49 protein-coding genes (1 of these 49 only partly in view) are annotated in these 57,129 nt (G+C 68.9%); 13 read left to right on the top strand and 36 right to left on the bottom strand.

Annotated elements, in window-relative coordinates:
• Positions 1-951: the 3' portion of an MFS transporter gene (locus tag U4012_RS26120; protein WP_124488965.1), read on the top strand. Its footprint begins 285 nt before the window's first position; 951 of the gene's 1,236 nt are visible here — the last part of the coding sequence; its start codon lies beyond the left edge, outside the window; the stop codon is at positions 949-951.
• A 71-nt stretch (positions 952-1,022) separates the two neighbouring features.
• On the opposite strand, the gene U4012_RS26115 is transcribed toward U4012_RS26120, so the two are convergent.
• The 3 genes from U4012_RS26115 to U4012_RS26105 all read right to left on the bottom strand — a co-directional run bounded on the left by U4012_RS26115 (position 1,023) and on the right by U4012_RS26105 (position 4,539).
• Positions 1,023-1,295 carry a hypothetical protein gene (locus U4012_RS26115; protein ID WP_044846079.1) on the bottom strand — a complete coding sequence of 91 codons (273 nt, stop codon included), beginning with the start codon at positions 1,293-1,295 and terminating at the stop codon, positions 1,023-1,025.
• A gap of 74 nt (positions 1,296-1,369) precedes the next feature.
• Entirely contained in the window at positions 1,370-2,179 is an 810-nt protein-coding gene (locus tag U4012_RS26110) for a 5'-methylthioadenosine/adenosylhomocysteine nucleosidase (RefSeq protein ID WP_321802164.1), read from the bottom strand.
• A complete protein-coding gene (locus U4012_RS26105; RefSeq protein WP_321802163.1) occupies positions 2,176-4,539 on the bottom strand; it encodes a UvrD-helicase domain-containing protein in 2,364 nt (787 codons plus the stop codon). The genes U4012_RS26110 and U4012_RS26105 overlap by 4 nt, the downstream gene beginning before the upstream one ends.
• A gap of 214 nt (positions 4,540-4,753) precedes the next feature.
• Here U4012_RS26105 and U4012_RS26100 point away from each other — a divergent pair, with 214 nt between their 5' ends.
• Together U4012_RS26100 and galU are read left to right on the top strand one after the other, a co-directional pair.
• Positions 4,754-7,621, top strand: coding sequence for a valine--tRNA ligase (locus U4012_RS26100; protein WP_321802162.1), 2,868 nt, complete (start codon positions 4,754-4,756; stop codon positions 7,619-7,621).
• A gap of 87 nt (positions 7,622-7,708) precedes the next feature.
• Entirely contained in the window at positions 7,709-8,593 is an 885-nt protein-coding gene (galU, locus tag U4012_RS26095; protein ID WP_044846083.1) for a UTP--glucose-1-phosphate uridylyltransferase GalU, read from the top strand.
• Between the two features lie 59 nt (positions 8,594-8,652).
• Here galU and U4012_RS26090 read toward each other — a convergent pair whose 3' ends face one another.
• The 7 genes from U4012_RS26090 to U4012_RS26060 form a co-directional block, all read right to left on the bottom strand.
• Complete coding sequence (locus U4012_RS26090) at positions 8,653-9,267, bottom strand: DUF4136 domain-containing protein (RefSeq protein ID WP_321802161.1); 615 nt, start codon at positions 9,265-9,267, stop codon at positions 8,653-8,655.
• A gap of 37 nt (positions 9,268-9,304) precedes the next feature.
• Positions 9,305-11,692, bottom strand: a complete 2,388-nt coding sequence (locus tag U4012_RS26085; RefSeq protein WP_321802160.1) for a CHASE2 domain-containing protein — start codon at positions 11,690-11,692, stop codon at positions 9,305-9,307.
• Positions 11,693-11,702: 10 nt separating this feature from the next.
• Positions 11,703-13,064, bottom strand: coding sequence for a FecR domain-containing protein (locus tag U4012_RS26080; RefSeq protein WP_321802159.1), 1,362 nt, complete (start codon positions 13,062-13,064; stop codon positions 11,703-11,705).
• Positions 13,061-13,765, bottom strand: coding sequence for a response regulator transcription factor (locus U4012_RS26075; protein WP_006490421.1), 705 nt, complete (start codon positions 13,763-13,765; stop codon positions 13,061-13,063). Before U4012_RS26075 ends, U4012_RS26080 begins: the two co-directional genes overlap by 4 nt.
• A 229-nt stretch (positions 13,766-13,994) precedes the next feature.
• Complete coding sequence (locus U4012_RS26070; protein WP_321802158.1) at positions 13,995-14,420, bottom strand: peptidase; 426 nt, start codon at positions 14,418-14,420, stop codon at positions 13,995-13,997.
• Positions 14,421-14,708: 288 nt separating this feature from the next.
• Entirely contained in the window at positions 14,709-14,936 is a 228-nt protein-coding gene (locus U4012_RS26065) for a sulfurtransferase TusA family protein (protein WP_006753156.1), read from the bottom strand.
• Positions 14,937-15,098: 162 nt separating this feature from the next.
• Positions 15,099-16,034 carry a LysR family transcriptional regulator gene (locus tag U4012_RS26060; protein ID WP_321802157.1) on the bottom strand — a complete coding sequence of 312 codons (936 nt, stop codon included), beginning with the start codon at positions 16,032-16,034 and terminating at the stop codon, positions 15,099-15,101.
• Between the two features lie 116 nt (positions 16,035-16,150).
• On the opposite strand from U4012_RS26060, the gene U4012_RS26055 reads away from it, so the two are divergent.
• Positions 16,151-17,671 carry a CoA-acylating methylmalonate-semialdehyde dehydrogenase gene (locus tag U4012_RS26055; RefSeq protein WP_321802156.1) on the top strand — a complete coding sequence of 507 codons (1,521 nt, stop codon included), beginning with the start codon at positions 16,151-16,153 and terminating at the stop codon, positions 17,669-17,671.
• Between the two features lie 73 nt (positions 17,672-17,744).
• On the opposite strand, the gene U4012_RS26050 is transcribed toward U4012_RS26055, so the two are convergent.
• The 8 genes from U4012_RS26050 to U4012_RS26015 form a co-directional block, all read right to left on the bottom strand.
• Positions 17,745-18,629, bottom strand: coding sequence for a MurR/RpiR family transcriptional regulator (locus U4012_RS26050; protein WP_321802155.1), 885 nt, complete (start codon positions 18,627-18,629; stop codon positions 17,745-17,747).
• A 329-nt stretch (positions 18,630-18,958) separates the two neighbouring features.
• The gene (locus tag U4012_RS26045) at positions 18,959-20,131 is read right to left on the bottom strand and encodes a Gfo/Idh/MocA family oxidoreductase (RefSeq protein ID WP_321802154.1); all 1,173 of its coding nucleotides are present in this window, start codon (positions 20,129-20,131) and stop codon (positions 18,959-18,961) included.
• Between the two features lie 66 nt (positions 20,132-20,197).
• On the bottom strand, positions 20,198-21,124 hold the full coding sequence (locus U4012_RS26040; protein ID WP_044846137.1) for a TIM barrel protein: 927 nt from the start codon (positions 21,122-21,124) through the stop codon (positions 20,198-20,200).
• Between the two features lie 85 nt (positions 21,125-21,209).
• A complete protein-coding gene (locus tag U4012_RS26035; RefSeq protein WP_321802153.1) occupies positions 21,210-22,223 on the bottom strand; it encodes a Gfo/Idh/MocA family oxidoreductase in 1,014 nt (337 codons plus the stop codon).
• Positions 22,224-22,297: 74 nt separating this feature from the next.
• Entirely contained in the window at positions 22,298-23,212 is a 915-nt protein-coding gene (locus U4012_RS26030; RefSeq protein WP_321802152.1) for a sugar phosphate isomerase/epimerase, read from the bottom strand.
• 37 nt (positions 23,213-23,249) lie between these two features.
• A complete protein-coding gene (locus U4012_RS26025) occupies positions 23,250-24,275 on the bottom strand; it encodes an ABC transporter permease (protein ID WP_014722872.1) in 1,026 nt (341 codons plus the stop codon).
• Positions 24,276-24,302: 27 nt separating this feature from the next.
• Positions 24,303-25,877: a sugar ABC transporter ATP-binding protein gene (locus tag U4012_RS26020; RefSeq protein ID WP_044846094.1), complete on the bottom strand. Its 1,575-nt coding sequence runs from the start codon at positions 25,875-25,877 to the stop codon at positions 24,303-24,305.
• A gap of 68 nt (positions 25,878-25,945) precedes the next feature.
• On the bottom strand, positions 25,946-26,872 hold the full coding sequence (locus U4012_RS26015) for a sugar ABC transporter substrate-binding protein (protein ID WP_044846095.1): 927 nt from the start codon (positions 26,870-26,872) through the stop codon (positions 25,946-25,948).
• 317 nt (positions 26,873-27,189) lie between these two features.
• Between U4012_RS26015 and U4012_RS26010 the strand changes: the two genes are divergently transcribed.
• The 5 genes from U4012_RS26010 to U4012_RS25990 all read left to right on the top strand — a co-directional run bounded on the left by U4012_RS26010 (position 27,190) and on the right by U4012_RS25990 (position 33,498).
• The gene (locus U4012_RS26010) at positions 27,190-29,148 is read left to right on the top strand and encodes a bifunctional 5-dehydro-2-deoxygluconokinase/5-dehydro-2-deoxyphosphogluconate aldolase (protein WP_124893746.1); all 1,959 of its coding nucleotides are present in this window, start codon (positions 27,190-27,192) and stop codon (positions 29,146-29,148) included.
• A 46-nt stretch (positions 29,149-29,194) separates the two neighbouring features.
• Complete coding sequence (gene iolD / locus U4012_RS26005; protein WP_321802151.1) at positions 29,195-31,078, top strand: 3D-(3,5/4)-trihydroxycyclohexane-1,2-dione acylhydrolase (decyclizing); 1,884 nt, start codon at positions 29,195-29,197, stop codon at positions 31,076-31,078.
• Between the two features lie 61 nt (positions 31,079-31,139).
• Positions 31,140-32,069, top strand: a complete 930-nt coding sequence (iolE, locus tag U4012_RS26000) for a myo-inosose-2 dehydratase (protein WP_124523020.1) — start codon at positions 31,140-31,142, stop codon at positions 32,067-32,069.
• A 31-nt stretch (positions 32,070-32,100) separates the two neighbouring features.
• Positions 32,101-32,919, top strand: a complete 819-nt coding sequence (gene iolB / locus U4012_RS25995; protein ID WP_044846099.1) for a 5-deoxy-glucuronate isomerase — start codon at positions 32,101-32,103, stop codon at positions 32,917-32,919.
• Between the two features lie 84 nt (positions 32,920-33,003).
• A complete protein-coding gene (locus tag U4012_RS25990) occupies positions 33,004-33,498 on the top strand; it encodes a heme-degrading domain-containing protein (protein ID WP_124488948.1) in 495 nt (164 codons plus the stop codon).
• Between the two features lie 23 nt (positions 33,499-33,521).
• On the opposite strand, the gene U4012_RS25985 is transcribed toward U4012_RS25990, so the two are convergent.
• The 8 genes from U4012_RS25985 to U4012_RS25950 all read right to left on the bottom strand — a co-directional run bounded on the left by U4012_RS25985 (position 33,522) and on the right by U4012_RS25950 (position 40,574).
• Positions 33,522-34,268, bottom strand: a complete 747-nt coding sequence (locus tag U4012_RS25985) for a glucose 1-dehydrogenase (protein WP_124488947.1) — start codon at positions 34,266-34,268, stop codon at positions 33,522-33,524.
• A 161-nt stretch (positions 34,269-34,429) separates the two neighbouring features.
• Complete coding sequence (locus tag U4012_RS25980; RefSeq protein ID WP_321802150.1) at positions 34,430-35,134, bottom strand: ABC transporter ATP-binding protein; 705 nt, start codon at positions 35,132-35,134, stop codon at positions 34,430-34,432.
• Positions 35,131-35,880, bottom strand: coding sequence for an ABC transporter ATP-binding protein (locus U4012_RS25975; RefSeq protein ID WP_044846103.1), 750 nt, complete (start codon positions 35,878-35,880; stop codon positions 35,131-35,133). The genes U4012_RS25980 and U4012_RS25975 overlap by 4 nt, the downstream gene beginning before the upstream one ends.
• Positions 35,877-37,103: a branched-chain amino acid ABC transporter permease gene (locus tag U4012_RS25970; protein ID WP_321802149.1), complete on the bottom strand. Its 1,227-nt coding sequence runs from the start codon at positions 37,101-37,103 to the stop codon at positions 35,877-35,879. The genes U4012_RS25975 and U4012_RS25970 overlap by 4 nt, the downstream gene beginning before the upstream one ends.
• Complete coding sequence (locus U4012_RS25965; protein ID WP_044846105.1) at positions 37,096-38,031, bottom strand: branched-chain amino acid ABC transporter permease; 936 nt, start codon at positions 38,029-38,031, stop codon at positions 37,096-37,098. The genes U4012_RS25970 and U4012_RS25965 overlap by 8 nt, the downstream gene beginning before the upstream one ends.
• 13 nt (positions 38,032-38,044) lie before the next feature.
• A complete protein-coding gene (locus tag U4012_RS25960) occupies positions 38,045-38,482 on the bottom strand; it encodes an acyl-CoA thioesterase (protein ID WP_044846106.1) in 438 nt (145 codons plus the stop codon).
• Between the two features lie 155 nt (positions 38,483-38,637).
• Positions 38,638-39,174 carry an NUDIX domain-containing protein gene (locus U4012_RS25955; RefSeq protein WP_321802148.1) on the bottom strand — a complete coding sequence of 179 codons (537 nt, stop codon included), beginning with the start codon at positions 39,172-39,174 and terminating at the stop codon, positions 38,638-38,640.
• 122 nt (positions 39,175-39,296) lie between these two features.
• Positions 39,297-40,574, bottom strand: coding sequence for a YbfB/YjiJ family MFS transporter (locus U4012_RS25950; protein ID WP_321802147.1), 1,278 nt, complete (start codon positions 40,572-40,574; stop codon positions 39,297-39,299).
• Positions 40,575-40,698: 124 nt separating this feature from the next.
• Between U4012_RS25950 and U4012_RS25945 the strand changes: the two genes are divergently transcribed.
• Positions 40,699-41,619, top strand: coding sequence for a LysR family transcriptional regulator (locus U4012_RS25945; RefSeq protein WP_321802146.1), 921 nt, complete (start codon positions 40,699-40,701; stop codon positions 41,617-41,619).
• Between the two features lie 260 nt (positions 41,620-41,879).
• Here U4012_RS25945 and alaS read toward each other — a convergent pair whose 3' ends face one another.
• Positions 41,880-44,504, bottom strand: coding sequence for an alanine--tRNA ligase (alaS, locus tag U4012_RS25940; RefSeq protein ID WP_321802145.1), 2,625 nt, complete (start codon positions 44,502-44,504; stop codon positions 41,880-41,882).
• Positions 44,505-44,744: 240 nt separating this feature from the next.
• Here alaS and U4012_RS25935 point away from each other — a divergent pair, with 240 nt between their 5' ends.
• Positions 44,745-45,965 (top strand): CaiB/BaiF CoA-transferase family protein, encoded by a 1,221-nt coding sequence (locus U4012_RS25935; RefSeq protein WP_321802144.1) that lies wholly within the window; start codon positions 44,745-44,747, stop codon positions 45,963-45,965.
• 120 nt (positions 45,966-46,085) lie between these two features.
• On the opposite strand, the gene U4012_RS25930 is transcribed toward U4012_RS25935, so the two are convergent.
• Together U4012_RS25930 and U4012_RS25925 are read right to left on the bottom strand one after the other, a co-directional pair.
• Entirely contained in the window at positions 46,086-46,634 is a 549-nt protein-coding gene (locus tag U4012_RS25930; RefSeq protein ID WP_124488938.1) for an RBBP9/YdeN family alpha/beta hydrolase, read from the bottom strand.
• 163 nt (positions 46,635-46,797) lie between these two features.
• Positions 46,798-47,007, bottom strand: coding sequence for an ornithine acetyltransferase (locus U4012_RS25925; RefSeq protein WP_006497729.1), 210 nt, complete (start codon positions 47,005-47,007; stop codon positions 46,798-46,800).
• A gap of 252 nt (positions 47,008-47,259) precedes the next feature.
• Here U4012_RS25925 and U4012_RS25920 point away from each other — a divergent pair, with 252 nt between their 5' ends.
• Positions 47,260-48,969 (top strand): glutamine--tRNA ligase/YqeY domain fusion protein, encoded by a 1,710-nt coding sequence (locus U4012_RS25920; RefSeq protein WP_044846114.1) that lies wholly within the window; start codon positions 47,260-47,262, stop codon positions 48,967-48,969.
• A gap of 118 nt (positions 48,970-49,087) precedes the next feature.
• On the opposite strand, the gene U4012_RS25915 is transcribed toward U4012_RS25920, so the two are convergent.
• The 3 genes from U4012_RS25915 to U4012_RS25905 form a co-directional block, all read right to left on the bottom strand.
• Entirely contained in the window at positions 49,088-49,558 is a 471-nt protein-coding gene (locus U4012_RS25915) for an NUDIX hydrolase (RefSeq protein WP_044846139.1), read from the bottom strand.
• Positions 49,559-49,569: 11 nt separating this feature from the next.
• Positions 49,570-49,956 (bottom strand): hypothetical protein, encoded by a 387-nt coding sequence (locus U4012_RS25910; RefSeq protein WP_044846115.1) that lies wholly within the window; start codon positions 49,954-49,956, stop codon positions 49,570-49,572.
• A gap of 127 nt (positions 49,957-50,083) precedes the next feature.
• Positions 50,084-51,433, bottom strand: a complete 1,350-nt coding sequence (locus U4012_RS25905) for a cytochrome-c peroxidase (RefSeq protein ID WP_321802143.1) — start codon at positions 51,431-51,433, stop codon at positions 50,084-50,086.
• A 221-nt stretch (positions 51,434-51,654) separates the two neighbouring features.
• Between U4012_RS25905 and U4012_RS25900 the strand changes: the two genes are divergently transcribed.
• On the top strand, positions 51,655-53,241 hold the full coding sequence (locus U4012_RS25900) for an acid phosphatase (protein ID WP_044846117.1): 1,587 nt from the start codon (positions 51,655-51,657) through the stop codon (positions 53,239-53,241).
• 139 nt (positions 53,242-53,380) lie between these two features.
• Here U4012_RS25900 and U4012_RS25895 read toward each other — a convergent pair whose 3' ends face one another.
• Genes U4012_RS25895 through U4012_RS25880 form a run of 4 tightly spaced genes read right to left on the bottom strand, consistent with a single transcriptional unit; the run spans position 53,381 to position 57,040 of the window.
• Positions 53,381-54,934, bottom strand: a complete 1,554-nt coding sequence (locus tag U4012_RS25895; protein ID WP_321802142.1) for an alginate export family protein — start codon at positions 54,932-54,934, stop codon at positions 53,381-53,383.
• Positions 54,931-55,629 (bottom strand): YoaK family protein, encoded by a 699-nt coding sequence (locus U4012_RS25890; protein ID WP_044846118.1) that lies wholly within the window; start codon positions 55,627-55,629, stop codon positions 54,931-54,933. Before U4012_RS25890 ends, U4012_RS25895 begins: the two co-directional genes overlap by 4 nt.
• Entirely contained in the window at positions 55,626-56,540 is a 915-nt protein-coding gene (locus tag U4012_RS25885) for a glyoxalase (RefSeq protein WP_321802141.1), read from the bottom strand. The genes U4012_RS25890 and U4012_RS25885 overlap by 4 nt, the downstream gene beginning before the upstream one ends.
• A gap of 53 nt (positions 56,541-56,593) precedes the next feature.
• Complete coding sequence (locus U4012_RS25880; RefSeq protein WP_321802140.1) at positions 56,594-57,040, bottom strand: DoxX family protein; 447 nt, start codon at positions 57,038-57,040, stop codon at positions 56,594-56,596.
• Positions 57,041-57,129 lie beyond the last annotated feature (89 nt).

The following is a 57,129-nucleotide window of genomic DNA, read 5'->3' as shown; positions in this document are numbered from 1 at the left end:
CCGGTCGGGATGGGCTTCACGCTCGCGGGGCTGCTGCTGATGTCGGCCGCGCCGAACTTCGCGACGCTGCTGGCGGCGGCGGCGCTGGTCGGCTGCGGCTCGTCGGTGTTCCATCCGGAATCGTCGCGCGTCGCGCGGATGGCGTCGGGCGGCCAGCACGGGCTCGCGCAGTCGCTGTTCCAGGTCGGCGGCAATGCCGGTTCGGCGCTCGGGCCGCTGCTCGCCGCCCTGGTGATCATCCCGCACGGCCAGCACAGCATCGCGTGGTTCTCGGCGGCCGCGCTCGTCGCGATGGTCGTGCTCACGCAGATCGGCCACTGGTACAAGAAGCATCCGTCGATGAAGAAGAAGGCGGCGCCGGCCGGCCATCCGACGCTGTCGCCGGGCCGCGTGCTCGCCGCGATCGGCGTGCTGGTGCTGCTGGTGTTCTCGAAGTACTTCTATCTCGCGAGCATCAACAGCTATTTCACGTTCTACCTGATCGACAAGTTCCACCTGTCGGTGCAGGCCGCGCAGATCCACCTGTTCGTGTTCCTCGCGGCGGTCGCGGCCGGCACGCTGATCGGCGGGCCGGTCGGCGACCGGATCGGCCGCAAGTACGTGATCTGGGTGTCGATCCTCGGCGTCGCGCCGTTCACGCTGCTGCTGCCGTACGCGAACCTGTTCTGGACGAGCGTGCTGAGCGTGATCATCGGCGTCGTGCTGGCGTCGGCGTTCGCCGCGATCCTCGTCTATGCGACGGAGCTGATGCCCGGCAAGGTCGGGATGGTCGCGGGCCTGTTCTTCGGCTTCGCGTTCGGCCTGGGCGGCGTGGGCGCCGCCGTGCTCGGCCAGCTCGCCGACGCGACGAGCATCACGTTCGTCTACAAGGTGTGCTCGTTCCTGCCGCTGATCGGCGTGCTGACGGTGTTCTTGCCGAACCTCGAAAGCAGCCGGCGCAAGAAGGCGTGACGAAACGGCCGCGGCTTGGGTGCCGCGGCCGTTGGCTCAACAACCTTGCGAAACGTTTCGTTGAGCGGTTATCAGTGCCGGGGTTCTCGTGTGCCGCGACCGAACATTCGCGCACCCAGCCAGACCAGCACGATCGCGATCACGAAGCTGACGCCGAGCATGGTGCTGATCAGGATGTCGCCCTGGCCGTGAACACCGAGCGTTTCGAACACGCGGAACAGCGGCTCGAACGCTCGCCACCCCGCCCCGCTTTGAAACCATTCATCCAGCGGGGAATTCGCCAGGCCGAGATAGACCGGGATCGTCAAGACGATCGCTGCAAGCAGGCGGACAAGCACTTTCATTGGACGATCACTCGACCGTAGTACTTCATCCCGGTGCCCGGAATCTGGCACCGGCCTGCGACTTCAAGACTTGCCTACACGATGGCTGCACCATTCTCCGTCGCATGCAACGTCAGGAACCGCTTCAGGATGCCGGACGAATAGCTGCTCGCGATCGCCGACAGGAAGTGCGAGAACGACTGCGTCGCGTGATCGTCGGCCGTATCGGAGATCGTGCGCACGATGGCGAACGGCACGTCGTGTTCGGCGCATACCTGCGCGATCGCCGCGCCTTCCATCTCGACCGCGAGCGCGTCCGGCAGCGCGTCGCGCAGCGCGACGACTTCCCGCTCGCTCGACACGAAGCGGTCGCCGCTGATGATCAGCCCGCCATGCAGCGTCCCGCCGGCGAGCCCGAAACGCGCGGCGAACTGCGCGCCCTCCTCGGCGACGAACAGCGTGCACGCGGCCTTCAGGCGGGCCGTCAGCGCCGCGTCGGTCGCGAACCGCGTGATGCCGAGCAGCGGCACCTCGTAGCGCGGAAACAGCGGCGACGCATCGAGATCGTGCTGCAGCAGCGTGTCGGCGACGACGACGTCGCCGACACGCACCGTGCGCGACACGCCGCCGGCGACACCGGTGAACACGACGCCGGACACGCCGAACACATGGATCAGCGCACTGACGGTGGCGGAAGCCGCGACCTTGCCGACCCGCGCGAGCGTGACGACGCAGGCCGCGCCGTGCACGGTGCCGACGTGGTAATCGCGGCGGCCGAGCGTGATCGTCTTCATCACGCCGTCGGCGCGCATCGCGGCGATCAGGTCGCCGAGTTCCTCGGGCAGCGCGGCCAGAATGCCGAGCGGACGCGTCGATACCGTTTCAACCATGTCGATGCTCATCATTCCACCGCCTGCAGTTTCGCGACCGCCAGCGCGAGCCACTTCTCGCCGTGCCGCTTGAACTTCACCTGCGCCTTCGCATCGGCGCCGCTGCCTTCAAGCGCGGTGACCGTGCCCTCGCCGAACTTGGTATGGAAGACCGGCTGGCCGACGCGGAAACCGGTGTCGGCTGCGCGCTGCTTGTTCGCGAAGGCCGGCAGCGGCGCGGTGACCGCCGCGTCGACGACCTGCTCGCGGCTGCCGCCGCCCGGCCGCGCGAACCAGTCGCGCCCCCAGCCGGCGTTGTCCGAGCGGCCGCCCCAGCGCGAGCCGGCCTCGACCTTCGGCGTGAGCCACTTCAGCACGTGCTCCGGCAGTTCGTCGAAGAAGCGCGAGCGCACGTTGTAGCGCGTCTGGCCGTGCAGCATCCGGCTCTGCGCGAACGACAGGTAGAGCCGCTCCTTCGCGCGCGTGATCGCGACGTACATCAGCCGGCGCTCTTCCTCGAGGCCGTCCGATTCGAGCACGCTGTTCTCGTGCGGGAACAGCCCTTCCTCGAGGCCGGTGATGAACACGGCCGAGAATTCGAGGCCCTTCGCCGCGTGCACCGTCATCAGTTGCACCGCGTCCTGGCCGGCCTGCGCCTGGTTGTCGCCGGCTTCGAGCGACGCGTGCGACAGGAAGCCCGCGAGCGGCGTCATCGTGTCGGGGTTCTGCGCGGGGTCGCCGAGCGGCGCCGGGTCGAGCACGTCGACCGACGGATCGCCTGCGTCCACGCCGAGCTCCGGCGCCGCGATCGCGCCCGCGCGCAGCGGAATCGAGCGGGCCGGTGCGTCGAGCCCGTAGCCTTCCTCGCTGACGAACGCGGTGGCCGCGTTCACGAGTTCCTGCAGGTTCTCGAGGCGGTCCTGGCCTTCGCGCTCGCCCTGGTAGAAATCGGCGAGGCCGCTCGCGCGCACGACGTATTCGACCGTCTCAGGCAGGCTCATCTGCTGCGTCTCGGCGCGCATCTTCGCGATCAGGGTCGCGAATGCGCCGAGGCTCGTGCCGGCCTTGCCGGTCACGTACGGAATCGCGGCGGCCATCGAGCAGTCGTACAGGCGCGCGGCGTCCGCGAGCTGCTCGATCGAGCGCGCGCCGATCCCGCGCGTCGGGAAATTCACGACGCGCACGAACGCAGTGTCGTCGTTCGGATTGTCGATCAGCCGCAGGTACGCGAGCGCGTGCTTCACTTCCTGGCGCTCGAAGAAGCGCAGGCCGCCGTACACGCGATACGGAATGCCCGACGTCATCAGCGTGTGCTCGATCGCGCGCGACTGCGCGTTGCTGCGATACAGGACGGCCACCTCGCTGCGCGACATCCCGGTGTTGATCAGCGAGCGGATCTCCTCGACGATCCAGCCGGCTTCCTGCGCATCGGTGCTCGCCTCGTACACGCGCACGGGCTCGCCGTGACCGGCGTCGGTGCGCAGGTTCTTGCCGAGGCGATGCGCGTTGTTCGAGATCAGCTGGTTCGCCGCATCGAGGATGTTGCCGTGCGACCGGTAGTTCTGCTCGAGCTTGATCAGGTTGCGCACGCGGAATTCGTCTTCGAAGTCGCGCATGTTGCCGACGTTCGCGCCGCGGAACGCGTAGATCGACTGGTCGTCGTCGCCGACCGCGAAGATCGCGTTCTCGCCGCCCGCGAGCATCTTGAGCCACGCGTACTGCAGCTTGTTGGTGTCCTGGAACTCGTCAACGAGGATGTGCCTGAAACGCGCCTGGTAGTGCGCGCGCAGCGGCGCGTTGTACGCGAGCAGCTCGTAGCAGCGCAGCAGCAGCTCGGGGAAATCGACGACGCCCTCGCGCTGGCACTGCTGGTCGTACGCCTGGTACAGCTCGACGAACTTGCGGTTGAAGTTGTCGGACGCGTCGACCTTGTCGGGTCGCAGCCCCTGCTCCTTCGCGTTGTTGATGAAGTACTGGACGTTCTTCGGCGGGTATTTCTCGTCGTCGACGTTCGCCGCCTTCATCAGCCGCTTGATCGCCGACAGCTGGTCGGCCGTGTCGAGGATCTGGAAGGTCTGCGGCAGGCCGGCGTCGCGCCAGTGCGTGCGCAGCATCCGGTTGCACAGCCCGTGGAACGTGCCGATCCACATCCCGCGCGTGTCGATCGGCATCATCGCCGACAGCCGCGCCATCATCTCGCGCGCGGCCTTGTTCGTGAAGGTGACGGCGAGCACGGTGGCCGGCGATGCGTAGCCCTGCTGGATCAGCCACGCGATCCGCGTGATCAGCACGCGGGTCTTGCCGCTGCCCGCCCCCGCGAGGATCAGCGCCGGTTCGTTCGGCAGCGTGACGGCGGCGTATTGTTCAGGGTTCAGATTGGCGAGCAGATCGGGCATGGAGCGGCAGCGGACGTGCGAGAAAAATGCGGACCCGCCATTATAAGTCGGCCGCGCGATGCCGTTTCCGATCCGTTGTGCCGCGGGCCGTCGCCCGCGCTGCGCGCCCCTTGCGACGCGCCCGCGCGGGCAAGCGATGGCTGGCCGATGTGCATCCATTTATAATTGTCAGATTCGGCATCCAATTCACGCATTTTTCGGCAGATTTCCAACCATGAGCGACAGCACGCTTGCGAAGAGTTTCGAGCCCCACACCATCGAGTCCCAATGGGGGCCGGAGTGGGAAAAACGCGGCTATGCCGCCCCGGCATTCGACCCGGCGCGTCCCGATTTCGCGATCCAGCTGCCGCCGCCGAACGTCACCGGCACGCTGCACATGGGCCACGCGTTCAACCAGACGATCATGGACGGCCTCGCCCGCTACCACCGGATGCTCGGCGAAAACACGCTGTGGGTGCCCGGCACCGACCACGCGGGGATCGCGACCCAGATCGTCGTCGAGCGCCAGCTCGACGCGCAGGGCGTATCGCGCCATGACCTCGGCCGCGAGAAGTTCGTCGAGCGCGTGTGGGAGTGGAAGCAGCAGTCCGGCTCGACGATCACGGGCCAGGTGCGCCGCCTCGGCGCGTCGACCGACTGGTCGCGCGAATATTTCACGATGGACGACAAGATGTCGGCCGCCGTGCGCGACGTGTTCGTCACGCTGTACGAACAGGGCCTGATCTACCGCGGCAAGCGCCTCGTGAACTGGGATCCGGTGCTGCTCACCGCGGTGTCCGACCTCGAAGTCGCGAGCGAGGAGGAAAACGGCCACCTGTGGCACATCCGCTACCCGCTCGTCGACGGTTCGGGCTCGCTGACCGTCGCGACCACGCGTCCGGAAACGATGCTCGGCGACGTCGCGCTGATGGTCCACCCGGAAGACGAGCGCTACGCGCACCTGATCGGCAAGCTCGTCACGCTGCCGCTGACGGGCCGCGAGATCCCGGTGATCGCCGACGACTACGTCGACCGCGAGTTCGGCACGGGCGTCGTGAAGGTCACGCCCGCGCACGACTTCAACGACTACCAGGTCGGCCTGCGCCACAACCTCGCGCCGATCGAGATCCTCACGCTCGACGCGAAGATCAACGACAACGGCCCCGAGCAGTATCGCGGCCTCGACCGCTTCGACGCGCGCAAGGCGATCGTCGCCGACCTCGACGCGGAGGGCTTCCTCGACTCCGTGAAGCCGCACAAGCTGATGGTGCCGCGCGGCGACCGCACGGGCGTCGTGATCGAGCCGATGCTGACCGACCAGTGGTTCGTCGCGATGACGAAGGCGGCGCCGGAAGGCACGTTCAACCCCGGCAAGTCGATCACCGAAACGTCGCTCGACGTCGTGCGCAGCGGCCAGATCAAGTTCGTGCCGGAAAACTGGACGACCACCTACTACCAGTGGCTCGAGAACATCCAGGACTGGTGCATCTCGCGCCAGCTCTGGTGGGGCCACCAGATTCCCGCGTGGTACGGCGAGAACGGCGAGGTGTTCGTCGCGCGCGACGAGGAAGAGGCGCGCGCGCAGGCCACCGCGAAGGGCTACACCGGTGCGCTGAAGCGCGACGAGGACGTGCTCGACACGTGGTTCTCGTCGGCGCTCGTGCCGTTCTCGTCGCTCGGCTGGCCGAACGAAACGCCTGAACTGCAGCACTTCCTGCCGTCGTCGGTGCTCGTCACCGGCTTCGACATCATCTTCTTCTGGGTCGCCCGGATGGTGATGATGACGACGCACTTCACCGGCAAGGTGCCGTTCCACACCGTCTACGTGCACGGTCTCGTGCGCGACGCGGAAGGCCAGAAGATGTCGAAGAGCAAGGGCAACACGCTCGACCCGATCGACATCGTCGACGGCATCGACCTCGAGACGCTGGTCGCGAAGCGCACGACCGGCCTGATGAACCCGAAGCAGGCCGCGACCATCGAGAAGAAGACGCGCAAGGAATTCCCGGACGGCATCGCCGCGTTCGGCACCGACGCGCTGCGCTTCACGATGGCGTCGATGGCGACGCTCGGCCGCAACGTGAACTTCGACCTCGCGCGCTGCGAAGGCTATCGCAACTTCTGCAACAAGCTGTGGAACGCGACGCGCTTCGTGCTGATGAACTGCGAAGGCCACGACTGCGGCGCCGACAAGCCGGAAGTGTGCGGCGCGGGCGACTGCGGCCCCGGCGGCTACCTCGACTTCTCGGCGGCCGACCGCTGGATCGTGTCGCTCCTGCAGCGCACCGAGGCCGACATCGCGAAGGGCTTCGCCGATTACCGCTTCGACAACATCGCGACCAGCATCTACAAGTTCGTGTGGGACGAGTACTGCGACTGGTACCTCGAACTCGCGAAGGTGCAGATCCAGAACGGCACGCCGGAACAGCAGCGCGCGACGCGCCGCACGCTGCTGCGCGTGCTGGAAACGGTGCTGCGCCTCGCGCACCCGATCATCCCGTTCATCACCGAAGCGCTCTGGCAGAAGGTCGCGCCGCTCGCCGGCCGTTATCCGCAAGGCCAGGCCGAGGGCGAAGCGTCGCTGATGACGCAGGCGTATCCGGTCGCGAACCTGCAGAAGATCGACGAGGCGTCCGAACAATGGGCGGCCGACCTGAAGGCGATCGTCGACGCGTGCCGCAACCTGCGCGGCGAGATGAACCTGTCGCCGGCGACCAAGGTGCCGCTGCTCGCGGCCGGCGATGCCGAGCGCCTGCGCTCGTTCGCGCCGTACGTGCAAGCCCTCGCGCGCCTGTCGGAAGTGCAGATCCTGGCCGACGAAGCGACCCTCGACAAGGAAGCGCACGGCGCGCCGATCGCGATCGTGGGCCCGAACAAGCTGGTGCTGAAGGTGGAAATCGACGTCGCGGCCGAACGCGAGCGCCTGTCGAAGGAAATCGCGCGCCTGACGGGCGAGATCGCGAAGTGCAATGCGAAGCTCGGCAACGAGGCGTTCGTCGCGAAAGCGCCGCCGGCCGTGGTCGAGCAGGAGCAGAAGCGCGTCGCCGAATTCCAGAGCACGCTCGAAAAACTGCGCGCTCAGCTCGATCGGTTGCCTGCGTAACAAACGGTAAGGTCGTTTGCGTTCACTATAATCGGAACGTGAACATAGGCTGTCTGACAAGTCGATTACAGGAATAAAGGTTCGATCATGTTGAAAGTCACCAAGGCGGTATTCCCCGTTGCCGGTCTCGGCACGCGGTTCCTCCCGGCAACGAAGGCGAGCCCGAAGGAAATGCTGCCCGTCGTCGACAAGCCGCTGATCCAGTACGCAGTCGAGGAAGCGATCGCCGCGGGCATCACCGAGATGATCTTCGTGACCGGGCGCAGCAAGCGCGCGATCGAGGATCACTTCGACAAGTCGTACGAGGTCGAGGCCGAACTCGAGGCGCGCGGCAAGGAGAAGCTGCTCGAGCTCGTGCGCAGCATCAAGCCCAGCCATGTCGACTGCTTCTACGTGCGCCAGCCGGAAGCGCTCGGCCTCGGCCATGCGGTGCTGTGCGCGGAGAAGCTCGTCGCCGACAATCCGTTCGCCGTGATCCTCGCCGACGACCTGCTCGACGGCAACCCGCCCGTGATGAAGCAGATGGTCGACGTGTTCGACCACTATCACAGCTCGGTGATCGGCGTGGAAGAGATCCCGCCGTCGGAGACGAAGTCGTACGGCATCGTCGACGGCAAGGAGTGGGAAGAGTCGATCGTCAAGATGTCGGCGATCGTCGAGAAACCGGAGCCGGAAGTCGCACCGTCGAACCTCGGCGTGGTCGGCCGCTACATCCTGAAGCCGCGGATCTTCGAACACCTGCGTGCGCTGAAGCCGGGCGCGGGCGGCGAGCTGCAGCTCACCGACGCGATCCAGGCGCTGCTCGCCGACGAACAGGTGCTGGCCTACAAGTACCAGGGCACGCGCTATGACTGCGGCAGCAAGCTCGGCTACCTGAAGGCGACGGTCGAGTTCGCGCTGCGCCACCCGGAAGTCGGCACCGACTTCGACGCGTACCTGCGCGCGCGTGGCAACGGGCAACCGGCTGCCTGAACGCGGCACGGGCCGGCCTCGCCTCCCCGGCGGGCCGCCCTCGCCTCACGGCCGGCGCGTCAGCGCGTGACGGCCGGCTTCACCGAGACGACGCCCGGCATTGCGCCCGCGTCGTCTTTTTTCGTCTTCACGAGCCAGCCGTCACCCTGCTCGAACGGCAGCTTCGCGAGCGCGCTCTTCACGAGCGTCGGCGCGGCCTGCTGCGTGAGCGTATCGCGATCGCGCAGCGACGCCGACACGCGATAGACGTCGACGCCCGTCTTCGCATCGACGAAACGCAGCGTCAGCACGTGGCGGTACACCTTGCCCGCGAACGGCAGCGCGAACGGCGCCGGTCCGTCGACGGTCACGCACGCGCTGCTTGCCGCGCCGCACTGGTCGGCCGTCGCCGCGACCGACGCCGGCTGCGTCGCATACGCGATCGACAGCCGGTAGCGCGCGGCCTGGCCAGGCTGCGCGTCGAAGCCGCGATGCGCGAGCTCGTCGCGCACGAGCGTCTCGATCTGCCGGTATTCGGCATCGTCGGCCTGAGCGGCCGTGCGCACGAAATCGTAGCCGTGCGCACCGGATGCGAACGCATTCGGCTGCCCGAGCGCGCTCACGCCGGTCGTGACGCCGGCGCAACCCGTCAACAGCGACGCCGCCAGCGCGGCCGCTGCCCATTCCTTTCTCATGACTTCCCCCAAATGCCTGCCGTCGTGCCCGGCCCTGTCAGGCGGACGGCTCGTCGATCGCGGGCAGCGACACCGTCACCGCGGTGCCGACACCCACTTCGCTGTCGACCGTCACGCTGCCGCCGTGGCGCGTGACGACCGTCTTCACGAATGCCATGCCGAGCCCGGAGCCCGAGATTTCGGGCCGCTCGCCGGCATGGAACCGCTTGAAACGCTCGAACAGATGCTGCAGATCTTCCGGCGCGATGCCGTACCCCTGATCGCGAATCGTACAGAAGATCCGCTTCGATGCATGCTCGACCGACAGCGTACACGCGATCACCGTGTCGGACGGACTGTATTTGACTGCGTTGTTCAGCAGGTTGACGAACGCGCGCGTGATCAGCGAGCGGTCGGCGCGCGTCCAGCACATGTCGGCCCCGACGTCGGTCTCGATGCGGATGCGCTTTGCCTGCGCCTGCGGCCAGACTTCGTCGCTCGCGTCGATCAGCACGTCGACCAGGCTCGTCGGTTCGAGCTGGTACGCCTGCGACTCCGCGCGCGCCAGCTGCACGAACTCGTCGGCGAGCGACAGCGCACGGTGCGCATAGCGCTCGATCCGCGCGAGCAGCCCGCGCATCGCGTCGGTTTCGACGCGATCGCGCTCGATCTCGACGAGCGCGAGGATCGACGACTGCGGCGAGCGCATGTCGTGCGACAGCAGGTGCAGCGCCTCCTCGCGCTGCCGCTCGGCCGCGTGCAGCTCGGTCACGTCGACCAGACCGGCGATCCAGCCCGTCACGCGGCCCTGCGCGTTCGTACACGGGGCGTAGCGTAACAGATGGTCGAGCCCGTCGCGATCGCGCACCTCGATGCCGCGCGCCATCGCTTCGTCTTCGGCCCCGAGCGTCGGGTCGAGCGCGTCCGGCCAGTGTGCGCGGATCGTGACGTCGTGTTCGGCGTTGCCGTCGACGGTCTTCATGAAGGTCAGCTCGCCGAGCGCGGCGCGCAGCGGCCGCCCTTCCGGCACCGGCAGCGCGAGCCGCGAACCGTAGCGCTTCGCCGCATGGTTCGCGATCAGCACGGTGCCGGCCAGGTCGGTGACGAAGATCGGCTCCGGCATGCTGTCGAGGCTGTCCCACACGAAGCGCTTCATGTCCTGCACGCGCTGCGCGGCCTGCGCCATCAGCGCCATCTGCCGTTCGAGCACGTCGCCGCCGACGCTACGCGTGCGCGGCGCCTCGGGCAGCAGGTGCGGCTCGTCGGCGAGCCGCTGCAGCTCGCGGCGCAGGTACGACATCGTCATTTCCAGGCGCCGCCAGTTCCAGATCGGGTAGACGGCGACCAGCCCGAAGATGGCCGGCGCGGGCGACAGCCACACGCGCGCCTCGAACAGCAGCGCCAGGCTCGCGACGACGGCCAGCGCGGCCAAGCTCAGCGTCAGCAGCAGCGCGCGCCACGGCGACAGCATCAGGAAGCCGCCCAGCAGCACGGCGAGCGGCAGCAGCGAGGCGGCGAAGAGTCCGGCACGCGATGCAGGCAGGATCGCGCTGCCGGTCGTCAGCATGTCGAGCACGTTCGCGTGGATGTACACGCCGGCGAGCGGACCGAAGTCGCCCGATACCGGCGTCGCGAAGCGGTCGTAGAGGCCCGACGCCGTCACGCCGACGACGACGATCTTGCCGCGCAGTGCGTCGGGTTTCACGCGCCCTTCGAGCACGTCGTCGAACGACAGCGTCGGATACGCGGGCGTGTTGCGGCTGAACGGGATCAGGTAACGGCCGTCGCCGGTCGCGTCGCGCGACAGGTCGTGCGCTTGCGCGCCGGGCGTGCCGCCGACCGGATGCAGCCGGCCGGCCTGGATCGCACGATAGACGGGCACCATCAGCTGCGGCCAGCGCACGCGGCCGTCACTTTCGAACAGCGCGACGCTACGCACGATGCCGTCGGGATCGACTTCGAGATTGATGTGGCCAAGTCCCATCGTGCGTGCCGACAGCTCCGCCACCGGCGGATCGACGGTGCGCGTGCCGTCCGCCTGTTCGGGGCTCAGCAAGACGGGCAGGAAGGTCGGCACACGGGCCATCGCGTCGGCGAACGCGCGATCCTCCGGCGACTGCTCGGTAAACAGCACGTCGTAGACGACCGCGGCCGGCTGCGCACGCGCCAGCGTGTCGAGCAGCCGCGCGTGCACGCTGCGCGGCCACGGCCAGCGGCCGAGTGCGGACACGCTCGGGTTGTCGATGTCGACGACGACGACGTCGGGCGACAGGGGCAGGCTGCGCAGCATCAGCAGCCGGTCGTAGATCAGCCCGTCGACGCTCGACGACAGCCGGCCGAGCGCGCACGCGAGTATCACCGCGATCCCGAGGCAGCCGATCGCGATCCACTCGATCAGGAAGCGACGGCCGAGGCGCCGCCGCGGGGAAACGGAGTCGGTTTTCATGCGCCGCGGGTCAGCGCGACAACGTGAACGCGCTGACCGGACTCGTCTTCTGATAGAACTTGCCGCCCTCGAACTCCTCGACCGTCACCGCCCAGTAGTAGTCGCCGGGCGGCAGGTGGGAGACCGTGATCCGGCGCGCCTGCAGGCCCATCTGGTCGACGACCGGCGCGCTCAGGTCCTTCGAGTGCGACAGCACGAACCGATAACGCGCGTCCTTGGCCGCGTCGTTCGGCGCCCAGCGGAACTCGTAGCCGTCCGGGCCGGGCGACGCGCTCGCATCGAGCCCCATCAGGCGCCGCTCGAACGCGTAAATGTGCGGCATGCCTTCGAGGCCGTTATCGTCGATCGCGGAAATCCGGACGAAGTACGTGCCGTTCGGCACCTCGCGGAACACCGCGCGCGACGAGACCGTGCGCGTTTCGCTGAACAGTTCGAGCATCCCCGCGTCGCGCGCGAGTTGCAGGTGATAGGCATGCGCATGCTCGAGCGGCGCGACGTCGAACGTGAGGTCGGGCTCGTCCTGCACCTTGTCCGGATGCGTGAGCGCGGGCGCCGGCAGCAGCTGCACGGGTGCGCCGACCGCGCCGGACGACGTCGTGACGCTGCCGAAGTTCGCATGCACGAGCGTCGGGTCGGCCGGCTGCTGCTTGCCCGCGACGCCGACGGTGCCGTCGAGCACCTCGACACGCGTCGCCGCGTTGCCGGCGGCGTCGTAGTTCACGCGGAACCGCGTGCCGCGCACGCCGGCCACGACCGACGGCGAGCGGATCTGGAAGCGGTCGTCGCGCTTCTTCAGATGCGTGACCTCGCTGTCGACCGAGCCGCGCGTGAGCTCGAACTCGCGATCGAGCGTGCCGGTCAGCACGGTGCGGCGCAAGGTCTTCAGGTCGAGCTGGCTGTCGGGCGGCAGGCTCATGTGCGTGCCGTCGGCCAGTTCGAGCGTCAGGAAGCCGTTCGCGCCCGTGCGCACGCGGTCGCCCTCTGTCAGCGTCGCATCGTTCGCGAGCGGCGCGTACGCGTCGCCGGACGCGCGCTCGGCCGTGCCCTGCACCGCGACGACGCGCGCGGTCAGCTTTTCCTTGCGCAGCCGCGCGACCGGCAGCTTCAGCGCGATGTCGGGCTGCAGGTGTTTCGGCGCGGGCACGCCGTTGATCCGTTGCAGCAGCTGCCAGTCGTCCGGGCCCTGCAGGTAGCGCGCGGCGACGTCGTACAGCGTGTCGCCGGCATGCGTGCGGTAGACGACCATCTTGCCCGCGGCAGCGCTCGGCTGCGCGACGGCCTGCTGCGCCGCGAACGCAAACGCGACCGCGCACGCCGCATGCAGTGCCGCCGTGCGCAGGCTCGCCGTGCGCTGCGTGATGCGCCGGGTCACTCCGGCTCTCCCTGACCGACCCGCTCGAGCCGGTAGCCGTAGCCGTAGATCGGCGCGAGGCGATAGCCGTTTTCCGGCCGCAGGCCGAGCTTCGTGCGCAGCATCGAGATGTGCGTGTCCATCGTGCGCGACGGGATATCGGTCGCCTGCTTCCACACGAGATCGAGAATGTGCGCGCGCGACAGCGGCCGGTCGAGGTGCTGGAACAGCAGCAGCGCGAGCTCGAATTCCTTCTGCGTGAGGCTCACGGCCTTGTCGCCGACATACGCCTGCTTCAGGTTCACGTCGAAGCGGAACTGGTCGAACTCGCGAACGGTCGCCTCCGCGTTGACCGGATACGCGCGGCGCAGCAGCGAGCCGATGCGCGCGCGCAGGATCGGGCCCGACACGGGCTTGACCACGTAATCGTCCGCGCCGGCGTTGAGGATCTGCGTGATCCCCGCCTCGTCGTCGCGGCTCGTCATGAAGATGATCGGCAGGCTGTGCTCGGTCTGGTTCGCACGCACCCACTTGAGCACTTCCTCGCCGGACATGTCGGGCACGTTCCAGTCGAGCACGAGCAGATCGAACGTCTCGCGCTGCAGACGCTTCTTCAGGGCCTTGCCTTCCTTGAACGCATAGCACGTGTGGCCGACGGCCGTCAGCGTTTGACTGACGAAATCCGTCTGGGCCGGATCATCATCCAGTACAGCAATTCTCATAGCACCCCGCAAATCGAAATCGATTCGTCCAGTTCAGCTCCCCGCACTCATCCCGCCGCGCAGCATGCGCGCGGCGCCCGACACCGGCCGGCGAGCCGTCGTTTGCCGAGCGCGCAACCTGCGCGACACGGCGCCCCGGCCACCCATCTCAAAAACGGGGCACGGACGAACCGGCGATTTCATCATAGTAGTATGAAATTCGCCAAGAAATTGCGCGGACTACGGTCCTTTATTCGAATAATCCTTCCCGTCGCGCAACTGGCGGCGCTTCCGGCTGGCCCAGCGTGGGCTGCCCCAGCATGGGCTGCCCCAGCATCCGCTCCAGCTGGCTGCGCACGCGCTCCCAGGCCGGCGCCGCATAGTCGGGCTGGCTCGCCGCCCACGCCTGCGCGAGATCGAACACGCGCCCGATCGTCGCGCCGCAATACGTGAAGCCCGCGCCGTCGTCCCGCGCGGCGCCGCGCAGCCGTTCGTCGAGCGATTCGGCCAGCCACGGCATCTCGGCCGCCGCCGAATCGGCATACGCCTCGAGCGCGGCACGCGCGTGGCGATCCCGTTGCGGGTCGAGCTCGATCCGGCTCAACCCCGCCGCACGTGCGGGCACGATGCATTCCGCTGCGGACGGACTTCGAATGGTCCCTGGTCTGAAGGACATGTCCTCTCCCCGTTTGTACGACGGCAGCGTCAGGCATGGCCCCCGTGCCCGCCTCGTATGACGTACCGTGGCCGGTGCATCCATCCGAGACGGACGACCGGCCGGGTCAGTATACGCAGCCGGTCGTGCGGCGAGGTTTAAGAATTGTCAGAGGCGTCAGGCGAGCGTTTCCCATGGAACAGGCGCTGGGCGAGGGTCTGTGCTGGCGCTCGTGTCGAGCCGTTGGCGCGGCGGACCGCAGCGGGCGGTGCGCGAGCGGGCGCCGCAACGGGCGCGTGATGCGGGCCGTCAGCGGCGGCGCATCAGGAACACGAAGGTCTTGTCCTGGGTCGTCACTTCGACGATCTCGTTGCCCGTCTGCTTCGCGAACGCGGCGAAATCGCGCTGCGAACCCGGATCGGTCGCGAGCACCTTGAGGATCTGCCCGCTCTCCATATCGGCGAGCGCTTTCTTGGCGCGCAGGATCGGCAACGGGCAATTGAGCCCGCGCGCGTCCACTTCCTTGTGAATCTGCATCGGCTGTCGACCTTCGAATGACGCGCCACACGGGCGCGGGAGGAAGCGGCGATTTTACCGCAGCGCGGCCGCCCCTGCCCGCGCGGCCCGGGCCCGGCCGCGCGACGCGGCGCGCCCGCGCTCGGCACGCGCTCGTCATGCCAAGCGCCCGCCGAGTGCCCGTCAGGCGCCCGTGAACCCGCCCGCGAGCCGCTCGCGCAGGTGCCGCACGAGCGCACGCACCGCGCTCGGCACGACCGGGCTGTACGGCCGCAGCGCGAAGATGTGGTCGCCGAACGCACCCGACGGCCGCCAGCCGTCCAGCAGCGCGACGAGCCGGCCGGCATCGAGATCGCGCTGCGCGCTGAAATCCGGCAGCAGCGCGATGCCGAGCCCGCCGAGCGCGGCCTCGCGCATCGCCTCGCTGTTGTTGGCCGCGAAGCTGCCGCGCACCGGCACGCTCACGCGCTGGCGCCGCCGGCCGTCCGGCTCGAAGCTCCAGGCGGCCGGTTCGTTGTCGCGCAGGTAGCACAGGCAGCTGTGGTCGACGAGTTCGCTCGGGTGGCGCGGCGCACCGCGCGCGTCGAGGTAGTCGCGGCTCGCGACCAGCAGCGAACGCGTGTCGCACAGCTTCCACGCGACGTGGGTTTGCGGCGCGGTCGTCGTATGGCGGATCGCGAGGTCGAAGCCCTCCTGCGTCAGCGAATGCAGCCGGTCGGACAGGTCGAGTTCGATGTGCACGCCCGGGTGCTGCCGCAGGAAATCGGGCAGGTGCGGCACGACCTGCTGGCGCCCGAGCGCGACCGGCGCCGTCACCCGCAGCAGCCCGCGCGGCTCGCCGGCGAGGTCCTTCACGCGCGCGAAGTGCTGGCCGATCGATTCGAACGCGTCGCGCGTGCTGTCGACCAGCGTCTGCCCGGCGTCGGTGAGCCGCACGCTGCGCGTCGTGCGCCGCACGAGCGGCACGCCGGCCGCCTTCTCGAGATCGGCGATGCGCTGGCTCATCGCGGCCTTGCTGATGCCGAGCCGCTGCGCGGCGGCCGTGAAACTGCCGGCCGCGGCCAGCACCGTCAGCGAGTGGATATGCGGCCAGAGCGCCTGGACATTTTGCTGATTCATCCGCCGATTATTCAGAATTCTGAACAGTGAATCAAGCTGCGCGGCCTTCTCCCGCCCCGCCGCTTTGCCTAGACTAGGTTCCGTCCACTCCCCATTCCCATGCCCAGGAGACACGCATGACCACGGTTCCCGCCTATACGTCCGACGCCGACGTCGGCCACTACATCGACGGCGCACCCGTCGCCGGCCGCAGCGGCCGCTTCCAGGACGTCTTCAATCCGGCGCTCGGCCGCGCGGTGCGCCGCGTCGCGCTCGCCGGCGACGACGAAGTGCAGCGCGCCGTCGCGTCCGCCCGTGCGGCGTTCCCGGCCTGGGCCGACACGCCGCCGATCCGCCGCGCCCGCGTGCTGCACCGCTTCCTGCAGTTGATGAACGAACACCGCGACACGCTGGCCGCCATCATCACGGCCGAGCACGGCAAGGTGTTCTCGGATGCGCAGGGCGAAGTCGCGCGCGGCATCGACATCATCGAATTCGCATGCGGCGTGCCGCAACTGCTGAAGGGCGACTTCACCGACCAGGTCAGCACCGGCATCGACAACTGGACGATGCGCCAGCCGCTCGGCGTCGTCGCGGGTATCACGCCGTTCAACTTCCCGTGCATGGTGCCGTGCTGGATGTTCCCGGTCGCGCTCGCGACGGGCAACACGTTCGTGCTGAAGCCGAGCGAACGCGACCCGTCGGCGGCGCTGTTCATCGCCGACCTGCTCACGCAGGCGGGCCTGCCCGCCGGCGTGTTCAACGTCGTGCAGGGCGACAAGGGCGCGGTCGACGCGCTCCTCGACCACCCGGACGTGCAGGCCGTCAGCTTCGTCGGCTCGACGCCGATCGCGGCCTACGTGCAGCAGCGCGCGGTGCAGTCGGGCAAGCGCGTACAGGCGCTCGGCGGCGCGAAGAACCATCTCGTCGTGATGCCGGACGCGAACATCGAGCAGGCGGTCGACGCGCTGATCGGCGCCGCGTACGGCTCGGCCGGCGAGCGCTGCATGGCGATCAGCATCGCGGTGCTGGTCGGCGACGTGGCCGACAAGATCGTGCCGTTGGTGGCCGAGCGCGCGCGCAAGCTGGTGATCGGCGACGGGATGTCGCCGGAAGTCGAGATGGGACCGATCGTCACCGGCGACGCGCTCAAGCGCATCGAAGGTTATATCGGGCAAGGCGTCAGCGAAGGCGCGCAACTGGTGGTCGACGGCCGCGGGCTGCGCGTGCCGGGCCGCGAGGAAGGCTTCTTCACCGGCGGCACGCTGTTCGATCACGTGAGCCCCGACATGCGCATCTACAAGGAAGAGATCTTCGGGCCGGTGCTTGGCTGCGTGCGCGTGAAGGACTTCGGCGCAGCGGTCGACCTGATCAACGCACACGAATTCGGCAACGGCGTCGCATGCTTCACGAGCGACGGCGGCATCGCGCGCGAATTCGCGCGGCGCATCCAGGTCGGCATGGTCGGCATCAACGTGCCGATCCCGGTGCCGATGGCCTGGCACGGCTTCGGCGGCTGGAAGAAGAGCCTGTTCGGCGACATGCACGCGTACGGCGAGGAAGGCGTGCGCTTCTACACGCGCCAGAAGTCGGTGATGCAGCGCTGGGCGTCGAGCATCGGCAAGGGCGCCGAATTCGCGATGCCGACCGCGAAGTAAATGAGGGCGACGCGCCGCCCGGCGATGGAATGCGCGGGCGGCCGGCGAATCGAAGGCCGGCGTCAGCCGGCCTTCAGCCGGCCTGCGTGCCGTGTGCGCCGTCGGCGGTCGGCAGGTACGACAGCTCGAGCCGGTACGCGAGCGCGACGAACAGGCTCTGCGCGAGGCCCATCGTCGCGGTCAGCGCACGGAACCCGAACGTCTCGCTGTCCTGCACCATCAGCGTCACCTCGGCCTCCCGCGCGAGCGGGCTCATCCGGCTGTCGGTGATCGCGATCAGGCGCGCGCCGCGCTGCACGGCCTGCTGCGCGACCTGCACCGTCTCTTCCGCGTACGGCATGAACGAGATCACGATCATCACGTCGCCCTCGCGCACCGAGCGGATCTGGCCGAGATGCATGCTGCCGAGCGCGCTGAACAGGCCGATGCGCTTGTCGGTGTGCTGCAGCGCATAGTCGAGATACACGGCGATCGGAAACGCGCGGCGCGAGCCGGCGATCCAGATCGCCTGCGTGTCGGCGAGCAGGTCGACGGCCTGTGCGAGCGCGTGCGGGTCGAGCGTCTGCCGCAGCTGCTGCATGCCGGCAATGCTGCCCTTGATGAATTCGTCGGCGATCTGCTCGGGCTGCAGGCTCGACTCGCCCGATTCGATCACGTCGCGCAGCCGCAGGTTGTACGCGCGGCCCGGCGCGATCTGCTGGGCCAGCCCCTCGCGGAACAGCCGCTGCATCTCGGAGAAACCCGAAAAGCCGAAATGCTTCGCGAACCGGACGACGGCCGACGGCTGCACGCCGCACGCCTCCGCGAGCGACTGGATGCCTTCCAGGCCCAGCTGGTCCCGATGCGTTTCCACGTGACGCGCAATCACCTTCAGGCGATTGCTGAGGCCGTCGTACTCCTGCGTCAGATGCTGCAGGAACGCCTCGACGGTGGCGGGTGGTTTCTCGGATGAACTCATCGGATAGCGCGAAGTTGACGGCCCCGATCCGCGCGCCGCCTGCGCGTGCGCCCGGGACTCACCTATGGACATGCATGAAGGGCGAATTTAATCACGTTTGCGGCACGGCCCGCGCCGCACGCTCGCTCCCACGCGCTCGATCATCACCTGCACACGCTCCACGGCCGGAATGGAAACGATTTTCCAACGCCGTCGCCGAGCCGTAAAGATTAGGGCGTCTACCGACGCCGATGCGAACGGCGACGCCGAGGGTCGCCGGCAACCGCCCTGGGCCGCCGGCCGACGCCGCGCATCGGCCGCCGCTTGCTCACCGCTTGCTCACCGCTTGCTCACCGATAGTCGACCCATACGCCGCCCGCATCGGCGGACCGCACGCAGTTCTCGACCCACCGCACGCCTTCGACGCCCGCATGGACATCCGGAAAGCGGATGCTCTTCAACGCCTGCGCGTCGCCGCGATCGGCCGCGTCCATCGCGAGCGCGAAGCGTGCGTACAGATTCGACCACGCTTCGAACAGCCCTTCCGGATGCCCGGCGCCGATGCGGTCTTCGCGCAATGCGTGCGGATGCAGATAACCCATCCCGCGATCGAACACCTGCGCGGGCTGCCCCTGGATCTCGTAGCGCAACTGGTTCGGATGTTCGTCCCACCATTCGACGCTCGCCTTCGAGCCGATCACGCGCACCTTCTGCCCGTGCATCGAGCCCGCGTTCACCGCACTCGACCACACGTAGCCGATCGCGCCCGTGTCGTACTCCATGATCGTGAACGCGTTGTCCTCGAGCGGCGCGCGACTCTTCACGAAGCTCTGCCGCGAGCACATCAGCCGTTTGATCCGCAGCTCCGGCGCCATCACTTCGGAGATGTACAGCGGATGCGTGCCGATGTCGCCGAGCACGTAGCTCGGCCCCGCGAACTTCGGGTCGACGCGCCAGCGCGCGGCGGCGCTCGCGGCTTCGACGCCCTCGCTGTGAAAGCCGTGCGCGAACTGCATCTGCACGATGCGGATCTCGCCGAGATCGCCGCGCGCGATCATTTCGCGCGCCTGCTCGATCATCTGGTGTCCGGAATAGCCGTACGCGACGCCGACGATGCGGTTCTTCTCGACCGACAGCCGCTGCAGCGCCTCGGCCTCCTCGGTCGTGAAGCACAGCGGCTTTTCGCACACGACGTGCAGCCCCGCGTTCAGCGCCGCGCGGCAAATTTCGAAGTGCGTGTTGTTCGGCGTCGCGATCGACACCGCGCGGATGCCGTCGGCACGCTTCGCCTCGGCGTCGAACATCGTCCGGTAGTCGGGATAGCAGCGCCCGGCGTCGACGCCGAGCTTCACGCCGAATTGCCGCCCGCGTTCGGCATCGATGTCGAATGCGCCGGCAACGAGCTGGAAGCTGCCGTCTCGCAATGCGGCCGACCGGTGGCTGTAGCCGATCTGGCTGCCGAGCCCGCCGCCGACCATGCCCCAGGGAATCGAGTGTCCGAGCAGAATCTGTCCGTCGATCATGATTGTCGTGTTCCTGTCCGTGTTCAGGTGTTCAAAGTGTGTGCAGAGGGTCGGGCCGACGGCCGATTACGCGAACCCGGCCGATGCGAGAAACTCGCGGCTCGCCGCGACGTCGCGCAGGCTCGTGCCGGCATTGCGCGGATCGCGCTCCTGTTCGATCGTGATGGTTCCCGCATAGCCGATGTCGTCGAGCGCGCGACGGATCGCGCGGTAGTCGAGCACGCCGGTGCCGATCGGGCACATCACGCCACGCGCGCACGCCGCGAAGAAGGCGATGTGTTCGCCCATCACCGCGTCGTACACGGCCGCGTCGATATCCTTGAAATGCACGTAGTCGAGCCGCGCCGCGTGACGGCGCAGCCACGTCTCGGGATCCATCCCCGAGTAGTAAAGGTGGCCGGTGTCGAGACAGAGGCCCGCCGTATCGGCCGCGACGTCGGCGACGATCCGGTCGATCTCGTCCGCGAACTCGATGTAGCCGCCCGCATGCGGATGGATCACCGCGCGCACGCCGAATTCGTCGCGCGCGATCGTCGCGATTTCGCGAATGTGGTCGACCATGCGCGCCCAGCGTTCGGCGGACAGGCGCGGCGCGCGATCGGCGTGGCCGGCCGCATAGTCGCGTTCGTCGTGCCCCCAGTCCATCACGACCAGATACGGCGCCGCATGGCGCTGGCCCGGCTGCGTCGGCAGCTTCGGCAAGCGCGTGATCAGCGCGCAGATCTCGCGCGTCTGGCGCAGCAGGTTCGGCAGGTTCTCGGGCGACACCAGGTCGTCGAAGATCGTGCCGGCGGTGATGCTCAAACGCTGCCGCTCGAGCTCCGCGCTCACCACGTCGAGCTCGAGCGGGATGTAGCCGTACGGGCCGAGCTCGATGCCCGAATAGCCGGCCTGTGCGGCCTCGGCGAGCACTTGCCGCCACGGCGGCAGGTGCGGGTTCTTCACGTCGTCGACGCCCCAGCAGCAGGGCGCGCAGCCAATCTTCATCGTCATGTTGGTCAGTCCCGCAGGAAAGCGGCGCGCGGCCGCGAGCATGGCCGCGTGGACACGCGGCCCGGTGTCGGCGTGTTCAGCCAGTTCAGCCGCGATAGAACGCCGGGCGTTCGGCCATCGCGATCGGCTCGACCGCCCCGCTCTGCTGCGCGCGCACGCACGCATCGGCCGCGACCGCCGCCGCATAGCCGTCCCATGCGGACGGCCCGGTCAGCGCACCCTGCCGCACGCCGTCGATGAACGCCTGCAGCTCGACGTCGTACGACGCGATGAAGCGCTCCTTCCAGTCGGTCATGATCTCGACCGACTGCCGCGCCGCGTGCTTGAGCCCGACCGCGGGCGGGTCGGGCAGCTTCGCGATGCCGTTCTCGCCGACCACCTCGCACTGGATGTCGTAGCCGTATTGGCAGTTCACGAAGATCTCGACGTCGATGCGCACGCCGCTCGCGGTTTCGAGCAGCACGATCTGCGGATCGGCGAGATGCGCGGACGCATGGCGCGTCTTCTTCGGATAGACGACCTGCGCGGTCGCATAGTCCTCGCCGAGCAGCCAGCGCAGCACGTCGAGCTCGTGGATCAGCGTGTCGGTGATCGCCATGTCGGTCGTATAGCGCTCGCCGACCGACTGGTTGCGGTGCGCGCAATGCAGCATCAGCGGCGCGCCGATCTCGCCGCCGTCGATCACGCGCTTGAGCGCGCGATAGCCTTCGTCGTACGGACGCATGAAGCCGACCTGCACGAGCCGGCGGCCGTGCGCGACCTCGGCTTCGACGATCCGCAAGCAGCCGTCGGCCGTGACGGCCAGCGGTTTCTCGCAGAACACCGGCTTGCCGTGCGCGATCGCGTCGAGCACGAACGCTTCGTGCGTCGGCCCCCACGACGTGACGAGCACGGCCTGTACGTCGGCAGCCGCGACCACTTCGTGGCCGTCGCCGTAGATTTCCGCGTCGAGTCCGTACTTCGTCACCGCATCGCGCGCCTGCTGCGGATCGATGTCGTTGACGGCCACCACGCGCGCGCCGGACAGCGTGCGCGTGAGCCTGCGGATATGGTCCTGGCCGATCGCGCCGCAGCCGATCACGCCGATTTGCAAGGTCATCCGGATATCTCCAGTCTCTGGTTCAACGACGGCGCGGCCCGTGCCGCGCCGGTCGGCAATGGTTCCAAAACGGGTCAGCGCGCGGCTGCCCGTTCGAAATGGCGTTCGACGTAGCGCTGGATCGTGTCGCGCATATAGCGCGACGACGCTTCCGCGCGGTCCTCCCACGCGAACACGCACGACGACATCACACCGTCGAAGCCGGCGCTGCCGAGTGCGCGGAAAAACACGTCCCAGTCGATCTCGCCCTGCCCGATGTCGAGATGCTGGTGCACGCGGATCTGGTTCGAGCCCGGCGGGTTCACGATGTAGCGCAGCTGGCTGCTCTTGCGGTGGTCGAACGTGTCGGCCACGCGCACGTGTGCGAGGATCGGCGCGGCGGCCGCGATCATCGCGGCCATGTCGTCGCCGTAATAGAACGTGTGCGGCGCGATGTACGACAGCTTCAGCGACGGCGAACCGATGTTCGTGACGATGTCGATCGCCGGCTGCAGCTGCTCGATCCAGTCTTCCGGATGCGGCTCGACCGACAGCACGATGCGTTCGCGCTCGAGGATCGGCAGCAGCTCGTCCATCGAACGGAACCACGCGGCTTCGCACAGCTCCTTCGGATTCGCGCCCGGCCGTTCGCCGACCGAGCGCTCCGGCGACGCGCCGCGCCCGAATTCGGAGACCATCAGCGGGCATTCCATCTCGAGCGTGACCTCGATCGCCTTCTTCCAGCAGCGCACCGCCCACTGCCGCTCGTCATCGAACGGGCTGGCCCAGCGGTACATCGGCTGCAGCGACGCAAGGCCCACGCCGCTCGCGCGCAACGCTTGCCGGAACGCGGCCATGCGCTCGCGCGTCGCGCGCGGCATCACCCACCAGTCGAGAAAGTCGCTGCGCGGCGACAGCTCGATCTGGTCGTAGCCGAGCTCGGCCACCGCATGCGGCAGCCGGTCGAGCGGCAGGTGGCGAATCATGTAGGGATCCAAAGCGATCTTCATTTTCTTCCCGATCGGTTGTGTGTTCGATCTCGGCCGGTCAGCGGCGCGACTTCTTGTTGCGATACTGGTCGGCGATCACGGCCGCGACGATGATCGCGCCCTTGACCATCTCCTGGTAGTACGCGTCGATCCGGATGAACGTGAAGCCCGACGTCATCACGCCGAGGATCAGCACGCCGATCACGGTGCCCGTCACGCGCCCGAGGCCGCCCGACAGCGATGTGCCGCCGATCACGACGGCCGCGATCGCGTCGAGCTCGTACATCACGCCCATGCCCGACTGGCCGGAGATCGCGCGCGCGGCCGTCACGGTGCCGGCGATCCCGCTCAGGAGGCCCGCGATCGCATAGACGAACACCAGGTGGCGCGTCACGTTGATGCCCGACACGACGGCCGCGTGGCGATTCGCGCCGATCGCATACGTGTACTTGCCGAAGCGCGTGTAGCGCAGCACGACGTGGAAGATCGCGGCCACCACGACGAAGATGATCACCGGGTTCGCGCCCGCGCCGATCGCCGCGAACTGGTCGGTCAGCATCGACACCGGCATCCCGTTGGTGAACCACTTCGCGAAGCCGCGCGCGGCGACCATCGTGCCGAGCGTCGCGATGAACGGCGGGATGCCCGTCAGCGCGATCAGCGAGCCGTTGAGCAGGCCGACCAGCAGCCCGACGCACACGCCGGCCAGCACCGGCCAGATGATCGGCAGGTCGGTCAGGTGCGGGAACACCGCGCGCGGAAAATCGGACACCTGCGCGAGGCTGGCCGACACGACCGCCGCCGCCGCGACGACCGACCCCGACGACAGGTCGATCCCGCTCGTGATGATCACGAGGTTCACGCCGACCGCGATGATGCCGATCACGGCCATCTGCAGCACGATGATCTCGAGCCGCTCCGCGTTGAACAGGAAGCTCTGCCCGACGACGAGCCAGCCGATCACCTCGAAGAACAGGCTGATGCCCACCAGCACCAGGAAGATGCTCAGTTCGGGCGGCCACTTCGCGTGCCGCGTCTTGATCGTCATGGACTGCGCGTCCGCGACCGGATTCAGGTTGCCCATTTCAGTTGTCTCCATGCTTGTTGCGGCTCAGCGCGAGGCCAGGTCCATGATGCGGACCTGGTCGGCGTCCTTGCGTTCGACGATGCCGGTCATCCGGCCTTCGTGCATCACCATCACGCGATCGCTCATGCCGAGCACCTCCGGCATCTCCGACGAGATCATCAGCACCGCGACGCCCTTGCCGGCGAGCGCGCTGACGAGCCGGTGGATCTCGGCCTTCGCGCCGACGTCGATCCCGCGGGTCGGCTCGTCGAGGATCAGGATGCGCGGTTGCGTGAGCAACCATCGGCCGATCAGCACCTTCTGCTGGTTGCCGCCCGACAGGTTCTGGATTTCCTCGTGCAGCCCGGGCGTCTTCACGCGCAGCATCCGGCTCATTTCCTCGCAGTCGCGTTTCAACTGCGCCTGCCGCACGAAATTGAACTTCACGTAGCGGTTGCTGAGCACCGCCGCTTCCATGTTCGCGAGCAGGTCGAGATTCAGGAAGCAGCCGGTGTCCTTGCGGTCCTCGGTGAGGAACGCCATCCCGTGCTTCATCGCCTGCGCGGGCGTGGCGATGCGCACCGGCTTGCCGTCGATCAGGATCTCGCCGGAGGTGGCCGGCACGACGCCGAACAGCGCCTCCGCGACGTTCGAGCGCCCCGAGCCGACGAGGCCCGCGACGCCGAGGATCTCGCCCGCGCGCAGCTCGAAGCTGACGTCGCGGAACACCCCGTCGACGCCGAGGTTCTTCACGGCCAGCACGACGTCGCCGATCGGCACCTCTTCCTTCGGGAACATCTGCGTGATCTCGCGGCCGACCATCATGCGGATGATGTCGTCGCGCGTGACGTCGCTCGACGCGTGCGTGCCGATGTACTTGCCGTCGCGGAACACCGAGAACTCGTCGGCGATCTCGAACAGCTCGTTCATCTTGTGCGTGATGTAGACGATGCCCTTGCCCTGCTCGCGCAGCTGGCGAATGATGCGGAACAGGTGCGTGACCTCCTTGTCGGTCAGCGCGGAAGTCGGCTCGTCCATGATCAGCACGTCGGAGTCGAACGACACGGCCTTCGCGATCTCGACCATCTGGCGGCTCGCGACCGTCAGCGTGCGCACGTCGGCTTCCGGGTCGATGTCGATCGACAGCCGCTCGAACAGCGCGGCGGTGCGGCGGCGCAGCTCGGCGTGATCGATCAGGCCGAAGCGGTTCTTCGGTTCGCGGCGGATCCAGATGTTCTCCGCGACCGTCATGTACGGCATCAGGTTGAGTTCCTGGTGGATCATCGCGATCCCGCGATCGAGCGCGTCGAGCGGGCCGTTCAGCACGACGGGCTCGCCGTTGATCAGGATCTCGCCCTGGTCGGGCGTGTAGACGCCGGCGATGATCTTCATCAGCGTCGACTTGCCGGCGCCGTTCTCGCCCATCAGCGCATGCACGGTGCCGCGCCGCACGCGGAACTGCACGCCGTCGAGCGCGACGACGCCGGGAAACGACTTGCCGACGCCGCGCACCTCGAGCACGCAGTCGGCGGCGGGCACACCGGACGAACCCGGTGCGGCGGACGAGGCGGCCGGCGCGCTTTCGCTCGCCATCGAGCGCGCCATCCTGGCTGTAAACATGGACGTTCCTCGAAAGTCACACGCGAACCCGGACACGCCGGGCCCGCGCAGTTCAGCGGAAAAACCGGTCAGTGCTTCGCGTACTGGTTCATGTTCTCCGGCGTGACGAGTTCGAACGGGACGTTCACGAAGCGCTCGACGGGCTGCTTCTTCGCCAGCTTGAGCGCGGCCGCGACGGCCTGCGCGCCCTGCCCGGCCGCGTTCTGGTACACCGACACCTTCAGCTCGCCGCTCTTCATCGCCGCGAGCCCGTCCGGCGTCGCGTCGATGCCCGCGACGACCGTCTTCGGCGTCAGCTTGCGCGCGGCCTTCAGCGCGTTGATCGCGCCGATCGCCATTTCGTCGTTGTTCGACACGATCGCGTCGAACTTCGTCCCGGAGCTCAGCCAGTTCATCGTGATGTCCTGGCCCTGCGTGCGGCTCCACTTGCCTTCGCGCTTGTCGACGATCTTCATGCCGGCACAGTCCTTGGTCGCGATCACGTCCTCGATGTCCTTGGTGCGCGCGCGCGCCGACTCGTTGGACAGCTCGCCCATCAGCACCAGGATGTCGCCCTTGCCGCCGAGCAGCTTGCACACCTGGCGCGCCTGCAGCGTGCCCGACTGTTTCTCGTCGGAGGCGACCACCGCGACGCCGGCCGGCAGCTTGTCGAAATCGACCGGCTTGCGGTTCACGTAGACGAGCGGGATCTTCGCGGCGGTCACCATCTTGGTGATCTTCGGCGTCGCGTCGGTGTCGACCGCATTCACGATGATCGCGTCGACCTTCTGCGCGATCATGTTCTGGACCTGGCTCAACTGCTTGCCGACGTCGTTGCCGCCGTCCTCGATCTGCACGGTCGCGCCGTCCTTCTTCGCCGCATCGCCGATGCTGTTGCGCAGGATCGTCAGGAACGTGTCGTCGAACGATGCCATCGTCACGCCGATCTTCTCGGCATGCGCGAGCGGCATGGCCAGGATTGCGGCGGCCGCGGCGGCCATCAGCTTGGTCTTCATGATCACTCTGTCTCCTCATCTCCGGGGGCGGAAAAACGGCGCGTTGCGCGCCGCCGGGCCGAGTCCGATCGGATCCGATTCGGACTGAAGCATCCGGATGAAACTGTAGATCACTTCTTCGAAAATTTGGAAATTTATTTCTACGTGATTTCACCTAGGGAACTGGATTTCCAAAAAGTCTAGACTCCGTTCCGTAGCCCGATTCCTTGCGGCAAGCGTTCCCGTGTCGTGCCGCGCACGTGACGGACCACCGTCGCAGGATCGGTCCCTCAATCCGCCGGCAGGGTCGAACGCCGGCCGCGAGCGTGATACGTGATATGAGCCCGTTGAACTTTCCGACTGACCGCCCCATCGATCTCGCCTGCCTCGGCCGCGTCGCCGTGGACCTTTACGCGCAACAGTACGGCAGCCGCCTGGAGGACGCGCGCAGCTTCCAGATGTATCTCGGCGGCTCGTCGGGCAACGTCGCGTTCGGCGTCGCCCGGCTCGGGCTGAAGACCGCGATGATCTCGCGCGTCGGCGACGAGCAGATGGGCCGCTTCGTGCGCGAGACGCTCGAGCGCGAAGGCTGCGACACGAGCCAGCTGCAGACCGATCCGGAACGCCTGACCGCGCTCGTGCTGCTCGGGCTGAAGGATCGCGACACGTTCCCGCTGCTGTTCGTGCGCGAGAACTGCGCGGACATGGCCGTGCGCGCCGACGAGATCCGCGAGGACTTCATCGCCGGCTGCCGCGCGCTCGCGATCACCGGCACCCATCTTTCGACGCCGGGCACCCGCGAGGCGTCGCTGACCGCGCTCGGCTACGCGCGCCGCCACGGCGTCGTGCGGATCCTCGACATCGACTACCGGCCGGTGCTGTGGGGGCTGACCGCGCGCGGCGCGGGCGAGAACCGCTACGTGCCCGACGCGCAGGTCACGCGGCAACTGCAGCAGGTGCTCGGCGAGTTCGACCTGCTGGTCGGCACCGAGGAGGAATTCCTGATCGCGGGCGGCGTGCCGCACGACCTGATCGCGTCGCTGCAGGCCGTGCGCCGCGCGAGCGGCGCGGTGCTGGTGGTCAAGCGCGGCGCGCTCGGCTGCTGCGTGATCGAGGGCGACATCCCCGCGCGCATCGACGATGCGCCGACCTTCCACGGCGAACGCGTCGAAGTCCTGAACGTGCTGGGCGCGGGCGACGCGTTCCTGTCGGGCCTGCTGTCCGGGCTGCTGCGCGGGCACGGCTGGGCGCAAGCGACGCGCATCGCGAACGCGTGCGGCGCGATCGTCGTGTCGCGCCACGCGTGCTCGGCCGCGATGCCGACGCCGGCCGAGCTCGCGCACTGGTTCGGCGGCAGCCGCAATCCGCAGGTGGACGCCGATCGCGCGCTCGCGCACCTGCATCGCGTGACGGTGCCGCGCCGCGCATGGGACGACCTGTGCGTGATGGCGTTCGACCATCGCAGCCAGTTCTACGAACTCGCGGTGCAGGCCGGCGCGGACGAGGCGCGGATCAAGACGCTCAAGCGCCTGCTCGTGCGCGCGGCCGAACAGGTCGAGCGCGATCGCCGGATCGAAGGCCACGTCGGCGTGCTGATCGACGGCGGCGCATATGGCCGCGACGCGCTCGCATCGGCCACCGGCCGCGGCTGGTGGGTCGGCCGCCCGGTCGAGCTGCCCGGCTCGCGGCCGCTGTGCTTCGACGACACGCGCTCGGTCGGCTCGTCGCTCACGCACTGGCCGACCGAACAGGTCGTGAAGTGCCTGGTCCACTACCACCCCGACGACGACGTCGACCTGCGCGTCGCGCAGGAGCAGCGCGTGCTGGAGCTGTGGGAAGCCACGCGCGCGAGCGGCAACGAGCTGCTGCTGGAGATCATTCCGCCGCGCGCGGTCACGCCGCCCGGCACCGAGGACGACGCGGTGCTGCGCACGGTCGCGCGCTTCTACAACCTCGGCGTGATGCCGGAGTGGTGGAAGCTCGCGCCGATGAGCGCCGACGGCTGGGCGCGGCTCGAGACGCTGGTGGCCGAGCGCGACCCGCACTGCCGCGGCGCGGTGATCCTCGGGCTGAACCAGCCGTTGCAATATCTGGTCGACAGCTTCCGCTCGGCGACCAACCCGATCGTCAAGGGCTTCATGGTCGGCCGCACGCTGTGGGCCGACGCGTCGCTGCACTGGCTCGCCGGCCGGATCGACGACCAGGCGCTGATCGACGAAGTGGCCGGCAATTTCGCGCAGCTGGTCGACGCGTGGCTCGGCCGCCGTGCCGCCGCGCGCGCCGCGGCAGCCGCCTGATGCAGATGTCCGTGATGACCACCCGATTCCTCCTGATCGACAGACGATGACCACCACCGTGAGACTGACCGTCAGCCAGGCGCTCGTGCGCTACCTGGCCGCCCTGCGCGCCGAAGTCGTCCAGCCGGACGGCCGCACCGAAATCCTGCCGTATTGCGGCGGCGTGTTCGCGATCTTCGGCCACGGCAACGTGGCCGGGCTCGGCGAAGCGCTGCATGCCGAAAAAGACCGGCTGCCGACGTTCCGCGCGCACAACGAGCAAGGAATGGCGAATGCGGCCGTCGCGTTCGCGAAAGCGAACTTCCGCCAGCGAATGATGGCCGCGACGTCGAGCATCGGCCCCGGCGCGACCAACATGCTGACCTCCGCGGCGCTCGCGCACGTCGGCCGGCTGCCGCTGTTGCTGCTGCCCGGCGACGTGTTCGTGTCGCGGCTGCCCGACCCGGTGCTGCAGCAGGTCGAGGACTTCGAACAGGGCGACGTCAGCGCGAACGACTGCTTCCGGCCGGTGACGCGCTACTTCGACCGGATCACGTCGCCCGAGCAGCTGCTGGTCGCACTGCCGCGCGCGATCCAGGTGATGACCGACCCCGCGCAGTGCGGCCCCGTGTGCCTCGCGCTGCCGCAGGACGTGCAGACCTTCGCTTACGACTGGCCGGAGGATTTCTTCGCGCCGCCGGTGATCCGGATGCGCCGCCCGCCGGCCGACGCGCTCGAACTCGCGGATGCGCTCGACGTGTTGAAAGCGGCGAAGAAACCGCTGATCGTCGCCGGCGGCGGCGTGCTGTACAGCCAGGCGTGGGACGCGCTGCGCACGTTCGCCGACACGCACGGCGTGCCGGTCGCCGAATCGCAGGCCGGCAAGGGCAGCCTCGCGTGGGACCACCCGCTGAACCTCGGCTCGATCGGCGTGACGGGCTCGCCCGCCGCGAACCGCGCGGCCGCGCAGGCCGACGTGGTGTTCGCGGTCGGCACGCGCCTGCAGGACTTCACGACCGGCTCGCACGCGCTGTTCGGCAATGCGACGCTGCTGAGCCTGAACGTGCAGCCGTTCGACGCGGGCAAGAAGCGCGGCCGGCAATTGATCGCCGATGCGCGCACGGGCCTCGGCCAGCTGTCGGCCGCGCTCGCGGGCTGGCGCGCGGATGCGGCGTGGACGGCCGCGAACCAGGATCAGGCCGCCGCGTGGAACGCGCGCGTGACCGAGCTGACCACGCGCGTGCCGAAGGACACCCTGCCGTACGACGCGGAAGTGATCGGCGCGGTGCGCGACTCGGCGGCCGACGCGGGACGCGACAGCGCGCGCGACGATCTCGTCGTGTGCGCGGCCGGCACGCTGCCGGCCGAACTGCACAAGCTGTGGCGCAGCGGCGTGCCGGGCAACTACCACATGGACTACGCGTACTCGTGCATGGGCTACGAGGTCGCGGGCGGCCTCGGCGCGAAGCTCGCGCGGCCCGAGCGCGAAGTGATCGTGATCGTCGGCGACGGCTCGTACATGATGCTCAACGCCGAACTCGCGACGTCCGTGATGCTCGGCCGCAAGCTCATCGTCGTGATCCTCGACAACCGCGGCTACGGCTGCATCGAGCGGCTGCAGATCAATTGCGGCGGCGCGAGCTTCAACAACATGCTCGACGACTGCGTGCCGGAAGGCGGCGAACGCTCGACGATCGACTTCGCGATGCATGCGCGCTCGATGGGCGCCGAAGCCGTGCACGTGCGCGACGTCGGCGAGCTGCGCAGCGAAATGAAGCGTGCGCGCGCAGCGAAGACGAGCCAGGTCATCGTGATCGACACGACGCACGAGCGCACGACCGCGGACGGCGGCGCGTGGTGGGAAGTCGCGGTGCCGCAGGTATCCGCGCGCGCCGGTGTCGAACGCGCGCACCGGACGTATCTCGACGAGAAAACCCGGCAGCGGCGCTGATCCGTTTCCCCATTCAATCCGCCGCTCCGCGAAAACAACATTCGAACCAAGGAAGCACGTCATGAGCTGGAACGTTCGCATCGGTATCAATCCCCTGTCGTGGATGAACGACGACCTGCCGTCGCTCGGCGGCGAGACGCCGCTCGAGACGGCACTGAAGGAAGGCGCCGAAATCGGCTACGCGGGCTTCGAGCTCGGCAACAAGTTTCCGAAGACGGGCCCCGAGCTGAAGGCGAAGCTCGCCGAGTTCGGGCTCGTGTGCGTGTCGGGCTGGTATTCGGGATTTCTGGCGGAAGTCGCGCCGGGCATGAGCGACGCCGATGCCGTCGAGGCCGAAATCGAGCGCTGCCGCGCGCACATGACGAAGCTGCAGTTCAACGACGTGAAGGTCGTGGTGTACGGCGAATGCGCGGGCACGATCCAGGGCAGCATCGACACGCCGGTCGCCAAGCGCCCGCGTTTCGTCGACGATGAAACCTGGCGGCGCTATGCGGCGCGCCTCGACGCATTCGGCGCGCACCTGCTCGAGACCTACGGGATCAAGCTCGCCTACCATCACCACATGGGCGCGTACGTCGAATCGCCGGACGACGTCGACCGGCTGATGGCGCTGACCGATCCCGCGAAGGTGTTCCTGCTGTTCGACACGGGCCACGCGTATTTCGGCGGCGCGGCCGATCCGGTCGCGCTGCTGAGGAAGCACGTGGCGCGCGTCGTGCACGTGCACTGCAAGGACGTGCGGCCGCAGGTCGTCACGCAGGCGCGCAACGGCGGCTGGAGCTTCCTGAACGGCGTGATCAACGGCACCTTCACGGTGCCGGGCGACGGCGCGCTCGATTACGAAGCGACGCTGCGCACGCTGAAGGACGCCGGCTACGAAGGCTGGCTCGTGGTCGAGGCCGAACAGGACCCGGCCGTCGCGCCGAGCTATCAGTATGCGAAGAAGGGCTACGAATCGCTGCGCGCGATCGTCGACCGGTTGAGCGCGTAAGCCCCGTCATCTCATCGAGGAACCTCACGCCATGACGATTTCTCCCCTGCTGGTCAAGGCATCCGCCGACCGCGAAATCTGCAACGTGACGCCCGAGTCGGCCGGCTGGAAACACGTCGGCTTTCGCGCGCTGCGCCTGAAGGCCGGCGACACCGAAACGCTCGACACGGGCACGCGCGAACTGTGCGTCGTCGTGCTCACGGGCACGCTGCGCGCGCAAGTAGACGGCGAGACCTACGACGCGCTCGGCAAGCGCGACAGCGTGTTCGAGGAAGTGTCGCCGGACGCACTGTACGTGCCGGGTGGCAAGACCGTCACGCTGGTGGCGACGCGCGACGCGGAAGTCGCGCTGTGCACCGCGCCTTACGCGAGCGGCGACAAGCGCGTGCAGCGCCTCGACGGCGAACGGATGCGGCGTGCGGTGCGCGGGCAAGGCACCAACACGCGCTACGTATGCGACATCCTGATGGGCGACAACCCGGCCGCGGACCGGCTGCTGGTCGTCGAAGTGATCACGCCCGCGAGCCACTCGAGCAGCTATCCGCCGCACAAGCACGATCGCGACGCGGCGCCCGACGAAACGTCGCTCGAGGAAACCTATTACCACCGGATCGATCCGCCGCAGGGTTTCGCGTTCCAGCGCGTGTACACGGACGACCGCAGCCTCGACGAGGCATGCGCGGTCGAGAACCACGACGTCGTGATGGTGCCGCGCGGCTATCACCCGGTGGTCGCGCCGCACGGCTACAACCTGTACTACCTGAACGTGATGGCCGGGCCGAGCCGCGCGTGGGCGTTCAAGAACGACCCCGCGCACGAGTGGATGCTCGACGCGGCGCCCGGGCGCTGATGCATTGACGCGCTGAACGATCGACGGCCGGCGCGCGACGCAGGACGCGTGCACGGGCCGAACTTGCGACGACACGGAGCTGCCATGCCGATCCCCTTCCCGCGCTGCGCGCCCATGCCCTTCGGCGACACGGCCTCAACGCCTATGCTGGCGCACTTCGATGCCGACGTCGCGCGCCGGCTCGGCGACATCGCGGTCAATCTCGCGTCGCGCCGCGGGCTGCCGATCGCGGTCGGCATCGTCGGCGAAGCCGCACCGCTGTTCTATTGCGCGCTGGACGGCAGCCGCGCCCGCGACAGCGACGCGATCCGCCGCCGGCAGAACACGGTGTTGCGCTTCGGCGTCAGTTCGCTCGAGGTCGGCGCGCGCTTTCGCCGCGCCGGCTGGTCGTTGCAGTCGCAGGGATTGTCGGATGCCGACTATGCGCTCGACGGCGGCGGCGTGCCGCTGCGGCTGGCCGACGGCGGCATCGTCGGCGCGATGGCGATCGCCGGGCTCGACGACGAACGCGATCATGCGCTCGTCGTCGAGAGCCTGCGCTGGCATGTCGGCGCGAACGCGCTCGCGATGATCGCGTAGCGGGCGCGCGCCGGCTCGCGCGGTCAGTGCAGCCCGCCGCTCGCGACGAGGCGCTCGCCGGTCAGCCAGCGCGCATCGTCCGATGCGAGGAACACCGCGACCGACGCGATGTCGTCCGGCTCGCCGAGGCGGCCGAGCGGCGTCTGGCTTTGCACCTGCCGGTCGAGGTCCGAACCGATGATGCCCGCGCTGTGCGTGCCTTCGGTCACGATCATGCCCGGGTTGATCGCGTTCACGCGAATCTTGCGCGGGCCGAGTTCGAGCGCGAGCACGCCGGTGATCGCGTCGACGGCGCCCTTGGTGCCGCTGTACACGGCGCTCGCGGGCGGCGTGATGCTCGTCACCACCGAGCTGATGTTGATGATGCTCGCGCCTTCGCCCAGATGCTTGACGGCGGCCTGCGTCGTCAGCAGCACGCCGAACACGTTCGTGTCGAACTGCCGACGGTAGTGCTCTTCGGTGATCGCCTCGATCGGCGCGAATTCGTACACGCCGGAATTGTTGACCAGCACGTCGAGACGGCCGTACGTCTCGATCGCCGTATCGACGATGCGCTGCGCGTCCGCTGCCTTCGACACGTCGCCGCCGACCGCGACCGCGCGGCCGCCCGCTTCGACGATCGCACTCACGACCGCGTCGGCGCCGGCCTTGCTGCTCGCGTAGTTGACGACGACCGACGCGCCTTCGGCGCCCAGCGCCTTCGCGATTGCGGCGCCGATCCCCTTGGAAGCGCCCGTGACGATCGCGACCTTGCCTGCCAGCTTGCTCATGATTTCATTCCTCAGTCGGAAGACTTCGATGGATGGGTACCGGTCGCGCCTGTCGCGGCGCACCGGCCTTGCTGGCAATCTTCGCGGTTCCGGCGGCCGCGATAAAGCGGCTCGACACGAATTGACTGGCGAGGTTTGCCGAACAATCGGCCGACGGACGGTCAGCCGGCGCTCAGCCACGTGCCGACGACGTCGCCGGCGAGCCCGTCGAGCGCGCCGTCGTAGACGATCCGCCCGCGCCCCATTACCGCGACGCGCTGCGCGAGCCGCGGCGCGAGCTGCAGCCGCTGCTCGATCAGCAGGATCGCGACGCCGTCGTCCTGCAGCGCGGCAAGGCAGGCGCCGACTGCGTCGACCGCGAGCGGCGCGAGCCCTTCGGCCGGTTCGTCGACGATCAGCACGCGCGGGCGGCCGGCGAGCGCGCGCACCAGCGCGAGCACCTGCTGCTCGCCGCCCGACAGCCGCCCGGCCTTCACGTCGGCCCGCGCGCCCAGCAGCGCAAAGCGCGCGAGCAGCCGGTCGAGCGCGGCACGTTCGGCCGCGCCGCGCAGGCCGCGCAGCCCGAGCCGCAAGTTGTCGCGCACGCTCAGCAGCGGAAATACGTCGCGGCTTTCGGCGACGTACGCGACGCCGCGCCGCGCGATCTCGAACGTGCGCGCGCCCGCGCATTCGGCGCCGGCGATGCGCACCGAGCCCGCGGTGCGCACGAGCCCCATCACGGCCTTCGCGAGCGTCGAGCGGCCCGCGCCGTTGCGGCCGAGCAGCGCGAGCGTCTCGCCCGGCGCGAGCGCGAGATCGACGCCGTCGAGCACGGGCTGCCGCCCGTACCACGCGCGCAGGCCGCGGATGTCGAGCAGCGCGCTCATGCACCCTCGCCGAGATAGGCGGCGCGCACGGCCGGGTCCGCGCGGATCGCGTCGGGCGCACCGGTCGCGACCACCGTGCCGCGCACGAGCACCGTGATGCGCTCGGCGAAGCCGAACACCGCGTCCATGTCGTGCTCGATCATCAGCACCGTGCGGCCCTGCGTCGTCGCGCGGATCAGCGCGATCATCCGCGCCGCCTGGTCGCGGTTCATGCCGGCGGTCGGCTCGTCGAGCAGCAGCGTGCGCGCGCCGCTCGCGAGCGCGATGCCCAGATCGAGCGCGCGCTGTTCCGCATAGCCGAGTGCGCCGGCCGGCGCGTCGCGCCGCGCATCGAGACCGATGTCGTGCAGCACGCGCGCGGCCGCGCGATCGACCGAGGCCGATTCGCGCAGCCGGTTCCACCAGCGCCGCCGCTCGGCCGGCGCATGCAGCGCCGCGCAGCGCAGGTTGTCGAACACGCTCAGCCGCGCGAACGCGCTCGTCTGCTGGAAACTGCGGCCGATGCCGAGCCGGCTCGCGACGACCGGCCCGCGCCCGCGCAACTCGACACCGTGCAGCACGACGCGCCCGCGCGTCGGCCGCGTCGCGCCGGCGATCACGCCGAACAGCGTCGACTTGCCCGCGCCGTTCGGCCCGATCAGCGCATGACGCTCGCCGGCCGCGATGCTCAATTCGATGCCGTCGAGCACGGTCTGCGCGCCGAAACGCTGCACGATCCCGTGGAGCGCGATCGCGTTGCCGTTCATCGCCCGTCCTCCCACGTGCCGTGCCGGTGGTTCAGCAACCGCGCGCGCCAGCCCCACAGCAGCGTGCCGATGCCGGCCGCCGAGGCCGCGACGGCCCAGCCCGCCGGCGAATCGGCGTCGATGCCCCACGCGCCGAACGCGATGCCGGTGCCGTCGTCCTGCGCGAAACGCCACGCATAGCCGAGCTCGGCCGCGCAGACGATCGCGACGCCCCAGAACACGCACGCGCCGCCCCCGCACAACAAGCGCCACCGCTCGGCCGCCGGCGCGCCGCGCCGCAATGCATGCGCGAACGCTTGCGCGATGCCCGCGATCCCGCGCGGCGCGGCGACGACGACCGCGACGAACAGCACGCCGAGATACAGCGCCCATGCGCGCGACACGCCCGCGACGACGACGCTCAGCGCGGTCAGCACCACCGCGCCGGCCGCCGGCCCGAAGAACGTGCCGGTGCCGCCGATCACCGCGGCGATCAGCACGGTCGCCGAACGCGCCATCGACACGCTGTCGGGCGTCGCGATCTCGACGTCGATCAGCGTCAGCGTGCCCGCGATGCCCGCGAAGAACGACGCGCAGGTGACCATCGCGAGCCGCACGCGGCGCGGCTCGGTGCCGAGTGCGGCGACGCGCGCAGGGTTGTCGCGCACCGCGTTCGCGAGCCGGGCGAGCGGCGTGCGCGTCAGCGCGTGCATCGCCAGCGCCGACACGATGCACCATGTGGCGATCACCGCGTAGGCCTGCGTTTGCGCACCGAAATGCCAGCCGCCCCAGGGCGCGCCGCTCGCGCGGTCGATCGGCACGCCGCCGACGCCGCCGAACCACGCAGGCACGCTCCACGCGGCCGCCGCGACGCATTCGCCGAGGCCGAGCGTGATCATCGCGAACACGGTGCCCGCGCGGCGTGTCGCGAGCAGGCCGGCCAGGAACCCGAAGCCCGCGCCGGCCGCGCCGCCGACGAGCGGCAACAGCGGCAGCGGCGCGCCAACACGATTGAACCAGTGCGCGGCGGCGAACGCGCCGAGCCCCGCGACGGCGGCATGGCCGAACGACAGCAGCCCGGTCGTGCCGAGCTGCAGGTTGTACGACAGCGCGAGCACGACGAGCGCGGCCGTCTGCGCGAGATAGCCGAGCACCGCGCCATGCGGCCACAGCCACGCGGGCACGGCCACGCACGCGGCGAACAGCACCCAGCGCAGCGCGCCGGCCCGCGCGCGGCTAGCCATCGACACGCTCGCCGAACAGCCCGCGCGGCCGGGCGACCAGCACCGCGACGAGCAGCAGGTACGGGACCAGCGGGGCGAGCTGCGCGATCGACACGGCCGCGACGCCGTCGGGCAGCGCGAGGCCCGCCCATCGCGCGAGGTCGCGCAGCGACGTGTCGCTGGACGCCGCGAAGGTCTGCGCGAAGCCGACCGCGAGCGACGCGGCGAACGCGCCGCCGAGCGAACCGAGCCCGCCGATCACGACGATCGCGAACACCACCGACCCGACGGTCTCGGCCAGCGCCGGCTCGATCACCGCGAGCGGCGCGCCGATCACGCCGGCCAGCGCCGCGAGCGCGGTGCCCGCGCCGAACAGCCCCGTCATCACGCGCGGCACGTCGTAGCCGAGCGCCTCGACGGCCGCGCGGTGCGTGAGCGCGGCGCGCACGACGAGGCCGAGGCGCGACGCGCGCAGCAGCGCGCCGAGCGCGGCCAGCATCGCCGCGGACATCGCCATCATGAAGAGCCGGTAGCGCGGCAGCGCGAGGCCGAACACGGTCACGGGCGCGCCGTCGAACAGCGGCGGCACCGGCGCCGGCAGCGGTGCGAGGCCCCACAGCAGTTTCGCGCCCTCGCCGATCAGGTACGCGAGCCCGAAGGTCAGCAGCAGTTCGCTCGTGTGCCCGTGCGCCTGCACGCGGCGCAGCAGGGCGCGCTCGCAGCCGGCGCCGAGCAGCCCGACCGCGAGCGGCGCGAGCCCGAGCGCGGGCCAGAACCCCGCGCGGGCCGCGATGCTGTAGCCGACATACGCGCCGAGCATGTAGAAGCTCGCATGCGCGAAGTTGAGCACGCCCTGCACGCTGAAGATCAGCGTGAGGCCGGCCGACAGCATGAACAGCAGCAATCCGTAGCTGAGGCCGTTGAACGCCTGGAGCGCGAACGCGTGCACCGCCGCGCGCCCGTCAGCCGGCGAGCGGTTCGAGCGCCGCGCGCAGCGCGTCCGGCAGCGGCACCGGGCGGCGCGTGCCGCGATCGACGTACACGTGCACGAAATGCCCCTGCGCGGCCGGCGCGGCTTCGCCCGCCGCGAACAGCCCGATCTCGTAACGCACGCTCGACGTGCCGAGCTTCGCGACGCGCAGCCCCGCGTCGACGGACTGCGGAAAGACGAGCGGCGCGAAGTAGTTGCACTGCGTCTCGACCACGAGCCCGATCGTCTGCCCGTGCTCGACGTCGAGCACGCCCGCGCGGATCAGGTATTCGTTCACGACGGTGTCGAAGTAGCTGTAGTAGACGACGTTGTTCACGTGCCCGTAGACGTCGTTGTCCATCCAGCGGGTCGTGATCGGCAGGAAGTGGCGGTAGGCGTCGCGCGGACGCGGCTGCGGCTTGTCGGACATGGCGATGGCGATGGCGGTGGCGGTGGGCGGTCAGGACGAGGAAGATGAAGCGCACGTCGCGCGGCGGCGGTGCGGAACGGCCCGCCGGCGAATGGCGAGGTGCCGCGCCGCGATCGTGCCCGGCGCGACGGACGACATGGCGGCGGCGCGGCCCGTCACTGCCCCGCTCGGTCGACGAATTCGAAATCGAGGCCGCGCGCGCGCATCCAGTCGGCGAGCGCGTAGCCGGTGCCGGCGCGCCACGGGCGCAGCAGCGGCGGATCGACGAGCCGGTATTCGAGCAGTTCCGGCGACAGCGCGACGGTGCCCGACGCGCGCACGTGGTACGCGATGATCAGTTCGTTCTTGCGGATGAATTCATAGACGCCGACCAGCGAGACCTGCTCGGCCTTCAGCGCGGTTTCCTCGAACACCTCGCGCGCGATGCCGTCCTCGGGCGTCTCGCCGTTCTCGAGGAAGCCGGTGATCAGCGCGAACATCCCTTCCGGCCAGGCCGCGTTGCGCGCGAGCAGGATCTTGCCGTCGAGTTCGACGATCGCCGCCACCACCGGCAGCGGGTTGTTCCAGTGCACGTAGCCGCACGTGTCGTCCGGGCAGGCCTGGCGGATGCGGCCGCCTTCGTGGTCGGGATCGGCGCGCTCGGTCAGCGGACGCGCGCAGCGCGGGCAAAAACGGTAGTCGGCGGTGGTCATCGATGGGGATCTGGCGAGCGCCCGGCGGCGGCCTGCCGGCCGCGTCGCGCGCCCGCTTGGCGCGGGAAAGGCCTCATTCTAGCGAGTTTGCCCGCGCCGCAGACGATCCGGCCCCGATGAGGTCAGGGTTGCATGCGGGGTTGCGCACGCCCGCGCGTGGCCGTCGCCGCGAAGCCGGCGGCACCGGCGAGCAACGCGCCTGCCGCGACCCACAGCGCCGGCGAGAACGACCCGAAGCGCGCGGTCAGCGGCGCGGCGACGAGCGGACCGAGAATCTGCCCGACCCCGTACGACGCGGTCGCATAGCCCATCAGCCCGGCCGCTCGCTCGCCATGCAGCCGCCGCGCCTCGCGCATCGCGAACAGCGTGATCGCGGTGAACGGCAGGCCGAGCAGCGCGCTGCCGACCGAGAAGCCGGCCGCGTTCGGCCAGACGATCCCCGCCGCGATCCCGAGCGCCTGCGTCGCGCAGCCGGCGGCGAGCAACAGCCGGTTGTCCCAGTGGCCGGGCAATCGCGACGCGGCGATCGCGCCGACGATCAGCGCCGCGCCGAACATCGGCCAGAACAGGTCGGGCCACGGCGAGCCTGCCGGCAGCGCAGCACGCGCGATCACCGGCAGGAACGTCGCGGTGATGATGTAGCCGAAGCCCGGCATCCCGTACAGCACGACGAGCCACGCGGCGTCGGCGCGATGGCGCCGTGCGTCGTGCGGTGCCGCGGCCGGCGCGGCCGGTCTCTCGCGCACGGCCGGCGCCGCGGCGCCCCGCGCGGCGGTTGTCGAGGCGGCCGGCCCCGGCGCGCTGCCGAACGTGCGCCAGATCGCGACCGACAGCAGCGCCGACAACGCCGCGAAGCCGAGCCAGCCGGGCGCCGCGCGATGGCCGGCGAGCGCGCTGCCGATCAGCCCGGTCAGCACGATCCCGACGCCCGGCCCCGCGTAGATCACCCCGCTCCACTCGGGCGCATGCAGTTCGGTGAGCCGCCGCAGCCCCCATTGCGACACGAACACGAACGTCCATGCGCTGACGACGCCCGCGACGAAGCGCACCACGAGCCACACGGAGAGCAGATGGCCGACGCCCATCGCCGCAGTCAACAGCACGGTGGCGGCCAGCCCGAAGCGCACCATCCGCGCGGGCGCGACCCGCACGGCCGCGCAACTGACCGCGCCGACGAAATAACCCGCGTAGTTCGCCGACGCGAGCCAGCTGCCGGCCTTCAGGCCGATCGAGCCATCGGCGAGCATCAGCGGCAGCAGCGGCGTGAACGCGAAGCGCCCGACGCCGAGCGCGACCGCCAGCCCGATCATGCAGGCGAGCGCGGCTGCGCGGGCGCGGCGGTCGGCGTCATCGGGCAGGTGTACGCCGGCGACGGCGCTCGGGGCATCGGAACGGGACATGGCGGCATGGGCCGCGCGCGGCGCGCGCCGGCCGGAACGGAAATCGGAACGCTTGTATCGTAGCTTGACCGAACGTTCTCGATAAATGAATAATCAAGAATCGACATATCTCCGGGAGAGAATCATGGACCTGGCGGCGCTGGCGATTTTCCGGGCTGTCGTGCGCGAGAACGGCGTGACGCGCGCGGCGGCGAAGCTCAATCGCGTGCAATCGAACGTGACGACGCGCATCAAGCAGCTCGAGGAGGAACTCGGCGCGGCGCTGTTCGTGCGCGACGGCCGCCGGCTCGTGCTGACGCCGGCCGGGCACACGCTGCTGCCGTACGCGGAGCGGCTGCTCGCGCTTGCCGACGAGGCGCGCGACGCGGTGCGCGAGGACACGCCGCGCGGGCGGCTGCGCCTCGGCACGATGGAAAGCACCGCCGCGAGCCGGCTGCCGACCGTGCTCGCGCGCTATCACCATGCGTGGCCCGACGTGTCGCTGGAGCTCGTGACCGGCACGACCGGCTGGCTGATCGACAAGGTGCGTGATTTCGAGATCGACGCGGCGCTGTTTGCGCGGCCGCCCGAGCCGGACACGCTGCCCGACACGTTCGAGACGGTGCCGATCTTCCGCGAGGATCTCGTGCTGCTGACGCCGCGCGGCCATCCGGCCGTGCGCACGCCGCGCGACGTGATCCTGCCGACGCTGGTCGCGTTCGAGCGCGGCTGCACGTACCGGAAATATGTCGAGCAATGGTATGCGGCGCACGGGATGAAGCCCGCGCGCGTGCTCGAACTCGGCTCGTATCATGCGATCGTCGCGTGCGTCGCGGCCGGCGCGGGCATCGCGGTCGCGCCGCGCTCGGTGCTCGAGTTGCAGCCGGAGACCGGCAACGTCGCCGCCCACACGATCCCCGAACTCGAAGGGATCGACACGCTGCTCGCGTGGCGGCATGGTTACGCATCGGCGGCGCTCGCCGCGTTGCGTGATGCGCTGGGCGAGGCTGCGCGGGAGCCGGGTGATGCGACCAAGGCGGCGGTGGCCGCATCGGTGTCGGCCTGAGTCGGGATCGCCGGCAGCCGCTGGTGCGCGCGCTCGATCTTCATTCCGACACGGGCGATGCGGCCAGGGCGGTGGTGGCCGCGTCGGCGTCTGCCCGAGCCGGGAACGCAGGCGAGCGCCAGGGAGCGCGCTAATTCTTCATACCGACAAAAACAAAACGACCCGACCGGCACACGTGCCGATCGGGTCGCTTTTTTTGATGCGAAGCGATGTGACGCGACGCGGTCAGCCCGACCACACCGCATCACCAGCCATGCCGATCAAAGACGCTCTTCGACCCAGCCCTTGACGCCTGCCAGCGCGCCCGGCAGGTTCGCCGGTTCCGTGCCGCCTGCCTGCGCCATGTCCGGACGGCCGCCGCCCTTGCCGCCGACCTGCTGCGCGACGAAGTTCACGAGCTCGCCGGCCTTGACCTTCTTGCTTGCGTCCGGCGTGACGCCCGCGATCAGGCTGACCTTGCCGCCTTCGACGGCCGCCAGCACGATCGCCGCGCTCTTCAGCTTGTCCTTCAGCTTGTCGACCGTCTCGCGCAGCGTCTTCGCGTCCGCGCCGTCGAGCGTCGCGGCCAGCACGAACACGCCGCCGACTTCGATCGCCTGCTGCGCGAGCTCGTCGCCCTGGCTCGACGCGAGCTTCGACTTCAGCGCGCCCAGTTCCTTCTCGAGCGACTTCACCTGGTCCTGCACCTGCGCGATGCGTTGCGTGAGTTCCGACGGCTGCGCCTTCAGCGCGGCGGCCGCTTCGTTCACGCGCGCATCGAGCTCCTGCACGTAGCGCACCGCGTTGTCGCCGGTGATCGCCTCGACCCGGCGGATGCCGGCCGCGACGCCGCCTTCGACGACGATCTTGAAGAAGCCGATGTCGCCGGTGCGGTGCACGTGCGTGCCCCCGCACAGTTCGCGCGAGAAGCCGAGATCGAGCACGCGCACTTCGTCGCCGTACTTCTCGCCGAACAGCGCCATCGCGCCGCCCTTCACCGCTTCGTCGTACGGCATCACGCGCACGATGCCCGGCGCGTTCGCGAGGATTTCATTGTTGACGATCTGCTCGACGCGACGGATTTCGTCGTCGGTCAGCGGCGCGTTGTGCGCGAAGTCGAAGCGGGTTTTCTCCGCGTCGACGAGCGAGCCCTTCTGCTGCACGTGTGCGCCGAGCACTTCACGCAGCGCCTTGTGCATCAGGTGGGTCGCCGAGTGGTTGCGCTGCGTGCGTGCGCGACGATGCGCGTCGATTTCCGCGCGCAGCACGTCGCCGACCTTTAGCGTGCCCTGTTCGAGCGTGCCGTGGTGGCCGATCACGTCGGCCTGCACCTTCAGCGTGTCGGCCACGGCGAAGCGCGTCGCTGCATTCGCGAGCACGCCCTGGTCGCCGACCTGGCCGCCCGATTCCGCGTAGAACGGCGTGTGGTCGAGCACGACGACCGCATCCTGGCCGTGCTTCACTTCGTTGACGGCCGAACCGTCGACGTACAGCGCGACGACCTTCGCGTCGTCGAACGCGATCTCTTCATAACCGTGGAACGTGGTCTTCGCGCCCGAGTATTCGAGGCCCTGCGTGGCCTTGAACTTGCCGGCCGCGCGCGCCTGCTCGCGCTGACGCGCCATCGCGTCGTCGAACGCCGGCTCGTCGACCGTCATCCCGCGCTCGCGGCACACGTCGGCCGTGAGGTCGAGCGGGAAGCCGTACGTGTCGTGCAGCTTGAACGCGAGTTCGCCGTCGAGCACCTTGCCGCCCTTCGCTTCGACATCCGCCAGCGCCGCTTCGAGGATCGACATCCCGTGCTCGATCGTCTCGAAGAAGCGCTCTTCTTCCTGGCGCAGCACGTCGGTCACGCGCTGTTCGGCTTCCTTCAGTTCCGGATAGGCTGCGCCCATCTCGGCGACGAGGTCAGCCACCAGCTTGTGGAAGAACGAGCCCTTGCGGCCGAGCTTGTAGCCGTGGCGGATCGCGCGGCGCACGATGCGGCGCAGCACGTAGCCGCGGCCTTCGTTGCCGGGGATCACGCCGTCGACGATCAGGAACGAGCACGCGCGGATGTGATCGGCGATCACCTTCAGCGAGTTGTTCGTGAGGTCGCTGATCTCGGTCACGCGCGCGGCGGCCTTGATCAGGTTCTGGAACAGGTCGATCTCGTAGTTGCTGTGCACGTGCTGCAGCACCGCGGCGAGGCGCTCGAGGCCCATGCCGGTGTCGACCGACTGCTTCGGCAGGCGCGTCATGTTGCCCTGCGCGTCGCGGTTGAACTGCATGAACACGAGGTTCCAGATCTCGATGTAGCGGTCGCCGTCTTCTTCAGGCGATCCCGGCGGGCCGCCCCACACGTCCGGGCCGTGGTCGTAGAAGATTTCGGTACACGGGCCGCACGGGCCGGTGTCGCCCATCGTCCAGAAGTTGTCCGACGCGTAGCGCGCGCCCTTGTTGTCGCCGATGCGGATGATCCGCTCGGTCGGCACGCCGACTTCCTTCGCCCAGATGTCGTACGCTTCGTCGTCTTCCTGGTAGACGGTGACCCACAGCTTTTCCTTCGGCAGCTGGTAGACCGTGGTCAGCAGTTCCCACGCGAAGCGGATCGCGTCGTGCTTGAAGTAGTCGCCGAACGAGAAGTTGCCGAGCATCTCGAAGAACGTGTGGTGGCGCGCCGTGTAGCCGACGTTCTCGAGGTCGTTGTGCTTGCCGCCCGCGCGCACGCTGCGCTGCGCGGTCGTGGCGCGCGTGTACGGACGCGGATCCGTGCCGAGGAACACGTCCTTGAACTGGACCATGCCCGAGTTCGTGAACATCAGCGTGGGGTCGTTACCGGGCACGAGGCTCGACGAGCGGACGATCGTGTGGCCCTTCGATTCGAAGAATTTGAGGAATTTCTCGCGGATTTCGGCAGCTTTCATGGCGTGCGGGGAATGTCTGGCTGAGACGGCTTCAAACGCCGGCCGTCCTCGCGGACGCACGGCGGGCAGATATCGTAAACGAGCGATTATACGATACAGATCGGCGGCTCCCACGCCAGCGGCCCGCCGCGCCGGACGAGCGGCCTGGGCCACCGGCGCGGCCGATTCGCCTTAAGATGCTCGGCATGCCAATCCGCCTTGCCTCGGGCCGGGCGAGCCATGAAAGGAGACGATTCGACGATGGGTGCCCTGAGCCATATCCGCGTGCTGGACCTCACCCGCGTGCTCGCGGGCCCGTGGTGCGCGCAGACGCTTGCCGACTTCGGCGCGGACGTGATCAAGGTCGAGCGCCCCGGCGCCGGCGACGACACGCGCCACTGGGGGCCGCCGTACCTGAAGGACGCAACCGGCGCCGATACGGCCGAGGCCGCGTACTACCTCGCGGCGAACCGCAACAAGCGCTCGGTGACGGTCGACATCGCGACGCCGGAAGGCCAGCAGATCGTGCGCGAGCTCGCCGCGCAGAGCGACGTCGTGCTCGAGAACTACAAGGTCCGCCAGCTGAAGAAATACGGGCTCGATTACGAATCGCTGCGTGCGGTGAAGCCCGATCTCGTCTACTGCTCGGTCACCGGATTCGGCCAGACGGGCCCGTACGCGCACCGCGCGGGCTACGACTTCATCGTCCAGGGGATCGGAGGCTTCATGAGCATCACCGGCGAGCGCGACAGCGAGCCGGGCGGCGGCCCGCAGAAAGCCGGCGTGGCGATCGCCGATCTCGCGACGGGCCTCTATTCGACGATCGCGGTGCTCGCCGCGCTCGCGCACCGCGATCGCACGGGCGAAGGCCAGTACATCGACATGGCGCTGCTCGACGTGCAGGTCGCGCTGCTCGCGAACATGAACACCAACTTCCTCGCGAGCGGCAAGCCGCCGGTGCGCTGGGGCAACGCGCACCCGAACATCGTGCCTTACCAGACGTTCCAGACGAGCGACGGCTGGATCATCGTCGCGGTCGGCAACGACGGGCAGTTCCGCAAGTTCGTCGAGGCCGGCGGGCGGCCCGAGCTGGCCGACGACGAACGGTTCGCGACGAATCCGTCACGCGTGCGCCACCGCGACACGCTGGTGCCGATCCTCGCGGAGATGGTGAAGGCGCGCGGCAAGGCCGACTGGATCGCCGTGCTCGAAGCGGCCGGCGTGCCGTGCGGGCCGATCAACGAACTCGACGAGGTGTTCGACAACGAACAGGTGGTCGCGCGCGGAATGCAGGTGTCGCTGCCGCACCCGTGCGGCGCGGACGTGAAGCTCGTGCGCAATCCGATCCGGATGAGCGCGACGCCGCCCGATGCGCGCACCGCCCCGCCGCTGCTGGGCGCGCAGACGGAAGACGTGCTGCGCGACATGCTCGGCTACGACGATGTGCGGATCGCCGCGTTGAAGGCGAAGCAGGCGATTTGAGCGGGCGGGCGCGCGCAGGCGTGCCGTTGCGCGCTCGCGCACCTGCTGCCAGCGCGGGGCGACCGCAGGCGCGGCCCGGGCGCCAGCCGGACGGCCGGCGTCGAATCGATCGACCCGACGCTAGCGCGCCAGCGCATCGAGCCAGCCGCGCCCCTGCGGCCAGTCGCCGAGCCCGCTGTCCGCGTTGATGTGGCCGCGCGGGCCGAGGTCATGAAACGCACTGCCCCACGCGTGCGCGCAGCCGCGCGCGAACGCGAGCGAGCCGTACGGATCGTCGCTGCTCGCAACCACGCAGGTCGGAAACGGCAGCCGCTCGTGCGGCACCGGCCCGAAGCCGTGCGCGTCGGCCGGAAACGCCGGCCCGGCCGGATCGGGCAACGCGACGAGCAGCGCGCCGCGCACTTTCTCGAGCGCGGCCGGCCGCGCGTAACGGGTCGCCCACCACGCGGTGGTCAGCGTGCCGAGGCTGTGCGCGGCGATCGTCACGGGGCCCGGCGCGGCTTCGACCGCACGATCGAGCGCGAGACACCAGCCGTTGCGGAACGCACGGTCCCAGTCGGGCATCGCGATGCGCACGAAACGCGCGTCGGCGCGCTCCCAGCGGCTTTGCCAGTGGAACGGGCCGGAGTTGCCGTAGCCCGGCAGCACGAAAACGAGAGAATCGCTCATGGAAGGTTCGTCGACGCATGAAGTCGTTTTATGTAACGTCGACGAAGTGTCGCACACCCGCTCCTCCCTGATGTTGCCTGTCGAATCGCGGAATGGATGTGCGGTACATGAATCGGTCGCGCTGCGCACGCGACCGGCCGGCGCTCACTCGCGCCGGCTTCGGTCAGCGCACGCCGGCGCCGACGAGGCCGCCTGCCGCGGCGCCGGCGACCGTGCCGACCGGGCCGCCCGTGATCAGGTAGCCGAGCGCGCCGCCCGCTGCCGCGCCGATCCCGGCGTTACGCTGCGTATGCGTCATCGCGCATGCGCCGAGTTGCGACAGGGCCGCGACGATTACCGCGGTACGAACGAGAAAAGTGGTCTTCTTCATCATGATTGTTGGCTTCCTCCCGCCCCGCAAAAACTGCGAATGGCGGCATTGATTCGGTGAAGCCATCATAGGAAAAGCCGAATGCGGGGGGCAATCCGATTTACGTCGTGTTACAGCCGACACACTATCGAGATATTGCGATCGGCAGCGCGAACCGCCCTGCCGACGCCGCAACCCGCGCGGGACGGACCCCGGTCAGGTAGAATTACGGGATTAAACCGGCGCGACGCGCCGACACAACCTGACGCCAACCGCATGAGCACCGAACGCAACGACGCCCCCGCGGCTTCCAATTTCATCCGCAACATCATCGACGACGACAACCGCACCGGCAAATGGAGCGGCCGCGTCGAGACGCGCTTTCCGCCCGAGCCGAACGGCTATCTGCACATCGGCCATGCCAAGAGCATCTGCCTGAACTTCAGCGTCGCGCGCGACTACGGCGGCGTGTGCCACCTGCGCTTCGACGACACGAACCCGGAAAAGGAAAGCGTCGAATACGTCGACTCGATCGTCGACGCCGTGCGCTGGCTCGGCTTCGACTGGCGCAAGGACGCGGTCGATCACCAGTATTTCGCGAGCGACTACTACGACAAGCTGTACGAATTCGCCGAGCTGCTGATCCAGCGCGGCAAGGCGTACGTCGACAGCCAGAGCGCCGAGGAAATGCGCGCGAACCGCGGCTCGCTGACCGAAGGCGGCAAGCCGTCGCCGTTCCGCGACCGCTCGCCCGAGGAAAACCTCGACCTGTTCCGCCGGATGAAGGCCGGCGAGTTCAAGGAAGGCGAGCACGTGCTGCGCGCGAAGATCGACATGGCGTCGCCGAACATGAACATGCGCGACCCGGTGATCTACCGGATCCGCTACGCGCATCACTACCGTACCGGCGACGCATGGTGCGTGTATCCGATGTACGACTACACGCACTGCATCTCGGATGCGCTCGAAGGCATCACGCATTCGCTGTGCACGCTCGAATTCGAGGATCACCGCCCGCTGTACGACTGGGTGCTGAACGAACTCGCGGAAGCCGGCGTGTTCACGCGCCCGCTGCCGCAACAGATCGAATTCTCGCGCCTGAACCTCACGTACGCGATCACCAGCAAGCGCAAGCTGCTGCAGCTCGTCACCGAAGGTCACGTCGAAGGCTGGGACGACCCGCGGATGCCGACGATCGTCGGCATCCGCCGCCGCGGCTTCACGCCGGAGAGCATTCACCTGTTCTGCGAGCGGATCGGCGTGACGAAGGTCGATTCGTGGATCGACATGAGCGTGTTCGAAGGTGCGCTGCGCGACGACCTCGACGACAAGGCGCCGCGCTCGGTCGCCGTGCTCGATCCGCTGAAGCTCGTGATCGACAACTATCCGGAAGGCCAGGAAGAAGCGTGCACGGCGCCCGTGCACCCGCACCATCCCGACCGCGGCGTGCGCACCTTCCCGATCTCGCGCGAGCTGTGGATCGAGCGCGAGGACTTCGTCGAGAACCCGCCGAAGGGCTATTTCCGCCTGTTCCCGGGCAACAAGGTGCGCCTGCGCTACGGCTACGTGATCGAATGCACGGGCTTCGACAAGGACGCCGACGGCAACGTGACGGCCGTGCACTGCAACTACTTCCCGGACAGCAAGTCGGGCACCGAAGGCGCGAACAACTACAAGGTCAAGGGCAACATCCACTGGGTCAGCGCGAAGCACGCGCAGGCGGCCGAAGTGCGGATCTACGACCGGCTGTTCAAGGCGCCGCACCCGGACGCGGGCGGCGCGAACTTCCTCGAGGCGCTGAACCCGGACTCGAAGAAGGTCACGCAGGCCTACGTCGAGCCGGGCGCCGGCGACGTCGCGCCGGAAACGCGCCTGCAGTTCGAGCGTCACGGCTATTTCGTCGCCGACCGCGTCGATTCGAAGCCGGGCAAGCCGGTGTTCAACCGGATCGTCGGGCTGCGCGACAGCTGGGGCAAGCCGGCCTGACGGCCTGCGCCGCGCGCGGCGCGGCGGCCTCGCACCGCCCGCCGCAGGATGAAAAAAAACGGCCTTCGGGCCGTTTTTTATTGCGTGCGCGCAAGCGCGGCTGCGCCGGCCGCCGCGCTTACGCGCTCGCCAACCGCCGATGCAGATCCGCGAGCGACAGCGTCGTGCGAAACAGCCGCGCGAGGCTGCGGCTTGCATACGCGTCGACGTCGCCGGGCGCGGTCCAGCGATACGCGTCCATCTCGGGAATCAGCGAGCCGTCGCGACGGCTCGGGAACAGCGACGTGCACGTGCAGCGCGCGGGATCGATCTCGTCGTCCGCGACCTGCACCGCGAACAGGTGCAGGTCCTTGTCGTGACGGTAGGCGAAGCGGCCGAGATCGAGCAGCCGCGCCGGCGCGAACTCGATGCCGGTTTCCTCGCGCAGCTCCCGCAGCGCCGCGTCGACCGGCGATTCGCCGGGCTCGCCCTGCCCCTTCGGGATGTCCCAGTGCGTGGTGTCCGTCGCGTGCGCGAGGAATACGCGGCCGGCCCCGTCGAGAATCACGACGCCGCACGACACCGTGCGCGACGCACCGCTGCGCTTCATTGCACGCGCGCTCAGCGCTTCTGCAGCTGCCACTTGCCCGTGGCGGTCTTGCAATAGACGGGCTTGAGCGTCAGCGTCTGGCCCTTCGCGGAAATGTCGGTGGCGATCTCGCGGCAGGTCTTGCCGTCGTTCTCGGACGTCGACGGCGTGAGCTTCGCATCGATCTGCGTGCCGCGGCCGCTGCTCTGCCAGGTCGTGGTCTCGCCGTCCTTGCCTTCGTCGCGCACCTGCGCCACGGCCTTGGCCAGCGACGCACGGTCGGTCTTGCTGAAGTAGGCGAGCGGCGTGTCGTTCAGGAAGCCCAGGTTGCTCTGTGCGTAGGCAGGCAGCATCGCGGCTGCGCACGCGGCGCCGGCCAGCACGCGCGTGACGACGGAAAGGGATGCACGCATCGACATGTGTTGTTCTCCTTGGATGTTCGATCGAACGGCATGGCGCGCGGCCGGCGAACCGGCGGCCGGCGAACCGGCACGCGCCACGCCCGTCAGCCAGCGAGCATAGCATGCGTGCCGCCAGGAACGTCGTCTAGCGGGCCGCCGACGCGGCTGCCGGTTGATATCCGTCGGTCAGCGTGTTCAGGAACGCGATCACGTCCCTGATCTCGGCCGCGTTCAGCGCGGGCGCGTCGCCGCGCTTGCGGTCGAACGGCGGCTCGCGGTTGATGTTCGGCCAGTAGCGCTTCGGCAGGTCGTCGTAGACCTGCACCTTGCCGTGCACGACCGGATAGAACTTCTCCGGATGGATGTCACGCTCGACGTAGAAGCGCATCACGTCCTCGAGCGAGTGGTACACGCCGTTGTGGAAGAACGTCTTGCGCAGCGCGACGTTGCGCAGCGACGGCGTGCGGAACAGCCCGCAGAATTCGTCGCGGCCCTTCAGGTCGGTGCGCTCGGGGCCGCACGCGCCGAGGTCGTAAAAGCGCGGATCGCGATTGACCGGCAGCGCGCGGTTGCGCGGCACCGCGATCGCGATCAGGCCGAAATCGCTGAACTGCGGCGGCCCGCCTTCGAGCGTGCGCTGGCTCACGTGGCAGCTCGCGCAGTTGCCCTTCTTCTCGTCGTTGAACAGCTGCAGCCCGCGCAGCTCGGCGGGTGTCAGCTGCGCGTGGCCGGCCAGGTACGCGTCGTACTTGCTCGTGTACGGATCGAACAGCGCCGGCTGCTGCTGGAATGCGTCGAGCGCGCGCAGCACCGCACCGAACGTCGCCTGGTCGTCGCCGAGAACCTGGTCGCCGAACGCCTTGCGGAACGCGTCGGCATACGGCGCGGCGCGCACCGCCTTCGCAACCCGCGCCGGCGAACTGCTCATCTCGAAGGGCGACGTGAGCGGAATGCGCGCCTGCGCATCGCGCGTATCGACGCGGCCATCCCAGGTCAGCCCGCCGGTGGGGCCCGCATCGATGCTTTCGTCACCTTCGTCCGGCGAATCGTGGAAGTGCTCGCTGAACGGCGGAATGCCGCGCAGGTACTTCAGCGACGGCACCGCACGAAAGCCCGTGCTGTGCATGTCGTCGCCGCCGAGTTGCGCCGACAGCGCGTTCGGCGGCCCGAACGCATGCTCGGCGCTATGGCACGACGCGCACGCGAGCTTGCCGGACCCGGACAGCGACGGATCGAAGAACAACTGCTTGCCGAGCGCCGTCATCTGCTTCACGCCCTCGAATACCTGTGCGCGCGTCTGCGGCTGGCTGGCCGGCGCGACCGCCGGAGCGGCCGGTGCGGCCTGTGCCGCCGGCACGATGGCGGCGGCCGATGCATCGGCACCGGGGCGCGCATCGCAACCGGCGAGCGCCGCGAGCCCGCCGACCAGCGCCAGCGCCGCCGCGGCAGGGATCAGCGATCGCGCGGACGCGAAGGATTTCAGAAGGCTGTGCATCGTCGTTCTTCTTGTAGCGGTGGGCAACCGGCCGGAGCTTATGTCAGTTCCGTGACCGCCGCATGACGTTCGACCGACAGTCATTTGAAAGCGCCCCTACACCCGGCTGTCAAATCGGTTCCAGATAATGCGCGCAGCCGGCAGGTGTCCGAAGGTTCCCGCGCCGGCCCGACACCACCGCGATTCCCACACGCGACACACGACGAAAGAGAGAACATCGCATGAAGAAGCACGCCTGGATTCGTTACACGCCGATCGCCCTCGCGGCCGCGCTCAGCCTGACCGCCTGCGGCGGCGACGATGTCACGCAGCAAGGCCTGTCGGCCGTCAAGAACGTCGTCGTGATCTACGCGGAAAACCGCAGCTTCGACAACCTGTACGGCAACTTCCCCGGCGCGAACGGCCTGCAGAACGCGACGGCGGCGAACTCGGTGCAGAAGGATCGTGACGGCTCGACGATGGCGACGCTGCCGAAGATCTGGGGCGGCCTGACCGCGACCGGCATCACGCCGGCGGTCACCGAGGCGATGACGGCGAACCTGCCGAACGCGCCGTTCGCGATCGACGATCCGAAGGGCTTCAACCAGTCGATGAGCATCGCAACGCGCGACATCGTGCACCGCTTCTACCAGGACCAGATGCAGATCAACGGCGGCAAGAACGACATGTACGCCGCATGGACCGATGCGGGCGGCCTGACGATGGGCCACTACACGCCGGACCCGTCGAAGCTGCCGCTGTGGAAGATCGCGCAGCAGTACGTGCTCGCCGACAACTTCTTCATGGGTGCGTTCGGCGGCTCGTTCCTGAACCACCAGTACCTGATCTGCGCGTGCGCGCCGTTCTACGCGAACGCGAACACGAGCCCCGCGGCCGGCAAGATCGCCGTGTTGAACGCGGACGGCAAGTCGCTGAAGGTTGCGACGAACTCGCCCGCGTCCGCGCTCAGCGGCCCGCCGAAGTTCGTCAACGACGGCGCGATCACGCCCGACTTCTTCGCGGTCAACACGATGCAGCCGCCGTATCAGCCGAGCGGCAACAAGGCAGCCACGGGCGGCGATCCGCTGCTCGCCGATCCGGCCAATCCGTCGACGATGCCGCCGCAGACGGCGACCAACATCGGCGACCTGATGACCAATGCGGGCGTGTCGTGGGCATGGTACGGCGGCGCGTGGGGCCAGGCGCTGCAGGCAAGCCAGAACGGCACGTCGAACGTGATCTACGGCGCCGACCTGTCGACGCCGAACTTCCAGCCGCACCACCAGCCGTTCAACTACTTCGCGAACCAGGCACCGGGCACCGCGAGCCGCGCGCAGCACCTGCTCGACGGCGGCGCGAACGGCGCCGAGTTCATCAAGGCGATCGACGCGGGCACGCTGCCGCAGGTCACGTTCTACAAGCCGCAAGGCAACCTGAACGAGCACCCGGGCTACACGGACGTCACCTCCGGCGACCAGCACATCGCCGACGTGATCGCGCACCTGCAGGCAAGCCCGCAGTGGAAGAACATGGTCGTCGTCGTCACGTACGACGAGAACGGCGGCTTCTGGGATCATGCCGCGCCGCCGACCGCCGATCGCTGGGGTCCGGGCACGCGGATTCCGGCGCTGATCGTGTCGCCGTACGCGAAGAAGGGTTTCGTGGACCACACGCAGTACGACACGGGTTCGATCCTGCGTCTCATCACGCGCCGCTTCTCGCTGCCGCGCCTGCCGGGCCTGCAGCAGCGCGACGACGCACTGAAGGCGAACGGCGCGCAGCCGATGGGCGACCTGACGAACGCGCTCACGCTGTCGCCGAACCTGTAACGGCATCACCGCGAACGGGCCGGCCGCGCGGCCGGCCCGGACGAACGAAGGGCGACCCGCTGCGACCTGCACCCCAAAGCCGGATGCGAATCCCGCCTTTGGGGTGTTTTTCATGCGCGCGCGGTGCCGCGCGGCCGCGTCACCAGCCGTACTTCAGCTCGACGCCGACGTAGTCCGCGTTGTGCCCGCCCGCCTGCCGGATCGCGTCGCCGACCTGGAAGTGCACGGCCTCGACCGCGCCGATCAGGTTCGCGGCGATCGTCCAGTCCGCGCGCAGCTGCACGTACATCCCCGTCCAGCGGCCGCCCTTGCCTGCCGTGCCCGGCACCGGAACGTTCGGCTGCTGATAGACGGCGTCGCCGGTCGTCTCGCGCCACTGGAAACCCAGCGCGCCGAGCAGCGACAGGTTCGCCGACGGCTTCAGCGTCACGGACGGCTTCACGTGGATCAGGTTCGCATAGCTCGTGTAGCCGGCCAGCGTGAAGTAATAGCCGTTCGGAAACAGCGGATTGAAGGTGCCGACGCGGCCGTCGTGCGGATGCCGGTCGCCCGAGGCCGCATCGATCTGCAACGCGACGCGCGGCGACCACGGCGCATCGAGCTTGTAGCCCGCGATCGAGCCGACGGCCCACGCACCGATCGTGTCGTTGCCGACCGTCCCGGTCTGCAGCATCGTCTCGAGATCCCAGTCGAAACGGCCCTGCGTGCCCGTGTAGCGAACGTCCCACACGTCGCGATGCTCGGCGCCGCTCGCATCGAGGAAACGCGCGTTGCGGCGGTTGTAGCGCGACCAGTAGCCGGACAGGTCGCCCGGCCCGACCGACTGCCGCTCGACGCGCACGCCGCTGAAGGTGAGACCGCGATTGGACACGTCGTCGAAATCGGACGCGTTGCGGTTCTGCACCGGTTGCGTCGCGTAGCCGATGAAGCGCCATTTCCCGTATTCGTAATCGGCCCAGACCGCATCGAACGCCTGCCGCACGTTCGGGCCGTCGCGCGTGGCGATGAAGCGCTGCAGGTCGAACGCCATCTCCTGCCGGCCGACGCGGAACTTGAACGTGCCGCCGCCGAGCGCGCCCGTGTAGGTCGCGAACGCCTGTTCGAGATCGAGCGGGTTCTTGTCGACGGGCGACACCGTGTTCTTGCCGAACGCGCGCGCGTCCTGCAACTGCGCGAAGAACTGCCAGTGCTGGCCGAGATGCGCATCGGCATGCACTTCGACGCGCTGGATCAGGTACGTGTCCGATTGCGCGGAGCCGATCCCGAACAGCGGCGCGTCGTTGGTCTCCAGCCGCTCGCGCAGGTTCACGCCGAGCGATAGATAGGACGCCGGATCGTTGCCGAGCGGAATGTATTTCAGTCCGTCGAGCGGCGCACGCGGCACGCACGGATTCGCGAGCACCGACCAGTCCTCCTGCCAGCGGTTGAACAGCACCGTCGGGCGTTTGGTCGTGCACGTCGATGCGGCGGTGGCCGTCTGGGTCGCTGCCGGCGTCGAGGTCGAAACCGATGACGCAGCCGAAGGCTGCGCCGGTCCTTGCGTCGATGTCGGTGTCGAAGTCGAAGTCGTTTCAGCCGCCGTTTCCGCGACCGCCGCGTCGGCGCCCGCGCACAACAGCGCCGCGACGACCGACAGGCGCGCGGCCCGTTCGAAGCCGCGGGCGTCGCGTCTGCGCTGCCCCCGCGCGGTCATGCGCGCTCCTGCGCGGCGGGTGCGGCCGCTTGCGCCGCACACAGTGCAAGCGTCGCGAGCGCGCCGACCGGCGCGAGCAGCGCCAAGAATCCGACGTAGCGGAACCCGAGCGCACCGCATGCCGCGCCGAGCGCGAACGCGACGATCGCCGGCAGCATCTTGCCGAAGCGCGCCCGCGCCGCCGCGCGCGCGGCGTCGGCCGTGCCGGCCGACAGCAGGTCGACGACGTCGAGGATCGCCTGCGTCACGTTGCCCGTCATCACCGTGTTCGGCACGCCGCCCGCGCGCGAAATCACGCGCGGATGCGCGTTCTGCACGCCCATCGCGAACGTGCCGACGATGCCGGCCACGAGCGCCGGCAAGCTGTCGGGCTGCGTGACGGGCGTCGCCCACACGCCGGCCGCGCAGAAGCCGAGCAGCAGCACGGCCTGCACCGCATGCAGCGCGCGCGTGCCCTGCCAGGCGGGCCGCCCGGACATCGACCGCGCGATCAGGCTCGCCGCGATCACGCCGCACACGAACGCGGGAAACACGCTGAGCTTCAGCACGACACCCTGGCCGAAGCCCGCGATGCCCGCGCCGATCAGCACGAAGTTGCCCGTCACGTGTGCGGTGAACAGCCCGAACAGCGCGACGAAGCTCAGCGTATCGACGAAGCCGGCCACCGCGGCAAGGATCGTGTCTTCGTGCTTCATCGCGCTGCGCTCGCGTGAATTTCGGCGACGTAGCCGCCCGGGAACTGCACGAGTGCCGCGTCGCGGCCGTCCGCGGTGTACGGCGGCACGAGCACGCTCACACCCGCCGCCTTGGCCTTCTCCAGCGTCGCGGCCAGGTCCGGCACGTCGTAGCCCGTCATCTCGCGCCCGTACGGGTAAGGCAGATGGCCGTCCGTCACGAGCACGGTCATCTTGCCGAAGCCCGATTCGATGCGAATCCGGCGATACGTGTCGTTCGGCCGGCCGATCTCGATGCCCGGCGCCTTCAGGTTATCGGACACCACCTTGCCTTTCGAGAACTTGACGAAATCGTGCACGAACTTGCGTACGCTTTGCGGCGACACGTAGACCCGGTTCTCGGGGATGGTCTGCAACGCGTCGTAGTTCGGCGCCTGGGTGTGCCAGTAGAGTTGCATGTTCACGCCGCCCGTCCACGCAACGACCGCATCGCGGCCGATCGGATCGGGGAACGTGTCGACGATCACGTCGGCGCCGTGCTCGCGCGCCGACTTCACCGCGACGTCCATATCGGTGACGAGATAGCCGGTGCGCTCCGCGCAGAACGGATACGGGACCGGCGTCTTGAAGCCGAACACCGAGATCGTGCCGACCGGCGTCAGCACGAGCTGCGACATCGTCTGGCTCGGCGTCGGCGTGACCTGGAACACGCCCTGCTTCGATTTCTTGCCGCCGAACGTCGCGACGAAACTGTCGGTGAAGCGGTCGAAGTCTTCCGGCGCGACGCACACGTGCGTGGTGTCGTACTGCGGACCGACGGCCACCGTCGGCGCGACCGCGGGCGGAACCGGCGGTTTCGCGAACGCGGCAGGCGCGGCGACGAGACCACTGGCAATCGCAAGCGCCAGCAACGCGGAACGAAGGGTTTTCATAACGGATGTCCTTGTTGTTTCTTCAAATGATGCACCGGTCGGGGGAATCCCGGTCAACTGCTGCCGTCGCCGGCCGGTTGCCGCGCATCGTCGAGCACGGTCGCGAGCACGAGCGCCGCGATCAGCCCAAGATGCTCGAAAAAGCTGTTGAGCGCCATGAAATGTTCGGCGCCCGAGCGGTTCCAGAAATCGTTCGCCACGACCATCGCGACGAGCGTCAGCATGCCGAGGCTGCCGGCGCCGAGCCACGTGAAGCGGCGGAACACCACGCACAGCGAGCCGCCGATCTCGACCGCGATCGCGAGCGCCGCCCACAGCGCGGCCGGATGCAGGCCGAAATGCGCCTGCTCCGCGACCGCGCCGTCGAAGTCGAGCGCCTTCGCGACCCCGCCGATCAGAAAGGCGGAAACGAGTGCAAGCCGGACCAGCGCGCCGACCCACGGCTGCGCGAGCAGGACACGGATCCACGCGGGGCTGTACCGGCCGATCGTCGTCGACATGTCAGACCGCCCAGCACGAACAGCCGAACGCGCCCCAGAAGCCCTTCGCGTCCGAGGTCGGCAGCGTGCTGCCCCACGCACTCGCGTGT

The organism is Burkholderia sp. BCC1988 (genome assembly GCF_905339895.1).
In the GTDB taxonomy this organism is placed as follows: Bacteria; Pseudomonadota; Gammaproteobacteria; order Burkholderiales; family Burkholderiaceae; genus Burkholderia.
Note: the sequence above shows the minus strand (reverse complement) of the source record. Positions and strands in the feature narration are given on the sequence as shown.

Excerpts from the sequence above, each read along its gene's own strand:
- U4012_RS26035 (WP_321802153.1), bottom strand. The coding sequence starts at position 22,223 with ATGACCTTGCAAATCGGCGTGATCGGCTGCGGCGCGATCGGCCAGGAC.
- U4012_RS26010 (WP_124893746.1), top strand. The coding sequence starts at position 27,190 with ATGAGCCCGTTGAACTTTCCGACTGACCGCCCCATCGATCTCGCCTGC.
- U4012_RS26025 (WP_014722872.1), bottom strand. The coding sequence starts at position 24,275 with ATGGGCAACCTGAATCCGGTCGCGGACGCGCAGTCCATGACGATCAAG.
- U4012_RS25890 (WP_044846118.1), bottom strand. The coding sequence starts at position 55,629 with ATGAAGCACGAAGACACGATCCTTGCCGCGGTGGCCGGCTTCGTCGAT.
- U4012_RS26040 (WP_044846137.1), bottom strand. The coding sequence starts at position 21,124 with ATGACGATGAAGATTGGCTGCGCGCCCTGCTGCTGGGGCGTCGACGAC.
- U4012_RS25945 (WP_321802146.1), top strand. The coding sequence starts at position 40,699 with ATGGACCTGGCGGCGCTGGCGATTTTCCGGGCTGTCGTGCGCGAGAAC.
- U4012_RS25885 (WP_321802141.1), bottom strand. The coding sequence starts at position 56,540 with ATGAAAACCCTTCGTTCCGCGTTGCTGGCGCTTGCGATTGCCAGTGGT.
- U4012_RS26085 (WP_321802160.1), bottom strand. The coding sequence starts at position 11,692 with ATGAAAACCGACTCCGTTTCCCCGCGGCGGCGCCTCGGCCGTCGCTTC.
- U4012_RS25895 (WP_321802142.1), bottom strand. The coding sequence starts at position 54,934 with ATGACCGCGCGGGGGCAGCGCAGACGCGACGCCCGCGGCTTCGAACGG.
- U4012_RS25955 (WP_321802148.1), bottom strand. The coding sequence starts at position 39,174 with ATGACCACCGCCGACTACCGTTTTTGCCCGCGCTGCGCGCGTCCGCTG.
- U4012_RS26060 (WP_321802157.1), bottom strand. The coding sequence starts at position 16,034 with ATGAATCAGCAAAATGTCCAGGCGCTCTGGCCGCATATCCACTCGCTG.
- U4012_RS25880 (WP_321802140.1), bottom strand. The coding sequence starts at position 57,040 with ATGTCGACGACGATCGGCCGGTACAGCCCCGCGTGGATCCGTGTCCTG.
- iolD (WP_321802151.1), top strand. The coding sequence starts at position 29,195 with ATGACCACCACCGTGAGACTGACCGTCAGCCAGGCGCTCGTGCGCTAC.
- U4012_RS25950 (WP_321802147.1), bottom strand. The coding sequence starts at position 40,574 with ATGTCCCGTTCCGATGCCCCGAGCGCCGTCGCCGGCGTACACCTGCCC.
- U4012_RS26100 (WP_321802162.1), top strand. The coding sequence starts at position 4,754 with ATGAGCGACAGCACGCTTGCGAAGAGTTTCGAGCCCCACACCATCGAG.
- U4012_RS25900 (WP_044846117.1), top strand. The coding sequence starts at position 51,655 with ATGAAGAAGCACGCCTGGATTCGTTACACGCCGATCGCCCTCGCGGCC.
- U4012_RS25930 (WP_124488938.1), bottom strand. The coding sequence starts at position 46,634 with ATGAGCGATTCTCTCGTTTTCGTGCTGCCGGGCTACGGCAACTCCGGC.
- U4012_RS26020 (WP_044846094.1), bottom strand. The coding sequence starts at position 25,877 with ATGTTTACAGCCAGGATGGCGCGCTCGATGGCGAGCGAAAGCGCGCCG.
- U4012_RS26030 (WP_321802152.1), bottom strand. The coding sequence starts at position 23,212 with ATGAAGATCGCTTTGGATCCCTACATGATTCGCCACCTGCCGCTCGAC.
- U4012_RS25925 (WP_006497729.1), bottom strand. The coding sequence starts at position 47,007 with ATGATGAAGAAGACCACTTTTCTCGTTCGTACCGCGGTAATCGTCGCG.
- U4012_RS25960 (WP_044846106.1), bottom strand. The coding sequence starts at position 38,482 with ATGTCCGACAAGCCGCAGCCGCGTCCGCGCGACGCCTACCGCCACTTC.
- U4012_RS25990 (WP_124488948.1), top strand. The coding sequence starts at position 33,004 with ATGCCGATCCCCTTCCCGCGCTGCGCGCCCATGCCCTTCGGCGACACG.
- U4012_RS25915 (WP_044846139.1), bottom strand. The coding sequence starts at position 49,558 with ATGAAGCGCAGCGGTGCGTCGCGCACGGTGTCGTGCGGCGTCGTGATT.
- alaS (WP_321802145.1), bottom strand. The coding sequence starts at position 44,504 with ATGAAAGCTGCCGAAATCCGCGAGAAATTCCTCAAATTCTTCGAATCG.
- U4012_RS25920 (WP_044846114.1), top strand. The coding sequence starts at position 47,260 with ATGAGCACCGAACGCAACGACGCCCCCGCGGCTTCCAATTTCATCCGC.
- iolE (WP_124523020.1), top strand. The coding sequence starts at position 31,140 with ATGAGCTGGAACGTTCGCATCGGTATCAATCCCCTGTCGTGGATGAAC.
- U4012_RS26105 (WP_321802163.1), bottom strand. The coding sequence starts at position 4,539 with ATGCCCGATCTGCTCGCCAATCTGAACCCTGAACAATACGCCGCCGTC.
- U4012_RS26075 (WP_006490421.1), bottom strand. The coding sequence starts at position 13,765 with ATGAGAATTGCTGTACTGGATGATGATCCGGCCCAGACGGATTTCGTC.
- U4012_RS25970 (WP_321802149.1), bottom strand. The coding sequence starts at position 37,103 with ATGGCTAGCCGCGCGCGGGCCGGCGCGCTGCGCTGGGTGCTGTTCGCC.
- U4012_RS25975 (WP_044846103.1), bottom strand. The coding sequence starts at position 35,880 with ATGAACGGCAACGCGATCGCGCTCCACGGGATCGTGCAGCGTTTCGGC.
- U4012_RS26110 (WP_321802164.1), bottom strand. The coding sequence starts at position 2,179 with ATGATGAGCATCGACATGGTTGAAACGGTATCGACGCGTCCGCTCGGC.
- U4012_RS26050 (WP_321802155.1), bottom strand. The coding sequence starts at position 18,629 with ATGAGTTCATCCGAGAAACCACCCGCCACCGTCGAGGCGTTCCTGCAG.
- U4012_RS26115 (WP_044846079.1), bottom strand. The coding sequence starts at position 1,295 with ATGAAAGTGCTTGTCCGCCTGCTTGCAGCGATCGTCTTGACGATCCCG.
- U4012_RS25910 (WP_044846115.1), bottom strand. The coding sequence starts at position 49,956 with ATGTCGATGCGTGCATCCCTTTCCGTCGTCACGCGCGTGCTGGCCGGC.
- iolB (WP_044846099.1), top strand. The coding sequence starts at position 32,101 with ATGACGATTTCTCCCCTGCTGGTCAAGGCATCCGCCGACCGCGAAATC.
- U4012_RS26090 (WP_321802161.1), bottom strand. The coding sequence starts at position 9,267 with ATGAGAAAGGAATGGGCAGCGGCCGCGCTGGCGGCGTCGCTGTTGACG.
- U4012_RS25905 (WP_321802143.1), bottom strand. The coding sequence starts at position 51,433 with ATGCACAGCCTTCTGAAATCCTTCGCGTCCGCGCGATCGCTGATCCCT.
- U4012_RS26065 (WP_006753156.1), bottom strand. The coding sequence starts at position 14,936 with ATGCAGATTCACAAGGAAGTGGACGCGCGCGGGCTCAATTGCCCGTTG.
- U4012_RS25935 (WP_321802144.1), top strand. The coding sequence starts at position 44,745 with ATGGGTGCCCTGAGCCATATCCGCGTGCTGGACCTCACCCGCGTGCTC.
- U4012_RS26055 (WP_321802156.1), top strand. The coding sequence starts at position 16,151 with ATGACCACGGTTCCCGCCTATACGTCCGACGCCGACGTCGGCCACTAC.
- U4012_RS26015 (WP_044846095.1), bottom strand. The coding sequence starts at position 26,872 with ATGAAGACCAAGCTGATGGCCGCCGCGGCCGCCGCAATCCTGGCCATG.
- U4012_RS26045 (WP_321802154.1), bottom strand. The coding sequence starts at position 20,131 with ATGATCGACGGACAGATTCTGCTCGGACACTCGATTCCCTGGGGCATG.
- U4012_RS25985 (WP_124488947.1), bottom strand. The coding sequence starts at position 34,268 with ATGAGCAAGCTGGCAGGCAAGGTCGCGATCGTCACGGGCGCTTCCAAG.
- U4012_RS25980 (WP_321802150.1), bottom strand. The coding sequence starts at position 35,134 with ATGAGCGCGCTGCTCGACATCCGCGGCCTGCGCGCGTGGTACGGGCGG.
- galU (WP_044846083.1), top strand. The coding sequence starts at position 7,709 with ATGTTGAAAGTCACCAAGGCGGTATTCCCCGTTGCCGGTCTCGGCACG.
- U4012_RS26070 (WP_321802158.1), bottom strand. The coding sequence starts at position 14,420 with ATGTCCTTCAGACCAGGGACCATTCGAAGTCCGTCCGCAGCGGAATGC.